The sequence below is a fragment of the Phenylobacterium sp. genome (assembly GCF_016124325.1).
In the GTDB taxonomy this organism is placed as follows: Bacteria; Pseudomonadota; Alphaproteobacteria; order Caulobacterales; family Caulobacteraceae; genus Phenylobacterium.
This window is the reverse complement of sequence record NZ_WGNY01000015.1, coordinates 1-54,147: the sequence shown is the minus strand read 5'-3', so window position 1 is coordinate 54,147 and position 54,147 is coordinate 1. Positions and strand designations below refer to the sequence as shown.

At 71.2% G+C, this 54,147-nt stretch carries 53 protein-coding genes (1 of these 53 only partly in view); 26 read left to right on the top strand and 27 right to left on the bottom strand.

Annotated features, from left to right (window positions below; all coding sequences use genetic code 11):
- Positions 1–1,608, bottom strand: partial view of a glutamine--fructose-6-phosphate transaminase (isomerizing) gene (glmS, locus tag GC203_RS08470; protein WP_293453296.1) — the 5' portion only. Its footprint begins 207 nt before the window's first position; 1,608 of the gene's 1,815 nt are visible here — the first part of the coding sequence; the start codon lies at positions 1,606–1,608; its stop codon lies off the left edge, out of view.
- 133 nt (positions 1,609–1,741) lie between these two features.
- Between glmS and glmM the strand changes: the two genes are divergently transcribed.
- From glmM to GC203_RS08455, 3 genes are all read left to right on the top strand, one after another.
- Positions 1,742–3,094, top strand: a complete 1,353-nt coding sequence (gene glmM / locus GC203_RS08465) for a phosphoglucosamine mutase (RefSeq protein WP_293453294.1) — start codon at positions 1,742–1,744, stop codon at positions 3,092–3,094.
- Positions 3,095–3,251: 157 nt separating this feature from the next.
- Positions 3,252–4,112 (top strand): c-type cytochrome, encoded by an 861-nt coding sequence (locus tag GC203_RS08460; RefSeq protein WP_293453292.1) that lies wholly within the window; start codon positions 3,252–3,254, stop codon positions 4,110–4,112.
- A gap of 103 nt (positions 4,113–4,215) precedes the next feature.
- A complete protein-coding gene (locus GC203_RS08455; RefSeq protein ID WP_293453290.1) occupies positions 4,216–4,377 on the top strand; it encodes a hypothetical protein in 162 nt (53 codons plus the stop codon).
- Between the two features lie 26 nt (positions 4,378–4,403).
- Here the strand turns inward: GC203_RS08455 and GC203_RS08450 are convergent, their stop codons facing one another.
- Positions 4,404–5,021: a TetR/AcrR family transcriptional regulator gene (locus GC203_RS08450; protein ID WP_293453288.1), complete on the bottom strand. Its 618-nt coding sequence runs from the start codon at positions 5,019–5,021 to the stop codon at positions 4,404–4,406.
- Positions 5,022–5,155: 134 nt separating this feature from the next.
- On the opposite strand from GC203_RS08450, the gene GC203_RS08445 reads away from it, so the two are divergent.
- From GC203_RS08445 to GC203_RS08435, 3 genes are read left to right on the top strand one after another with little or no spacing between them, the layout of a single operon-like run.
- Positions 5,156–6,556, top strand: a complete 1,401-nt coding sequence (locus GC203_RS08445) for an efflux transporter outer membrane subunit (RefSeq protein ID WP_293453286.1) — start codon at positions 5,156–5,158, stop codon at positions 6,554–6,556.
- A 28-nt stretch (positions 6,557–6,584) separates the two neighbouring features.
- Positions 6,585–7,697 (top strand): HlyD family efflux transporter periplasmic adaptor subunit, encoded by a 1,113-nt coding sequence (locus GC203_RS08440; protein WP_293453284.1) that lies wholly within the window; start codon positions 6,585–6,587, stop codon positions 7,695–7,697.
- 2 nt (positions 7,698–7,699) lie between these two features.
- Entirely contained in the window at positions 7,700–9,235 is a 1,536-nt protein-coding gene (locus tag GC203_RS08435; protein WP_293453282.1) for a DHA2 family efflux MFS transporter permease subunit, read from the top strand.
- Positions 9,236–9,239: 4 nt separating this feature from the next.
- Here the strand turns inward: GC203_RS08435 and GC203_RS08430 are convergent, their stop codons facing one another.
- The 4 genes from GC203_RS08430 to GC203_RS08415 form a co-directional block, all read right to left on the bottom strand.
- Positions 9,240–10,544, bottom strand: coding sequence for a UDP-glucose/GDP-mannose dehydrogenase family protein (locus tag GC203_RS08430; protein WP_293453280.1), 1,305 nt, complete (start codon positions 10,542–10,544; stop codon positions 9,240–9,242).
- Positions 10,545–10,611: 67 nt separating this feature from the next.
- A complete protein-coding gene (locus GC203_RS08425; protein WP_293453278.1) occupies positions 10,612–12,114 on the bottom strand; it encodes a phosphomannomutase/phosphoglucomutase in 1,503 nt (500 codons plus the stop codon).
- A gap of 108 nt (positions 12,115–12,222) precedes the next feature.
- On the bottom strand, positions 12,223–13,188 hold the full coding sequence (locus tag GC203_RS08420; RefSeq protein ID WP_293453276.1) for a KpsF/GutQ family sugar-phosphate isomerase: 966 nt from the start codon (positions 13,186–13,188) through the stop codon (positions 12,223–12,225).
- Positions 13,185–13,466 carry a hypothetical protein gene (locus GC203_RS08415; protein WP_366501589.1) on the bottom strand — a complete coding sequence of 94 codons (282 nt, stop codon included), beginning with the start codon at positions 13,464–13,466 and terminating at the stop codon, positions 13,185–13,187. Before GC203_RS08415 ends, GC203_RS08420 begins: the two co-directional genes overlap by 4 nt.
- A 77-nt stretch (positions 13,467–13,543) precedes the next feature.
- On the opposite strand from GC203_RS08415, the gene gpmA reads away from it, so the two are divergent.
- Positions 13,544–14,254: a 2,3-diphosphoglycerate-dependent phosphoglycerate mutase gene (gpmA, locus tag GC203_RS08410; protein WP_293453275.1), complete on the top strand. Its 711-nt coding sequence runs from the start codon at positions 13,544–13,546 to the stop codon at positions 14,252–14,254.
- Here gpmA and GC203_RS08405 read toward each other — a convergent pair.
- Complete coding sequence (locus GC203_RS08405) at positions 14,212–15,522, bottom strand: serine hydrolase domain-containing protein (protein WP_293453274.1); 1,311 nt, start codon at positions 15,520–15,522, stop codon at positions 14,212–14,214. The genes gpmA and GC203_RS08405 overlap by 43 nt on opposite strands.
- A gap of 296 nt (positions 15,523–15,818) precedes the next feature.
- On the opposite strand from GC203_RS08405, the gene GC203_RS08400 reads away from it, so the two are divergent.
- Together GC203_RS08400 and GC203_RS08395 are read left to right on the top strand one after the other, a co-directional pair.
- Positions 15,819–17,081 carry a pentapeptide repeat-containing protein gene (locus tag GC203_RS08400; protein WP_293453273.1) on the top strand — a complete coding sequence of 421 codons (1,263 nt, stop codon included), beginning with the start codon at positions 15,819–15,821 and terminating at the stop codon, positions 17,079–17,081.
- A 7-nt stretch (positions 17,082–17,088) separates the two neighbouring features.
- The gene (locus GC203_RS08395; RefSeq protein ID WP_293453271.1) at positions 17,089–18,294 is read left to right on the top strand and encodes a pentapeptide repeat-containing protein; all 1,206 of its coding nucleotides are present in this window, start codon (positions 17,089–17,091) and stop codon (positions 18,292–18,294) included.
- 76 nt (positions 18,295–18,370) lie between these two features.
- Here the strand turns inward: GC203_RS08395 and GC203_RS08390 are convergent, their stop codons facing one another.
- Entirely contained in the window at positions 18,371–18,823 is a 453-nt protein-coding gene (locus tag GC203_RS08390; protein ID WP_293453269.1) for an Hsp20 family protein, read from the bottom strand.
- A 225-nt stretch (positions 18,824–19,048) separates the two neighbouring features.
- Between GC203_RS08390 and GC203_RS08385 the strand changes: the two genes are divergently transcribed.
- From GC203_RS08385 to GC203_RS23920, 3 genes are all read left to right on the top strand, one after another.
- The gene (locus GC203_RS08385; RefSeq protein WP_293453267.1) at positions 19,049–19,900 is read left to right on the top strand and encodes a methyltransferase; all 852 of its coding nucleotides are present in this window, start codon (positions 19,049–19,051) and stop codon (positions 19,898–19,900) included.
- A 74-nt stretch (positions 19,901–19,974) separates the two neighbouring features.
- Positions 19,975–20,283, top strand: a complete 309-nt coding sequence (locus GC203_RS08380; RefSeq protein WP_293453265.1) for an SCP2 sterol-binding domain-containing protein — start codon at positions 19,975–19,977, stop codon at positions 20,281–20,283.
- 6 nt (positions 20,284–20,289) lie between these two features.
- Positions 20,290–21,900 carry an alpha/beta hydrolase gene (locus GC203_RS23920; protein ID WP_366501586.1) on the top strand — a complete coding sequence of 537 codons (1,611 nt, stop codon included), beginning with the start codon at positions 20,290–20,292 and terminating at the stop codon, positions 21,898–21,900.
- A gap of 6 nt (positions 21,901–21,906) precedes the next feature.
- Here the strand turns inward: GC203_RS23920 and hisN are convergent, their stop codons facing one another.
- The gene (hisN, locus tag GC203_RS08370; protein WP_293453263.1) at positions 21,907–22,734 is read right to left on the bottom strand and encodes a histidinol-phosphatase; all 828 of its coding nucleotides are present in this window, start codon (positions 22,732–22,734) and stop codon (positions 21,907–21,909) included.
- A 31-nt stretch (positions 22,735–22,765) separates the two neighbouring features.
- On the bottom strand, positions 22,766–23,161 hold the full coding sequence (locus GC203_RS08365) for a helix-turn-helix transcriptional regulator (protein WP_293453261.1): 396 nt from the start codon (positions 23,159–23,161) through the stop codon (positions 22,766–22,768).
- Positions 23,162–23,265: 104 nt separating this feature from the next.
- On the opposite strand from GC203_RS08365, the gene GC203_RS08360 reads away from it, so the two are divergent.
- Positions 23,266–24,180, top strand: coding sequence for a lysophospholipid acyltransferase family protein (locus GC203_RS08360; protein WP_293453259.1), 915 nt, complete (start codon positions 23,266–23,268; stop codon positions 24,178–24,180).
- Here the strand turns inward: GC203_RS08360 and GC203_RS08355 are convergent.
- The 4 genes from GC203_RS08355 to GC203_RS08340 all read right to left on the bottom strand — a co-directional run bounded on the left by GC203_RS08355 (position 24,177) and on the right by GC203_RS08340 (position 27,562).
- Positions 24,177–24,395 (bottom strand): DUF2093 domain-containing protein, encoded by a 219-nt coding sequence (locus GC203_RS08355; protein WP_293453257.1) that lies wholly within the window; start codon positions 24,393–24,395, stop codon positions 24,177–24,179. The two genes, GC203_RS08360 and GC203_RS08355, sit on opposite strands and share 4 nt — an antisense overlap.
- A gap of 28 nt (positions 24,396–24,423) precedes the next feature.
- Positions 24,424–25,878: an exodeoxyribonuclease VII large subunit gene (gene xseA / locus GC203_RS08350; protein WP_293453255.1), complete on the bottom strand. Its 1,455-nt coding sequence runs from the start codon at positions 25,876–25,878 to the stop codon at positions 24,424–24,426.
- Positions 25,879–26,002: 124 nt separating this feature from the next.
- Positions 26,003–26,950, bottom strand: a complete 948-nt coding sequence (locus tag GC203_RS08345) for a metallophosphoesterase (protein ID WP_293453253.1) — start codon at positions 26,948–26,950, stop codon at positions 26,003–26,005.
- Positions 26,951–27,061: 111 nt separating this feature from the next.
- On the bottom strand, positions 27,062–27,562 hold the full coding sequence (locus GC203_RS08340; RefSeq protein WP_293453251.1) for a GcrA family cell cycle regulator: 501 nt from the start codon (positions 27,560–27,562) through the stop codon (positions 27,062–27,064).
- Positions 27,563–27,783: 221 nt separating this feature from the next.
- Here GC203_RS08340 and GC203_RS08335 point away from each other — a divergent pair, with 221 nt between their 5' ends.
- From GC203_RS08335 to GC203_RS08310, 6 genes are all read left to right on the top strand, one after another.
- A complete protein-coding gene (locus GC203_RS08335) occupies positions 27,784–28,602 on the top strand; it encodes an ABC transporter permease (protein WP_293453249.1) in 819 nt (272 codons plus the stop codon).
- A gap of 246 nt (positions 28,603–28,848) precedes the next feature.
- Positions 28,849–30,036: an aspartate aminotransferase family protein gene (locus GC203_RS08330; protein WP_293453353.1), complete on the top strand. Its 1,188-nt coding sequence runs from the start codon at positions 28,849–28,851 to the stop codon at positions 30,034–30,036.
- Positions 30,033–30,971, top strand: a complete 939-nt coding sequence (gene argF, locus GC203_RS08325) for an ornithine carbamoyltransferase (RefSeq protein WP_293453247.1) — start codon at positions 30,033–30,035, stop codon at positions 30,969–30,971. The genes GC203_RS08330 and argF overlap by 4 nt, the downstream gene beginning before the upstream one ends.
- A 47-nt stretch (positions 30,972–31,018) precedes the next feature.
- A complete protein-coding gene (locus GC203_RS08320) occupies positions 31,019–32,608 on the top strand; it encodes a serine hydrolase domain-containing protein (protein WP_293453245.1) in 1,590 nt (529 codons plus the stop codon).
- Between the two features lie 242 nt (positions 32,609–32,850).
- The gene (locus tag GC203_RS08315; protein WP_293453243.1) at positions 32,851–33,744 is read left to right on the top strand and encodes an Hsp33 family molecular chaperone; all 894 of its coding nucleotides are present in this window, start codon (positions 32,851–32,853) and stop codon (positions 33,742–33,744) included.
- Positions 33,745–33,798: 54 nt separating this feature from the next.
- The gene (locus tag GC203_RS08310) at positions 33,799–34,428 is read left to right on the top strand and encodes a TetR/AcrR family transcriptional regulator (protein WP_293453242.1); all 630 of its coding nucleotides are present in this window, start codon (positions 33,799–33,801) and stop codon (positions 34,426–34,428) included.
- Here the strand turns inward: GC203_RS08310 and GC203_RS08305 are convergent.
- Positions 34,405–35,244 (bottom strand): TetR/AcrR family transcriptional regulator, encoded by an 840-nt coding sequence (locus GC203_RS08305; RefSeq protein ID WP_293453241.1) that lies wholly within the window; start codon positions 35,242–35,244, stop codon positions 34,405–34,407. The genes GC203_RS08310 and GC203_RS08305 overlap by 24 nt on opposite strands.
- 122 nt (positions 35,245–35,366) lie before the next feature.
- Here GC203_RS08305 and GC203_RS08300 point away from each other — a divergent pair, with 122 nt between their 5' ends.
- Positions 35,367–36,560, top strand: coding sequence for an amidohydrolase family protein (locus tag GC203_RS08300; protein WP_293453240.1), 1,194 nt, complete (start codon positions 35,367–35,369; stop codon positions 36,558–36,560).
- Positions 36,561–36,681: 121 nt separating this feature from the next.
- Here the strand turns inward: GC203_RS08300 and GC203_RS08295 are convergent, their stop codons facing one another.
- From GC203_RS08295 to dapF, 3 genes are read right to left on the bottom strand one after another with little or no spacing between them, the layout of a single operon-like run.
- Positions 36,682–37,119, bottom strand: coding sequence for a GFA family protein (locus GC203_RS08295; RefSeq protein ID WP_293453239.1), 438 nt, complete (start codon positions 37,117–37,119; stop codon positions 36,682–36,684).
- Complete coding sequence (gene mtaB / locus GC203_RS08290) at positions 37,116–38,429, bottom strand: tRNA (N(6)-L-threonylcarbamoyladenosine(37)-C(2))-methylthiotransferase MtaB (protein WP_293453238.1); 1,314 nt, start codon at positions 38,427–38,429, stop codon at positions 37,116–37,118. The genes GC203_RS08295 and mtaB overlap by 4 nt, the downstream gene beginning before the upstream one ends.
- Positions 38,426–39,247: a diaminopimelate epimerase gene (gene dapF / locus GC203_RS08285; RefSeq protein WP_293453236.1), complete on the bottom strand. Its 822-nt coding sequence runs from the start codon at positions 39,245–39,247 to the stop codon at positions 38,426–38,428. Before dapF ends, mtaB begins: the two co-directional genes overlap by 4 nt.
- Positions 39,248–39,327: 80 nt before the next feature.
- Here dapF and GC203_RS08280 point away from each other — a divergent pair, with 80 nt between their 5' ends.
- Positions 39,328–41,418, top strand: a complete 2,091-nt coding sequence (locus GC203_RS08280) for a prolyl oligopeptidase family serine peptidase (RefSeq protein WP_293453235.1) — start codon at positions 39,328–39,330, stop codon at positions 41,416–41,418.
- 100 nt (positions 41,419–41,518) lie between these two features.
- On the opposite strand, the gene GC203_RS08275 is transcribed toward GC203_RS08280, so the two are convergent.
- From GC203_RS08275 to GC203_RS08265, 3 genes are all read right to left on the bottom strand, one after another.
- Positions 41,519–41,812, bottom strand: coding sequence for a DUF2218 domain-containing protein (locus tag GC203_RS08275; protein ID WP_293453233.1), 294 nt, complete (start codon positions 41,810–41,812; stop codon positions 41,519–41,521).
- Positions 41,813–41,816: 4 nt separating this feature from the next.
- The gene (locus GC203_RS08270; RefSeq protein WP_293453231.1) at positions 41,817–42,380 is read right to left on the bottom strand and encodes a PadR family transcriptional regulator; all 564 of its coding nucleotides are present in this window, start codon (positions 42,378–42,380) and stop codon (positions 41,817–41,819) included.
- Positions 42,381–42,497: 117 nt separating this feature from the next.
- The gene (locus GC203_RS08265) at positions 42,498–43,073 is read right to left on the bottom strand and encodes a TetR/AcrR family transcriptional regulator (protein ID WP_293453229.1); all 576 of its coding nucleotides are present in this window, start codon (positions 43,071–43,073) and stop codon (positions 42,498–42,500) included.
- A gap of 116 nt (positions 43,074–43,189) precedes the next feature.
- Here GC203_RS08265 and GC203_RS08260 point away from each other — a divergent pair, with 116 nt between their 5' ends.
- Positions 43,190–44,152: an SDR family NAD(P)-dependent oxidoreductase gene (locus tag GC203_RS08260; RefSeq protein WP_293453227.1), complete on the top strand. Its 963-nt coding sequence runs from the start codon at positions 43,190–43,192 to the stop codon at positions 44,150–44,152.
- A gap of 157 nt (positions 44,153–44,309) precedes the next feature.
- On the opposite strand, the gene GC203_RS08255 is transcribed toward GC203_RS08260, so the two are convergent.
- Positions 44,310–45,209, bottom strand: a complete 900-nt coding sequence (locus tag GC203_RS08255; RefSeq protein ID WP_293453225.1) for a hydrogen peroxide-inducible genes activator — start codon at positions 45,207–45,209, stop codon at positions 44,310–44,312.
- A 198-nt stretch (positions 45,210–45,407) separates the two neighbouring features.
- Between GC203_RS08255 and GC203_RS08250 the strand changes: the two genes are divergently transcribed.
- Both GC203_RS08250 and GC203_RS08245 read left to right on the top strand, forming a co-directional pair.
- Positions 45,408–45,965 (top strand): peroxiredoxin, encoded by a 558-nt coding sequence (locus tag GC203_RS08250; protein WP_293453223.1) that lies wholly within the window; start codon positions 45,408–45,410, stop codon positions 45,963–45,965.
- A gap of 94 nt (positions 45,966–46,059) precedes the next feature.
- Positions 46,060–46,596 (top strand): carboxymuconolactone decarboxylase family protein, encoded by a 537-nt coding sequence (locus tag GC203_RS08245; RefSeq protein WP_293453221.1) that lies wholly within the window; start codon positions 46,060–46,062, stop codon positions 46,594–46,596.
- 117 nt (positions 46,597–46,713) lie between these two features.
- On the opposite strand, the gene GC203_RS08240 is transcribed toward GC203_RS08245, so the two are convergent.
- A complete protein-coding gene (locus tag GC203_RS08240; protein WP_293453219.1) occupies positions 46,714–48,168 on the bottom strand; it encodes a PLP-dependent aminotransferase family protein in 1,455 nt (484 codons plus the stop codon).
- 93 nt (positions 48,169–48,261) lie between these two features.
- Between GC203_RS08240 and GC203_RS08235 the strand changes: the two genes are divergently transcribed.
- Entirely contained in the window at positions 48,262–48,972 is a 711-nt protein-coding gene (locus GC203_RS08235; RefSeq protein ID WP_293453217.1) for a pyridoxamine 5'-phosphate oxidase family protein, read from the top strand.
- On the opposite strand, the gene GC203_RS08230 is transcribed toward GC203_RS08235, so the two are convergent.
- Both GC203_RS08230 and GC203_RS08225 read right to left on the bottom strand, forming a co-directional pair.
- Positions 48,969–49,493: an SRPBCC family protein gene (locus tag GC203_RS08230; protein ID WP_293453215.1), complete on the bottom strand. Its 525-nt coding sequence runs from the start codon at positions 49,491–49,493 to the stop codon at positions 48,969–48,971. The genes GC203_RS08235 and GC203_RS08230 overlap by 4 nt on opposite strands.
- Before the next feature lie 15 nt (positions 49,494–49,508).
- Positions 49,509–50,360 carry an aspartate/glutamate racemase family protein gene (locus tag GC203_RS08225; RefSeq protein WP_293453213.1) on the bottom strand — a complete coding sequence of 284 codons (852 nt, stop codon included), beginning with the start codon at positions 50,358–50,360 and terminating at the stop codon, positions 49,509–49,511.
- Positions 50,361–50,522: 162 nt separating this feature from the next.
- On the opposite strand from GC203_RS08225, the gene GC203_RS08220 reads away from it, so the two are divergent.
- Complete coding sequence (locus GC203_RS08220) at positions 50,523–52,646, top strand: M3 family metallopeptidase (RefSeq protein WP_293453211.1); 2,124 nt, start codon at positions 50,523–50,525, stop codon at positions 52,644–52,646.
- A gap of 109 nt (positions 52,647–52,755) precedes the next feature.
- On the opposite strand, the gene GC203_RS08215 is transcribed toward GC203_RS08220, so the two are convergent.
- Positions 52,756–53,163 (bottom strand): hypothetical protein, encoded by a 408-nt coding sequence (locus GC203_RS08215; RefSeq protein ID WP_293453209.1) that lies wholly within the window; start codon positions 53,161–53,163, stop codon positions 52,756–52,758.
- 88 nt (positions 53,164–53,251) lie between these two features.
- On the bottom strand, positions 53,252–53,788 hold the full coding sequence (locus GC203_RS08210) for a methylated-DNA--[protein]-cysteine S-methyltransferase (RefSeq protein ID WP_293453207.1): 537 nt from the start codon (positions 53,786–53,788) through the stop codon (positions 53,252–53,254).
- Positions 53,789–54,147 lie beyond the last annotated feature (359 nt).

Genomic DNA, 54,147 nt, shown 5'->3' with positions numbered 1-54,147 from the left:
GCCGCGGGCGGCGACCTCGCTCATGTTGGAGATGGTCTTCTCGAACAGGTCGTCGGACGGCGCGATGACGATCACCGGCGTGGCCTCGTCGATCAGCGCAATGGGCCCGTGCTTCAGTTCGCCCGCCGCATAGCCCTCGGCATGGATGTAGCTGATTTCCTTGAGTTTCAGCGCGCCTTCCAGGGCCAGCGGGAACATGGCGCCCCGGCCCAGGTAGAGCACGTCGCGAGCCCGCGCGAGCTCGGGCGCCAGGGTGCGGATATGATCCTCGGCGGCGTTGGCCTCGGCGATCAGGCGCGGCGCCTCCAGGAGCATCCGCGCGACGCGCGCCTCCTCGGCCGCGTCGATCCGGCCCCGCTGGCGCGCGGCGGTGGCGGCCAGCGCGGTCAGGGCCGCAACCTGGCTGGTGAACGCCTTGGTGGAGGCCACGCCGATCTCCGGCCCGGCGTGGGTCGGCAGCAGCAGGTCGGCCTCCCGGGCCATGGTGGAGCCGTGGACGTTCACCAGGGCCGCGGTCGTCAGCCCCTGGGCCTTGCACCAGCGCAGCGCCGCCAGCGTATCGGCCGTCTCGCCTGACTGCGAGACCGCCACGGCCAGGGTCTTCGGACCCACCGCCGGCTCGCGATAGCGGAACTCCGAGGCCACCTCGACGTCGCAGGGCAGGCCCGCGAGCCGCTCGAAGGCGTAGCGGGCGATCTGCCCGGCGTAGCTGGCGGTGCCGCAGGCTACGATCTGGATGCGGTCGAACGCCGAGAGGTCGAGGCCGGACGGCGGGGCGAACCGCGTCGAGACCGGATCGATATAGGCCGACAGCGTATGCTGGCAGGCGTCCGGCTGGTCATGGATCTCCTTTTCCATGAAGTGCCGGTAGTTGCCCTTCTCCATCAGCGTCGCCGATTGGGCCACGGTCTGGACCGCGCGTTCCACGGGGTGGCCCGCGTCGTCGAAGATGCGCGCCGTCGCGTGGTCGATGGCGACGAAATCGCCGTCTTCGAGATAGGCGATGCGGTTGGTGAAGGGGCCGAGGCCGAGGGCGTCCGAGCCCAGGAACATCTCGCCGTCGCCATAGCCCACCACCAGCGGCGGGCCTCGGCGCGCGCCCAGGATCATGCCCTCCTCGCCGTCGATCATCACCACCAGGGCGAAGGCGCCGCGGAGCTGGTCGAGCGTGGCCTTGAAGGCTTCGAGCGGCGGCTTGGTCTCCAGCTCCTGGTCGAGGAGCTGGGCGACGACCTCGGTGTCGGTGTCGGTCGAGAACGTGCGGCCCCTGGCGGCCAGGGCGGCCTTCAGCTCGGCGAAGTTCTCGATGATGCCGTTGTGCACCAGGGTGACGCGGCCGGCGCGGTGCGGGTGGGCGTTGCCCTCGGTCGGCGGGCCGTGCGTGGCCCAGCGCGTGTGGCCGATGCCCACGGTGGCGCGGAGCGGATCCTTCGCCAGCACGGCTTCCAGGTTCTTGAGCTTGCCGGCCGCGCGGCGGCGCTCGACGCCCTGCTTGGTGAAGCCCGCCACGCCGGCCGAGTCATAGCCACGGTATTCCAGGCGCTTGAGGCTCTCGATCAGCCGTTCCTGGACGGAGACGGTCCCGACGATGCCGATTATGCCGCACATGTGGCGCAGGCTTCCTTTGTGCTAAGCCGAATCGCTGGCGAATCCTTGGTTCCGCCACGAAGGGCGGCTTTAGCATCGACGGGGCTCCCGTCGACTAAATCTCAGTTTCCGAACGTTTCTGGACGACAACGGCATGAGCAAGCGCGCTTATTTCGGCACCGACGGCATCCGCGGGCAGGCCAACCGCCATCCTATGACGGCGGAGGTGGCGCTGCGCGTGGGCATGGCGGCCGGCAAGATGTTCATGTCGAAGGACGAGCGCCGCCATCTGGTGGTCATCGGCAAGGACACGCGGCTGTCGGGCTACATGATCGAGCCCGCCCTGGTCGCCGGCTTCACCAGCGTGGGCATGGATGTGCGCATCTTCGGGCCCCTGCCGACGCCGGGGGTGGCCATGATGACGCGCTCGCTGCGCGCCGACCTGGGGGTGATGATCTCGGCCTCGCACAACGGGTTCGAGGACAACGGCATCAAGCTGTTCGGCCCCGACGGCTACAAGCTCTCGGACGAGCAGGAGCTGGAGATCGAGGCCCGGATGGGCGAGGGCCTGGACCAGAACCTCGCCTCGCCGCGCGAGCTCGGTCGCGCCCAGCGCATCGACGACTGCCAGGCGCGCTATATCGAGATCGCCAAGGCCACCTTCCCGCGGCGCATGAACCTGTCCGGCATGCGCATCGTCATCGATTGCGCGAACGGCGCGGCCTACAAGGTCGCTCCGATGGCGCTGCACGAGCTGGGCGCCGAGGTCATTCCGGTCGGCGTCTCGCCCAACGGCTTCAACGTCAACGAGGATTGCGGCTCGACCCATCCCGAAACCATGCAGAAAGCCGTGCGCGACTATCGCGCCGACATCGGCATCGCGCTCGATGGCGACGCCGACCGCGTCCTGATCTGCGACGAACAGGGCCACATCGTGGACGGCGATCAGATCATGGCCCTCATCGCCGGCGACTGGTCGCGGCGCGAGCGGCTTCGCGGCGGCGGCGTCGTCGCCACCGTGATGTCCAATCTGGGCCTGGAGCGGTTCCTGGCCGCCCGCGACCTCCGGCTGGAGCGTACCCAGGTGGGCGACCGCTACGTCATGGCGCGCATGCGCGAGGGCGGGTTCAACCTGGGCGGCGAGCAGTCGGGCCACGTGATCCTGTCCGACTTCTCCACCACCGGCGACGGCCTGCTGGCCGCGCTGCAGGTGCTGGCCGTCCTGAAGCAGTCGGACCAGCCCATGAGCGCCGTCGCCCGCCAGTTCGAGCCGGTGCCGCAGAAGCTGGAGAACGTGCGCTTCTCGGGCGGGAAGCCGCTGGAGAGCGACCAGGTCAAGGCGGTGCTGGCCGACGCCGAGCAGCGCCTGAACGGCTCGGGCCGGCTGGTGGTCCGCGCCTCGGGCACCGAGCCCCTGATCCGCATCATGGCCGAAGGCGACGACGAAACGCTCGTCAACCAGGTGGTTCGCGAGATCGCCGGCGCCGTGAAGAAGGCGGCGGCCTGACGGCGCCAGCCTATCCTCCGCCGGCCCGGATGGGTGTGCCCCATTTCCGCAGAGCGCCGCTGCAATCATGCTGATTGAGGCGCCCCGGCGGCGTCCTTAATTCCGCCGCTTCCGAAAACGCCGGTCCGTCAGGGACCGCGCCAGGGGAGCGTGCGCGATGTCGCGACTGTGGAAGTGGGCCGCCTGGGCGGCGGCTGGAGTGGGCGGCCTGGCGGCCGTGGTCGTCCTGGGCGGGTTCGCCGCCAGCGAGGTTCTCCTGCGCGCGCCGCCCGGCCATGTTCAAGGCCGATCCCTCGCCGGCGTGGCCGGCGACGCGGATCGCGGCCGGGCCGTCGCCCGCCGGTACGGCTGCTTCGACTGCCACGCCGCCAACCTTCAGGGACGGCTGTTCGACGACATCCCGGGCGTCGTGGTGGCCTATGCGCCCAACCTGACGCTGGTCGCCGCGGGCCATTCGGACGCCGATCTCGAACGCGCCATCCGTCACGGCGTCGGGGCCGACGGCCGCCCGCTCTGGATCATGCCCTCGGCGGCCTTCTCGCACCTGACCGACCAGGAGACCGCCGACCTGATCGCGCTTATCCGCGCCGCGCCGGCCGGCGGCGAGGTCCAGCCGCGCTTCAAGCTCCGCCCCATGGCCCGGGTCGGCGCCCTGCTTGGCCTCTTCAAGTCGGAGCCGGCCGTCATCGCGGCGCATGCGAACCCCGAGCTGCCCGACTTCGGCCCGGCCACCTCCGAAGGCCGCGATCTCGCCCGCGCCTGCGTCGAATGCCATGGTCAAAGCCTTGGCGGCGTCGCGGGTGGACCCCTGGTGACGCCCGACCTCACGATCGCGGCCGCCTACGATCCCGAGGATTTCCGCCGCCTGATGCGCACCGGCGTCGCCGCCGGCGGGCGCGAGGTGGGGCTGATGACCGCCGTCGCCCGCAACCGCTTCTCGGACATGTCCGACGCCGACGTGGCGGCGCTGCAGGCCTATCTCAAGGCGCGCGCCGATCACAAGATCGCGGGCCGGTGAGCAACAACCTTTCCAAACCGTAATGTTTGTGTCAGCCTCATCATGTTCAGCCGGCTCGACCCGGCGGACGTCAGAATAAGAGTAGACAGACTTGGGAGGTTATATGCGACGCGACCTCGCCTTCACTGGCGTGGCGCGGCAGGCGGAACGGCCCGTCCGTTCGCTGGCCTGCCTAGCCTTTGTGGCGCTCCTCGGCGCGGGCTTCTGGGCCGGCGTGGTCTGGATCGCCGAAACGTTCCTGCGAACGACTAACCTAGGCTTCTAGCCCGTCTCAGTCGCCGCGCGACGCGTTCAGGGCGCGTAGGCGCGCAGGAAGGCCTCGACCGTCTGGTCGGCCTGTTCCTCGATCTCGGCTGGCGAGGGTGCGTCCATCACGCCCCACATCACGTGCCAGTAGGCGCCCGAAAGCGCGAGCCCCTTGAACTGCTGGGCGGCGATCGCGGGATCGGCTCGCCGCAGCACGCCCTGGTCCATCAACTCGCCGAGATAGGCGCCCACACGGTCCATCACGGGCTGGGGACCGCTCTCGAAGAAGACCCGACCCAATTCGGGGAAGCGGTCGCCCTCGCCGACGATCAGGCGGTGAATGCCGAGCGCCTGGGGATCCATCAGCGCCTGCAGGAAGCTGCGCGCGAAGCGCGTGAGGCGGGCCCTGGGCTCTCCGCCGGCCGCGCCGACGTCGAACAGGCTGGCCTGCACCTCGCCGCACTGGCGCTGAATCATCGCGGCGAACAGGTCTTCCTTGCTGCGGAAGTAGTTGTAGAGCGTGCCCTTCGACCCGCCGAGCCGGGCGGCGATAGTCGACATCGAGGTCGCGCCGTAGCCGTCGGCCAGGAAGCATTCGCGCGCCACGTCGAGGATCGCCTCGCGCCGTTCGTCTCTCCGCGAAAGGGCCATCGCCGCCGACATCGCAATCACCTTTATCCGGCGCCTTGACGCCGTCCAGTCTGGCTCCCAATATATGACCGTACCGTACGGTCAGTCCAGAGGGGCGGATCGCCGCGGCCCGCAACTTCCTCCCCCAAGGCGCGGATATGCCTCGTTTGATCATCCCCCTCGCGGCCGGCGCCGTTGCGCTGGCCGGATGCGCCGCCGTCCCGAAGCTGAGCCCTGCCCCCCAGCCGGCGACGGCGGCGCAGTACGTTGCGACCGAAAGCCTGAAGGCGCCGGCGGCCGACTGGCCCGCCGAGCGCTGGTGGGCCGCCTACGGCGACCCGCAGCTCGACGCCCTGATGGACGAGGCCCTGGCCGGCTCCCCCACCCTGACGGAGGCCGCCGCGCGGCTGCGCGCCGCCCGGGCGCGGGCCGAACAGGCGCGCGGCGCCACCCTGCCGTCGCTGTCCGCCAACGCCCAGGCGGCCGAAAACAAGCAGTCCTACAACAACGGCATCCCCGCCCAGTTCGTACCCAAGGGCTACAACGACACCGGGCGCGCCAGCCTCGACCTCAGCTACGACCTCGACCTGTGGGGCCGCAATCGCGCGGCGCTCGCCGCCGCCGTCTCCGAGAGCGAGGCGGCGCGAATGGACGCCGCCCAGGCCCGGCTCGTCCTGACCACCGCCATCGCCTCGGCCTACGCCGACTTCGCCCGACTCCAGGCCGAACACGAGGCGGCCGCGGCCGCCCTGCGCAACCGCCAGGCGTCGGCCGATCTGGTCCAGCGCCGGGTCGCGGGCGGCGCCGCCAACACCGGCGAGGCCGACCAGGCCCGCGCCGCCGCCGCCCTGGCGCGCCAGGACCTCGCCGCGCTCGACGAACAGCTCGCGGTCGCCCGCAATCAGCTGGCCGCCCTCGCCGGCGCCGGGCCCGACCGCGGCCTCGCGCTGGGGCCGCCCGTCGCCGCGTCGAAGACCGGCTTCGGCCTGCCGGCGAACCTCTCGGCCGATCTCCTCGGACGCCGGCCCGACCTGCAGGCCGCGCGCCTGCGCGCCGAGGCGGCGGCCCGGCGGATCGACGTCGCCCGGGCCGGCTTCTATCCGAACGTGAACCTGACGGCCTTCATCGGCCTTCAGTCGCTGGGCCTCGACAATCTCACCGCCTCCGGGTCCGACATCGGCCAGGCCGGCGCCGCCCTCAGCCTGCCGATCTTCTCGGCGGGCCGTCTCGAAGGCGCCTATCGCGGCGCGCGGGCCGACTACGACGCCGCCGTCGCCGCCTACGACGCGACCCTGGTCGGCGCCCTCCGGGATGTGGCCGACGCGGCGGCCGGCGAGCGCGCCCTGGCCGCGCGCCTGGCCGCGGCGCGTGAGAGCCTCGCGGCGGGCGAACAGGCCTACCGCATCGCCCGCCTGCGCTACGAAGGCGGGCTCACCTCCTATCTCACCCTGCTCACCGCCGAGGACGCGGTGATCGCCCAGCGCCGGCTGGTGGCCCAGCTCGAGGCCCGCGCGCTCAGTCTCGACGCCCAGATGGTCCGCGCCCTCGGCGGCGGCTTCCGCGCCTGACGACCCGCCTTCAGGAGTTTCCAAGACCATGGCCAGAGACCAGGGCCCGATGCCCGAAGCCACCGCCTCGGCGCCGCCCGCCCCGCCGCAGCGGAACGGCGCGCGCCGCCGCCGCCTGTTCCTGATCCTGGCGCTGGTGATCGTCGCGGCCGGGGCGATCTACGGCGTCTACTGGGTGCTCGTGGCCTCGCGCCATGTGGAGACCGACGACGCCTACGTCCAGGCCAGCACGGCGGAGATCAACGCCCTGGTGAGCGGCCCGCTCGTCCAGGTCCCGGCCTTCGAGACCCAGCCGGTTAAGCGGGGCCAGGTGCTGGCCGTGATCGACCCGGCCGACTACCGGCTGGCCGTGGAGCGCGCCCGGGCCGACCTCGACCAGGCCGAACGCCGCGTGCGCCAGTACTTCGCCAACGACCGCGCGCTGTCGGCCCAGGCGGCCGCGCGCAAGGCCGACATCGCCCGCGCCGAGGCCGAGCTGCGCCGCGCCCAGGTGGAATACACGCGGCGCAACGGACTGGCGTCGTCGGGCGCCGTCTCCGCCGACGAGCTGACCGCCGCCGAGACCAGCCTGGCCTCGGCCCGCTCGGCGCTGGCCCAGGCCCGCGCCAACGCCACGGCCGCCGGCGAACAGCAGCAGGCGGCCAGCGTGCTGATCGAGGGCGCCGATGTGGCCGACAATCCCGAGGTGGCCGCCGCCCGCGCGCGGCTGCGCCAGGCCGAACTCGACCTCGCCCGCACGGTGATCCGTGCGCCGGTCGACGGCGTGGTGACCCGCAACGGCGCCGAGATCGGCCAGCGCGTCCAGCCGGGCGGCCGGCTGATGACCGTCGTGCCGATCCAGTCGGCCTACGTCGACGCCAATTTCAAGGAAGTGCAGCTGCGCAAGGTGCGCGTGGGCCAGCCGGTGACCCTGACCAGCGACCTCTATGGCTCGAAGGTGAAGTACCACGGCCGCGTGGTGGGCCTCGCGGGCGGCACCGGTGCGTCCCAGGCGGTGATCCCGGCCCAGAACGCCACCGGAAACTGGATCAAGGTGGTCCAGCGCGTGCCCGTCCGCATCTCGCTCGACCCGAAGGAACTGGCCGAGCACCCCCTGAGGGTGGGCCTCTCGATGACCGCCGACATCGACGTGGGCGGCTAGCCGTGTCGTCGCAGGCGCACGTTCCGCCCGCGCCGCTCACGGGCGTCACGCTCTACACGGCGGCGCTCTTCCTCGGCCTGGCCAACTTCATGGTGGTGCTCGACACCACCATCGCCAACGTCTCGGTGCCCCACATCGCCGGCGCCCTGGCCGTCTCGCCCAGCCAGGGCACCTGGGTGATCACCTCCTACAGCGTGGCCGAGGCGATCACCGTGCCGCTCACCGGCTGGCTGGCCCAGCGGTTCGGCGCCGTTCGGGTCTTCGCCTTCGGGATGGCCGGCTTCGGCCTCTTCTCGATGCTGTGCGGCCTCGCGCCCAGCTTCGGCCTGCTGGTCGCCTTCCGCGTGGCCCAGGGCCTCTGCGGTGGGCCGATCATGCCCATGTCGCAGACCCTGCTGCTGCACATCTTCCCGAAGGACAAGGGACCTCAGGCGCTCGGCCTGTGGAGCATGACCACGGTGGTGGCGCCGATCGCCGGCCCGATCCTGGGCGGGCTGATCTCGGACAACATGCACTGGAGCTGGATCTTCTACATCAACATCCCGGTGGCCGCCGTCGTCGGCGTGGTCGCCTACCGGACGCTGATCGCCCACGACACCGCCATCCGCCGCGTCCCGGTCGACTACGTCGGGCTCATGCTGCTGGTCGTGTGGGTGGGCGCGATGCAGATCATGCTCGACAAGGGCAAGGAGCTCGACTGGTTCTCGTCGCCCACGATCGTCATCCTCGCCATCGTCGCGGCGATCGGCTTCGTGGCGTTCCTGATCTGGGAGCTCACCTCCGACAATCCGATCGTGAACCTGCGGGTGTTCCGACACCGCGGCTTCGTGGTGGGCGTGGCGGTGCTCAGCCTCACCTTCGGCGCGTTCTTCGCCAGCGTGGTTCTGATCCCGCTCTGGCTGCAGACGACCATGGGCTACACCGCCACCTGGGCGGGCTACGCCGGCTGTCTCAATGGCGTGCTGGCGGTGATCATGTCGCCGATCGTCGCCCGGCTGATTGGGAAGTTCGACATTCGCGCCCTGGTCTCCTTCGGCGTGTTCTGGATGGCCGGCGTCGCCTTCTGGCGGGCCTTCTTCACCACCGACGTGACCTTCTGGGACATCGCGCTGCCGCAGTTCGTGCTGGGCTTCGCCATGCCCTTCTTCTTCATCCCGACGACCAGCCTGTCGCTGAGCGCGGTGCTGCCCGAGGAGACCGCCGCCGCCGCCGGCCTGCAGAACTTCCTGCGCACGACCTCGGCCGCCTTCGCCACCTCGATCATGACCACGGCCTGGGACAATACGGCCAGCGCCAAGCGCAGCGTCATGGCCGGCGCGCTCGGCGACGCCCAACATACGCTGGACAGTCTGACCGCCCACGGCCTGTCGCCGGATCAGGCGCTGCGCCAGCTGGAGGGCATGGTCCAGGTCCAGGCGGTGATGATCTCGACCAACGCCATGTTCATGGTCACGGCCGGCGTCTTCGCCGTGGCCGCCAGCATCATCTGGATCGCGCCCAAGCCCATCCGTGTCGCCGCGCCGGGGGGCGGGCACTAGAGCCTCAGGGGCGGCCGACGCTGGTGTAGGTGAAGCCGCGGGCGCGCATGTCGTCGGGCTTGTAGATGTTGCGCAGGTCGATCAGCACCGGGCGGTTCATCACCAGCTTGATCCGGTCGAGGTCGAGCGCGCGGAACTGATCCCACTCGGTGACGATCACCAGGGCGTCGGCGCCCTGCGCCACGGCGTAGGGGTCGTCCATGAAGGCCACGCCGTCGAGCAGCCGGCGGGCCTCGTCCATGCCTTCGGGGTCGAAGGCCTGCACCTTTGCGCCGCGATCCTGCAGGGCCGGCACGATCGCCAGCGACGGGGCGTCGCGCATGTCGTCGGTGTTGGGCTTGAAGGTGAGGCCCAGCACGCCGACGGTCTTGCCCTTGAGGTTGCCGTCCACCGCCTTGACCACCTTGCGCGCCATGGCCCGCTTGCGCTCGTCGTTGACCTTGATGGTCGTCTCCACCAGCTCCACGGGCGAGCCGTAGTCGCGGGCCGTGCGGACCAGCGCCATGGTGTCCTTCGGGAAGCACGAGCCGCCGTAGCCGGGCCCGGCGTTCAGGAACTTGGTCCCGATGCGGCCGTCCAGGCCGATGCCGCGCGCCACCTGCTGCACGTCGGCGCCCACCGCCTCGCACAGGTCGGCCATCTCGTTGATGTAGGTGATCTTCAGCGCCAGGAAGGCGTTGGCCGCGTACTTGATCAGCTCGCTGGTGCGCCGGCTGGTGAACAGGATCGGCGTCTCGTTCAGATAGAGCGGCCGGTAGAGTTCTCGCATCACCGCCTGGGCGCGCTCCTCGGTGGTTCCCACGACCACCCGGTCTGGCCGCTTGAAGTCCTCGATGGCCGCGCCTTCCCGCAGGAACTCGGGGTTGGAGACGATGGCCACGTCGGCGTCGGGCCGCACGCGCTTGAAGATCGCCTCGATCTCGTCGCCGGTGCCCACCGGCACGGTGGACTTGGTCACCACGACGGTGAAGCCCTCGACCAGCCCCGCGATCTCCTCGGCGGCGGCGTAGACGTAGGAGAGGTCGGCGTGGCCGTCGCCACGGCGCGACGGGGTGCCGACGCCGATGAACACCGCGTCGGCCTCGCGGATCGCCTGGCGCGCGTCGGTGTCGAAGAACAGCCGGCCCGCCTTCACGTTCGAGGCGACCAGTACGTCCAGCCCGGGCTCGTAGATCGGGATGCCGCCGCCCTTGAGCTGCTCGATCTTGGCCGCGTCCTTGTCGATGCAGGTGACGACGTGGCCGAAGTCGGCGAAACAGGCCCCGCTGACGAGCCCGACGTAGCCCGTCCCGATCATCGCCACGCGCATCTACGAGTCTCCCGGAAAGGCCCGCCCTTTCACATGCGCGGGCGGCGCGCGCAACCGCGCGTCCGGCTCAGATCTCCTGGTTGTAGGCCCCCACCTGCGGCCGCTTGGCCAGCCGCGGCTTCACCTCGTCGCGGAACAGCGCGCGCATGTCGGCCTCGGACTGCGTGCTCTCCACCACGACCACCAGTTCCGGCTTGTTGGACGAGGCGCGCACCAGCACCCACGAGCCGTCCTCCAGCGCCACGCGGACGCCGTTGACCGTGACGAGGTCGGTGATCGCGCGGCCCAGGATCTTGCCGCCGGCCTTGGCCAGGGCCTCGTACTCGGCCACCACCTCGTCGACCACGCCGTACTTCTCCTCGTCGGCGCAGTGCGGGCTCATGGTCAGCGAGGTGAAGGCGACGGGCAGGGCCTTCTTGAGGTCGGACAGCTTCTTGTCGGGGTTGCGGTCCAGCATCGCCAGGATCGCCGCGGCCGCCACCAGGCCGTCGTCGTACCCGCGCCCGATCGGCGGGTTGAAGAAGAAGTGGCCGCTCTTCTCGAAGCCGGCCAGGGCGCCCAGCTCGGCGGTCTTGCGCTTGATATAGCTGTGGCCGGTCTTCCAGTAGACGGTCTTGGCGCCGTTGGCCTTCAGCACCTCGTCGGTGGCGTAGAGGCCGGTCGACTTCACGTCGACCACGAAGGTCGCGTCCTTGTGCAGGGCCGACAGGTCACGCGCCAGCATCAGCCCGATCTTGTCGGCGAAGATCTCCTCGCCCTCGTCGTCCACCACGCCACAGCGGTCGCCGTCGCCGTCGAACCCCAGCGCCACGTCCGCGCCGTGCGTCTTCACCGCCTCGGCCATGGCGTGAAGCATCACGCTGTCCTCGGGGTTGGGGTTGTAGCGGGGGAAGTTGAAGTCGAGGTCGCAATCCATCTCGACCACCACCGCCACGCCCATGTCGCGCAGGGCCTTGGGGGCGAAGGCGCCGGCGGTGCCGTTGCCGCAGGCGGCGATCACCTTCAGCGGCCGCTTCAGGCTGACCCGGTCAGCCGCGTCCTTGATGTAGCGCTCGGCCACGCCGGCGATGTGGGCGAGCGAGCCGCCCGGCCGCTGGGCCCACTTGCCGCCCAGCACGATCTCCTTCAGCCGGCCCATCTCGTCGGGCCCGAAGGTCAGCGGGCGCTGGGCGCCCATCTTCACGCCGGTCCAGCCGTTCTCGTTGTGGCTGGCGGTGACCATGGCCACGCAGGGCGCGTCCAGGTCGAACTGGGCGAAATAGGCCATCGGCGAGACGGCCAGGCCGATGTCCAGCACCTCGCAGCCGGCGGCCACCAGCCCGATGGTCAGCGCCTGCTTGATCGACAGCGAGTAGGATCGGAAGTCGTGGCCCACGACGATCCGCTTCTGGCCCATCTCGTGGATCAGCGTGCCCAGGCCCAGGCCCAGCGCCTGCACCCCCAGGAGGTTGATCTCGGGCCCGAACAGCCAGCGGGCGTCGTATTCGCGGAAGCCCGTCGGCTTCACCAGCGGGGTGATCTCGTACGCGAAGGTATTGGGGGCGAGGTCGGCTCGGGGGGCGGACAGCATCGGAACTCCGTCGGGGTGCGCGCGTCGGCGGTGTGTTTAACGGCCCGATAGTGACGAAGCCACCACGGAACCCTTAACGGGCGAGCCTGTTCGCCGAACCGGCGTCCCTCACATCACCCCGGCGCGCAGCAGGTCGTGGACGTGCAGGATGCCGATCGGCTTGCCGTCCTCCACCACGAACAGCACGGTCACCGCCGGCGGCGGGTCGCTCATCAGCGCCAGCGCCTCGCCGGCCAGCATGTGCGGCGGCGCGACCTTCTTCGGGCCCGGGGTCATCACCTCGCCGGCGGTATGGTCCAGCAGGCCGTCGATGTGGCGGCGCAGGTCGCCGTCGGTGATCGCCCCCAGCAGGCGGCCGCCCGCGTCGACCACGCCCACGATCCCCCAGCGCATCTGGGTCATCGCCAGCAGCGCCTGGCGCATCGGGGTCTCGGGCGCCACCAGCGGCAGCTCCTCGCGGCCGTGCATCAGGTCGCCCGCCGTGCGCAGCATCGCCCCCAGCTTGCCGCCGGGGTGGAAGGTTCGGAAATCCTCGGGCCGGAAGCCGCGCCGCTCCAACAGCGCCACGGCCAGGGCGTCGCCCAGCGCCATCTGCAGCGTCGTCGACGTGGTCGGCGCGTTGACGGCCTCGGTGGCCTCGGGCGCATCGGGGATCAAGAGCACGATGTCGGCGGCGCGCCCGAGGGTGCCGTCCGCCGCCGCCGTCATCGCGACCAGCGGGATCGCGAAGCGCGCGGCATAGGCGATCACGTCGGCCAGTTCTCGGGTCTCGCCGGTCTTGCTCAGGGCCAGGATCACGTCGTCGGGGCCGATCATGCCCAGATCGCCGTGGCTGGCCTCGCTGGGGTGGACGAAGATCGCCGCCGAGCCGGTGGAGGCCAGGGTGGCGGCGATCTTGCGCGCCACGTGCCCCGATTTGCCGATGCCCGTGCAGACGATCCGGCCCTTCGCGGCGAACAGCGCCTCGACGGCCTCGGCGAAGGGGCCGTCGAGCCCGGCCGCCATCCGGGCGAGCGCCTCGGCCTCGGTCTCCAGCACCCTGCGGCCGACGGCGATGGTGTCCTTTGACGTCATTGGTCGGGCGCGATCGCCTGCTGCTGGATGTTGCGCACCGCCTCGCGCGCCTGGTCGACCCGGCGGACGGCCGCGTCGGTCTCGCGCTTCATCGCCGCCTGCATCTCGGGCGTCCGTTGCACCGGCGTCTGGCCGAACGGGCCGGGCGAGCGGTCGCCCAGGCCCTGGGGCCAGACCAGCGCCAGCGCCACCGCGGCGATCGCGGCCAGGGCCAGGAGCGGCAGGTAGAAGCGGTCGAGCATCGCCTCGCTATAGCCGCTCGCGCGGCCGCCCGCCATTCGCCCATCGGCTGCGCGCGCTTGACGCCGGCCGGGACCATGTCCTAGCCCAGCGCTCCGCCCGAAGGAGAACGCCGGTGCCCACCCTCATCCTGCTGCGTCACGGCCAGAGCCAGTGGAACCTGGAAGACCGTTTCACCGGCTGGGTGGATGTGGACCTCACCGCCCAGGGCGAGGCCGAGGCGAAGAAGGGCGGCGAGCTGATCAAGGCCGCCGGCCTCGCCGTCGACCGCTGCTTCACCTCGGTGCTGACCCGCGCGATCCGCACGTCCTGGCTCGCCCTGCACAGCGCCGGGCAGACGTTCGTGCCGGAGGTGAAGGACTGGCGGCTCAACGAGCGCCACTACGGCGGGCTGACCGGCCTCAACAAGACCGAGACCGCGGCCAAGCACGGCGCCGACCAGGTCAAGGTCTGGCGCCGCTCCTACGACGTGCCGCCGCCGCCGCTGGCGCCCGGCGGCGAGTTCGATTTCTCCAAGGACCGCCGCTACGCCGGCGCCGTCCTGCCCGACACCGAGAGCCTGAAGACCACCCTGGATCGCGTGCAGCCCTACTGGGAGGCCGACATCGTCCCGTGCCTGAAGCGCGGCGAGACCCTGCTGGTGGCCGCCCACGGCAATTCCCTGCGGGCCATCGTCAAGCTGCTGTTCGGCGTGTCCAACGACGACATCGTCGGCGTCGAGATCCCCACCGGCAATCCGCTGGTGGTCGAGCTGGGCGCGGGCCTGAAGCCCACGGCCGCCCGCTACCTCGACGAGGCCCGGGCCACGTCGCTGCCGCCGATCTGACGGCGCCGCCACGACCACCAGCCGAGGCCTACGGACCCCACGAGGATCACCGCCCAGCCCACGGCGAGGGTCTTGAAGGTCCGGCGCGACTCCAGGATCACCATCAGGTTGTCGACCTTGCCGGTCTTCCAGAACACCCACTCGCCCGCGAGGCGGGTGGCCAGGATCTTGTGGCCGGTCTCCAGCACCACGATCCCGTCGCCGCGGGCCGGATCGAAGCGGGCGGCCGTGTTGATCGCCGGGTCGTTGTTGCCGTCGTGGCCCACGACGTAGCCGCCCTTGCCGTTCGGCGCGTAGAGCATGGCGCCCAGGCCCCAGATGTCGGCGCCGAACTGCGAGGCGTGCGGTTTGCGCATGGCGGCCAGGGTCTCCGGCTTCAGGACGCCGCGACCGATGGGCTCGCCCGCCGGGCCGGGGAGATGCGCCTGGATCAGCCGGGTCAGGTCTGCGGCGCTGGTGTAGAGCGAGGCCGCCGCCGTCGCCGTGAACCGGAAATGGGTCGCCGGCTTGCCGCCCAGGTCGAAGAACTCCGCGAGGTTCTCGACGCCGTCGGCCGGCAGCACGAAGCGTGAGCGCGACATTCCGAGCGGCTCCAGCACCGCGTGGCGCATGTAGGTGTCGAACGGCTCGCCCGTGACGTCCTCGATGAGCAGTTGCAGCAGGGCATAGCCGCCGCCGGAGTATTTCCACTGCCCGCCCGGCGGCAGGCCCACCCGCACCCGCCCGTCGTGCCCTGGCGAGGCGTCCGCGGCGCGGGTCAGCGAGTCGGGCAGGGGCTGCAGCGGCTGGCCGGGGGCGAAGCCCAGATAGCCCAGACCGTCGGTCAGGCCGGCTGTATGGCTCAGGAGCCGGCGCACGGTGACCTGGCGATTGTCGTACTCGCTCGGAGGCAGCTTCCAGCGCTTCAGGTAGGTGTCCACCGGCGCGTCGAGGTCGATCCGGCCGGTCTCGACGAGATGCATCACGCCCAGCGCGGTCACCCACTTGCTGAGCGACGCCACCTGGAACAGCGTGTCGCGGTCCACCGGGCGGCCGATGGAGGAGAAGCGCTCGACGGTTGGGTGACCGTCCTCGATCATGACGAAGGCCAGGTCGCCCGGCGAGGCCGCCCTCGCACGCTCCATCGCCGCGGCCGCGAACGCCTGGGCGTCGCCGGCCGGCGCGATCGGCCGGCGCCCCCAGCCCTCCAGCGCGGCCCCGGCGACGACGACGCTCCAGACCAGCAGCGCTGCGAACGCCGCCAGTCCCACGATGATCAGTCTGCGCATGCTTTCCCCGACGACGGCCGCCGGCAGCATGGGCGGCGGGGTGATGACGGTCGAGGCCCTGATCGGTCAAATGGCGTCCGCAGCCGGTGAAATGGTTCGGTCTTCGCGAGTGGCCGCGAACGCTCTGGTTGGGTTCCTGTGGGGCGAGGATCCACCGGGGGTTGTCGTTGGCCGGGGCGACGGCCCTCCATTGGCCCGTTCGCCGGCCAAGGCCCTGGAAATTCGCCGTTAATCAGCCGGACCTACCATGGTTCACGCAGGCCTTCCCAACACGCGATTCCCAAACCCGCGATCCCATGTCGACAGCTTCCGTCAGCACCCTCGTCAGCAACCGTCTCTCCCAGGCGGAAGTCGACGCGATCTGTGCGAAGCACGACCGGCTGTGGAGCTCCAAGCCCGGCGGGGCGCGCGCGGTGTTCGCGTTCAAGGACCTGAGCGGGACCGACCTGCGCGGCCGCAATCTCTGCGACGCCGACTTCACCGGCGCCGTGCTGGCCAACTGCAAATTCCATGGCGCGCGGCTCGACAACGCCACCCTGTTCTGCGCCGATCTGACCGGCTGCGACCTCACCGACGCCTCGATGCGCCGCGCCGACCTGCGCGGCGCCTCCATGCGCAATTCCGACCTCACGGGGGCCGACCTGTTCGAGGCCGACTTGCGCGAGGGCACGCTGGCGGCCGCCGACCGGCAGTTCGGCTTCCGGCGCCTCGAAGCCGGCGGACCCACCCAGGGCGAGCTGCAGGGCGCGATCCTCGCCGGCGCCAACCTGGAGCGCTCGCGCCTGTCGGGCGCCGTGGCGATCAAGGCCGACTTCACCGACGCCATCCTCAAGGACGCCAAGCTGATCCGCGCCAACCTGAAGCAGGCCTCGCTGCAGGGCGCGAACCTCTCGGGCGCCGACCTCTCGGGCGCCGACCTCGCCGGGGCCGACCTGCGCGACGCGATCCTGGTGGGCGCGCGGACGGTGGCCTGGAACGTCTCCGACGCCAACATGGCCGGCGCCCTCACCGACGAACCGGCCGGCCGCGCGCTCAGCGACCTGCCCTACGACGAGATGATCAGGGATCACGCCAAGTGGTGCGAGACCGGCGGCGGCGAGGGCAAGCCCTCGTCGTTCGACAACGCCGACCTGCGCGCCCTGGGCTCGATCCGCGGCTACAACCTGACGGCCCTGTCGGCCAAGGGCGCGGTGTTCTACGGCCTCGACATGGAGGGCGCGCAGATGCAGGGCGCGCACCTCGAAGGCGCCGACCTGCGCAACTGCGTGCTGCGGCGCGCCGATCTGCGGGGCGCGCGGCTGGTGGGGGCCAAGCTCTCGGGCGCCGACCTGCGCGAGGCGATGATGGGCCCGCTGCTGCTGGGCGCCGACCGGGTCCTGCCGTGCGACCTGACGGGCAGCCAGCTCAAGGGCGCCGACCTGACCGGCGCCGACGTGCGCCACGCCCTGTTCGTCGACGCCGACCTCAGCCGCGCCAACTTCACCCGCGCGCTGCTGAAGCAGGCGAACTTCACGGGCATCGTGCGCCAGGGCGCGCGCGGCCTCGACGACGTGATCTGAGCCGGGCGTGTCGTTCGTCGTCGCCCAGCGTGAAGAGTCTAAGCTGCCGGGGCGCCGTCGCCTCAGCGAGGCCGAACTCTCGATCCTGCTCGACAGCCACACCCGGGCGCTCGCGGGCAAGGGCGGCAAGCTCGCCAAGCTTCCGTTCGTGGACTTCTCGGGTTTCGACCTCTCCGGCCGCCACCTGTCCGGCGCCGATTTCACAGGCTCGGTCTTCGACGGCGCGATCCTGACCGGCGCGCGCCTGGACGGCGCCAACCTTTCGGGCTGCGACCTGCGGCGCGCCGACCTTCGGGGCGCCGACCTTCGCAAGGCCAATCTGCGCGGCGCGAATCTCTCCGGCGCGAACCTGTCGGGCGCCGACCTGGCGGGGGTCGACCTGCGCCCCGGCGTGGTGGCCAAGCCCCATCCCACCAAGGGGCTTCCGGCGGTGGTGGAGGAGAGCCGCGCGGGCGCGGTCGACGGGGCCAACCTGGGCGGCGCGAACCTCGACGGCTCGCGCCTCGACGGCCTCTATGCCGCCGGCGCCGACTTCTCCGACGCCTCGCTGAAGGGCGCGGTGCTGTACGACTCCAATCTCAAGGGCGCGAACCTTTCCGGCGCCTTCCTCGCCAGGGCCGAGGTCTCGGGCGCGACGCTGGACGACGCCCAGTTCCGCGGCGCCGACCTGGAGGGCGTGATGCTCGCCGCGGCCCGCACCCAGGGCGCGCGCCTGGAGGGAGCCGTCGAGGCGCCGACGCGCGACGTGATCGCCCGGGCGGCCAAGCTGGTGGAGATGGCCCGCGCGCACGACGCCTGGGTGGGCTCGGGGGGCCAGGCCGGCGCGCCGGCATGCCTGGACGGGGCCGACCTGCGCCCGGCGGCCGACCAGCTCAAGGGCCTGAAGCTCACGGCGATCAGCGCCAAGGGCGCCTGTCTCGCCGGCCTCGACCTCGAGGGCGTCCAGCTCCAGGGCGCCAACCTCGAAGGCGCCGACCTGCGCGGGGCCAGCCTCCGCAGCGCCGACCTGCGCGGCGTGCGCCTGCCCGGCGCCGACCTGACCCGCGCCGACCTGACCGGCGCCGTGATCTCGACGCTCACCCTGGCCGCAGGCCGGGCGACGCCCGCCGACCTTTCCGGCGCCCGCCTGCGCTACGCCTGCCTCGAAGGGGCGCGGCTGGCCGGCGCGCTTCTCGACGGCGCCGACCTGCGCGGCGCCAAGCTTCCCAGATAGACCAAGCTTTCCAGACAGAAACGGGCGGCGCCCCGTGTGGAGCGCCGCCCGCGTCGGTTCGGTCAGGCGAAAGAGCTTAGGCCGCCTTTTCGCCTTCGATCAGGGTCGACGGGCCGCTGGTGATCTGCACCGTCCGCGGCTTCAGGGCCTCGGGCAGTTCGCGCTTCAGCGCGATCGAGAGCAGGCCGTCGGCCAGGTTGGCGTCGGTCACCACCACATAGTCGGCCAACTGGAACCGGCGCTCGAAATTGCGCTCGGCCAGGCCGCGATGGAGGTACTTGCGCGGCTCTTCGTTGGCGGCCTTGCGGCCGGTCACGGTGAGGAGGTTCTCCTTCACCTCGACGTTGAGCTCTTCCGGACGGAAGCCCGCCACCGCGATGTCGATGCGGTAGGCGTTCTCGTCGGTGCGCTCGATGTTGTAGGGGGGATAGCCGGCGGCGCTGTCGGCCGCGGCGGTCTCCAGCAGGTTCGCCAGGCGGTCGAAGCCCACGACGGAGCGATAGAGGGGGGAAAAGTCGATCGTACGCATGCGGTCACATCCTTCTTCAAAAGCAAGGTTGCGTATGTTGTTGAGCTTGCGGCGACCCGTTCCGGCCTCGCCTGCAGCCCAAGGAAGCCCGGACATCCAGCGCCTCCGACCGTTGAGTTAGGGAGCCGCCCCGGGGTTTCAAGGGCCCGCCTTTGACGGCCCGGGGGGATCACTTTACGCCTCGCAGGCGCCGGGGGGGCGCGTGAGGACGAGGTCGCCGCGCCGATGAAGCCTATCACTCGACGTTACGCCCTCGCGGGGGCGGTCGCCCTGGCCGGATGCGGGCCGGGCGTCGCGCGTCCGCGCACCATCGAGGCGGCGGTGGCGGGGCCGTGGCGGCCGGCCGCCGACAAGGCCCGCGACAAATGGCGCCACCCGGCCGAGACCCTGAAGTTCCTCGGCCTCAAGCCCGGCGACACGGTGGTCGAGTTCTGGCCGGGCGCGGGCTGGTACAGCGACATCCTCGCCCCGTTCCTGGCGGCGACCCACGGCAAGCTCTACGCCGCGCACATGCAGCTCGCCGAGCCGCCGCAACCCGGCGAGGCGGCCGCCCGCCAGGTGCTCGAGGCCTACCGCGCGCGGTACGTGAAGGGCCCGCGCCTCTACGGCAAGGTCGAGCTCACCGCCTTCGGCCGCACCTCGGGGCCCGTGGCGCCGGCGGGCTCGGCCGACCTGGTCCTGTTCTTCCGCAACCTTCACAACTGGATGGCGGGCGGCATCGCCGAGAAGGCCTTCCGCGACGCCTTCCTGGCGCTGAAGCCCGGCGGCGTGCTGGGCGTGGTCGAGCACCGCGCCGCGCCCGGGGGCGTCCCCGACCTCCTCGCCCAGTCCGGCTATGTGGACCAGGCCTACGCGACGCGCCTCGGCCAGGAGGCCGGCTTCCGGCTGGCCGCCGCCAGCGAGATCAACGCCAACCCCAAGGATGATCGCCGCCATCCCTTCGGGGTCTGGACCCTCCCGCCCGTGCGCCGTTCGTCGCCGCTTGGCCAGCCGCCCGATCCGGCGTTCGACCACGCCCCCTACGACGCCATCGGCGAGAGCGACCGAATGACGCTGAAGTTCGTCAAACCGACCTGATCCCGTCACAGGCGGTTTACACAACCGCCGGGCGCGGCGAAGCTCCCGGAAGGGATTCTGGAGCGCTTCGGGGGATGGCCAGTCTGGAGGAATTGACCGAGCGCATCCGCCGGGCCGTCGCGGCCGGCGAGGGCTTGTCGCGTCCGGTCAAGCTCGACCTCCGGGGCGAGGGCGTGATCCATGTGCGCGGCGCCGAAGTCACCAACGAGGATCTTCCGGCCGACCTCGTCGTGTCGGTGAGCCGGGCCGACCTCGTGCGTCTCGGCAAGGGCGAACTGGATCCCATGCGGGCGATGATGACCGGCCGGATGAAGCTGTCGGACATGGGCCTGGCCTTCAGCCTGCAACCGCAGATCCAGGCGCTGTTCGAGAAGGCGGCCTAGCCGGCGATGTTCGAAACCGCGCCTCTCGTCGACATTCCCGAGGATCCCGTTCCGCCCGGCGCGGAGGCCGACTGGTTCGTGGGCTCCGGCGGCGCGAAGCTGCGCGCGGCCCTGTTCACGCCGCCCGGCGACCGCCCCCGCGGCTCGGTCGTCCTGTCGGGCGGGCGCACCGAGCCGATCGAGAAGTACTATGAGACCATCGGCGACTTCATGGATCGCGGCTTCGTCGTGCTGGCCCACGACTGGCGCGGCCAGGGGCTGTCGGCGCGCGAACTGCCCGACCGGCTGAAGGGTCACGCGCGCGGATACCGGGCTTTCCTCGAGGACTTCCGCCGCCTGCTCAACGCCTACGAGGACCGGCTCCCCCAGCCCTGGATCGCGGTCGGCCACTCCATGGGCGGCTGCCTCACCTTGCTCGCCATGGCCAGCGGCGAGCGGCGTTTCGCCGGGGCGGTGCTCTCGGCCCCGATGCTGGGCCTCCAGTTCAACGGCTTCGCGCCCCCCGTCGCCCGCGCGCTGACCGCGCTCAACCTCGGCCTGGGCCGCGCCGGCCGCTACCTGCTGGGCCAGAAGGGCGCGCCGTTCGACGACGCGTTCGAGGGCAATGTGCTGACGCACGATCCCCGTCGCTTCGCCCGGCATCGCGCGCAGATCCGGGCCAATCCCGACCTCGCGCTGGGCGGGCCCACCTGGGGCTGGCTGGATTTCGCGCTGAAGGCCACGGCCTTCCTCGCCCACCCCGAGCGCCTGCGGGCCATCACGGTCCCGGTGGATATCCTCTCGGCCGGCGAGGACGCGCTCGTCGACAACGCCGCCCAGGCCGCCGCGGCCCGCAACCTCCCCCAGGGGCGCCTGATCACCGTTCCCGGCGCCTACCACGAAATCCTCATGGAGACGGACGACATGCGTAACATCTTCTTGCGAGTGTTCGACGCGCTCACGGGCAGGGCCGCGCCGAAGCCCGCCGAGGCCCCCAAGCCCGCGGCCCCCGCCGCGCCCGCCCCCGCCGCGGAGGCGCCGCCCACGCCGGCTCCGGCGCCGACTCCCGCGCCAGCCCCGGCGGCCGCGGCCCCGAAGCCCGCGGCGAAGAAGGCCCCGGCGAAGAAGGCGCCGGCCAGCAAGCCCGCCGCCAAGGCGGCGGCGAAACCCGCTCCGAAGGCCGCGGCCAAGCCGGCAGCTAAGCCGGCCGCCCCCAAGGCCACCGCCCCCAAGGCCGTAGCGGCGAAGCCGGCCGCCAAGCCTGCGGCGAGGAAGGCCCCCGCCGCCCCCAAGGCCGCGACCGCCAAGGCCGCGCCCGCCGCGAAGCCGGCCGCTGCGCCCAAGGCGGCGGCTGCGAAGCCGGCGGCGGTGAAGAAGGCTCCGGTGAAGAAGGTCGCGGCGAAGGCGGCTCCCGCCAAGTCGGCGCCGGCAAAGGCCGCCGCGCCCAAGAAGGCCCCCGCCAAGGCTTCGACGGCCAAGGCCCCCGCGGCCAAGCCAGCGGCGGCCAAGCCTGCCGCGGCGAAGGCGGCTCCGGCTAAGGTCGCCGCCCCGAAGGCGCCGGCCGCCAAGAAGCCCGCGGCCAAGGCGCCCGCCGCGAAGAAGCCTGCCGCGAAGAAGCCCGCGCCGAAGAAGGCCTGAGGCGGCTCAGGCCGCGGCCGGGCGCAGCGCCGTCAGCGCCGCCTCCAGGCAGGCGGGGTCGCCGGCGATGGCGATCTGGCCGCCGTGCGCGCCCACGGGCTCGCCGCGCCAGTCGGTGGTCAGCCCGCCGGCGCCCTGGATCACGGGGATGGCCGCGTCGATGTCCCAGGCCTGGAGCCCCGCCTCGACGACCAGGTCCATCGCGCCAGCGGCGACCATGGCGTAGGCATAGGCGTCGCAGCCCAGCCGCGCGAGCCGCGACGCCTTCCGGACGGCGCGCCAGGCGCGCATCTCCGCGTCGTTGAAGCAGCCTTCGGGATCGGTGGTGGCGATCAGGGCGCCGCCCAGATCGGGACAGGGGCGCACCTTCAGCGGGCGGGTCCCGCCCGGGCCGATCAGTCGCGAGCCGCCGGCGTGGCCGATGTAGGTCTCGCCCAGGAACGGCTGGCCGATCGAACCCAGGACCGGGCGGCCCTGGAAGCGAAGTCCGATGAGGGTGGTCCAGAGCGGCAGGCCGGCGATGAAGGCCCGCGTGCCGTCGACGGGATCGAGGACCCAGACGAACTCGGCGTCCGGCCGATCCTCGCCGTACTCCTCGCCGATGACGCCATGGTCGGGAAAGCGCTCGGAGATGAGGGCGCGGATGGCGCGCTCGGCGCCCTTGTCGGCCTCGGTGACGGGGTCGAAGCCCCGTTCCAGCTTGTTGGTGACGCCGTGCTCGCCGCGGAACAGGGGCAGGATCGCCTTCGCCGCGGCGTGGTTCAGCTCGACCAGGAAGGCGTCGAGCTGCGACAGGCGAGGTTCGGCGAGGGGCGCGGGGTCGGAGGCGGTCATGCGACCGCCTTACCCCGGCTTGGCTCCGGGCTTAAGCCTCGATCTCGCCGTTCATCGCCTTGGCGAGGTCCAGGAGGCGGCGGCGGGGCCGTTCGCCGAGCTGGTAGTTCGCATGGATCAGGTCCTGCGTCTCCTTGCTCGCCAGGGTCTCGTTGGCGGACGAGGCGGTTTCGATGCCCATCGTCTCGCGCTGGTCGCGCGTCAGCCCTTCGTAGAAGTAGCTGACCGGCACCTCCAGCACCGCGGCCAGCTGCCACAGGCGGGCGGCCGACATGCGGTTGGCGGCGCATTCGTACTTTTGAATCTGCTGGAAGCGCACGCCGCAGGCATGCGCCAGTTCCTGCTGGGTGAGCCCCAGCAGGCGGCGGCGGCGGCGAAGGCGCCGACCCAGATGGATGTCGATCTCGTCCATGGAATCCCCGGCCATGACTTCCCTGCGTCCCGCTTCGGGACTCCGTGGTTGAGACATCGCAATTCGCACGCCAGCAGCCTCCATTGCCGACCATGGGCGACCGCGCCTAGGAAGACGGGATGGCCGCACCTAACCATTCATACGTGTCGGTTTTGATTTGGATGCTCGAAGCCGCACTATTTGATGCGGTTTCCGCACTGGCCCGCCTGTTTCCCATAGATTCTGTATCGAATTCAGGCGCCTGGCTATTCGGTCTGCTCGGGCCGTTAACCAGTGCGAATCGTGTGGCCGAGCGGAACCTCCGCATCGCATTCCCCGACGCCGACGACGGCGAGATTAACCAACTCCTCCATGCTCAGTGGGCCGAATTGGGGCGATCCCTAGCCGAGTTCGCGATTGTCGACCGTATCGTCGCCGACACAGGGCGGCTGGAAGTCGAGGGCCGCGAACGCCTCCAGGCGATCGCCGCCGGCGACGGCCCGGTGGTGTTCATCTCGGGCCATTTTTCCAACTTCGAGATGATGGCGGCGGCCATCGTCGGGGCGGGCGTCCCCTGCCAGGTGACCTACCGGGCCATGAACAATCCCTATGTCGACGAGCGGGTCCGCAGGAACCGCTTCCGCTACGGCGTGCGGCTGTTCGCGCCCAAGGGGCTGGAGGGCGCGCGCGAGCTGGTCCGCGCCATCGAGCGGGGTGAGTCCGTCGCGCTGATGAACGACCAGAAGTTCAACGGCGGGGTCGCCGCGCCCCTGTTCGGGGTCATGGCCCACACCGCGCCGGGGCCGTCGACCTTCGCCCTGCGGTTCGGCGTCCCGATCCAACCGCTCAGCGTGCAGCGCACGGGGCCGGGCGCGCGCTTCAAGGTGGTCGTCCACGAGCCCATCCGGCTGGAGGACACCGGCGACCGCAGCGCCGACATCGCCGCCGGCGTGCGGCGCATCAACGCCTTCATCGAGGATCGCGTCCGGGCGCGGCCGACCGAGTGGTTCTGGGTCCACCGGCGCTGGCCGAACGAGGTCTACCGGCGCAACTAGCCCTGCGTCTCCTGCCAGCGCTTCAGCGCCTCGGCGGGCCCGGCGTAGGCCTCCTGCAACTCGGCGCTCCAGTAGCGGAGGTGTTCCAGCGGGATCTTCTGGCCGGTGACGGCGCAGACCACGTAGCGCCCGGGGCGCAGCACCGCATAGTCGCCGTCGCCGTAGTGCAGCTTGGCGAGGTCGTTGGCCGAGAGGTTCCGGTCGTGGGCGTTCATGCCCGCCTATTTAGCGCGTCGGCCGGCCTCAGAACAGATCGCCCTGCGCCGGGCCTCCGGCAGGTCCCGCCGGCCTGGCCTTGGTCCGCGCCGGCTTGGGGGCGGTTTCGGGCGCGCCTGCGCCGTCGATCACCGCCTGGCGGGTGACGGCGTCGCCGAACTTGATGGCCACCTCTTCGCCGCTCTCCAGCGAGGCGCCGGCATGGACCAGCGAGCCGTCGGCGCGCGTCACCCGGGCGAAGCCGCGTTGCAGGGGCCGGTCCGGGTCGACCGAGAGATACAGCTTCGACAGGGCCGCCAGCCGCTCGTCGAGCCGTTCCAGGCGACGGACCATGCTGGGCGCCAGTCGCTCGGCCAGGCGCTCCAGCCGTTCCCGCTGAACGGCCTGCGGCCGCTGGAGCAGCAGCGGCGTCAGCCGGCTGGAGACCGCGACCAGGGCGCGCTCGTGGAGGGCGGCGTTGCGGTCGAGGCCCGCCGCGAGCCGGCTGGAAGCGATGCCGAACCGCTGGGCGGCCAGCTCCACGAGGTCCGGCACGCGCTTCAGCGCCCGGCTGGCGTGGTCGATCCGGCCTCGCCGATCCTCGACGAGGCGCGCCGCGCAGCGATGCATCCGCGCGCCAAGGTCGGCGGTCAGGGCCTTCAGTTCGGCCAGCACCGGCGTCGCCATCTCGGCCGCCGCCGTCGGCGTCGGCGCGCGGCGGTCGGAGACGAAGTCGATCAGGGTGGTGTCGGTCTCGTGGCCCACGGCGCTGATCAGCGGGATCGGGCAGTCGGCCACCGTGCGGGCCAGCGCCTCGTCGTTGAACGGCCAGAGGTCCTCCACCGAGCCGCCGCCGCGCGCCACGATCAGCACGTCGGGCCGCGGGACCGGCCCCGTCTCGGGCAGGGCGGCGAACCCGCGCACCGCCGCGGCCACCTGGGCGGCGGCCTGGTCGCCCTGGACCACCACCGGCCAGACGATCACCCGGCAGGGCCAGCGGTCGCGGATGCGGTGCAGGATGTCGCGGATCACCGCCCCGGTCGGACTGGTCACCACCCCCACCACCGACGGCGTCTCGGGCAGCGGCTTCTTGCGCGCGGCCTCGAACAGCCCCTCGGCCGCCAGCCGCGCCTTCAGCCGTTCCAGCTGGGCGAGCAGGGCGCCGATCCCGGCCGCCTCCATGGTCTCGATGACGATCTGGTAGCGCGAGCCCTGCGGATAGGCGGTGATCTTGCCGGTGACCACCACCTCCAGGCCCTGCTCGGGCCGGATCGACAGGCCCCGCACCTGGCCGCGCCAGACCACCCCGTCGATGGCCGCCTTCTCGTCCTTCAGGGTGAGGTAGACGTGGCCGTTGGAGTGGTGGGTCACCTTCGACAGCTCGCCGCGCAGGCGCACGAAGCCGTAGGCGTCCTCCAGCGTCCGCTTGAGCGCGAACGCCAGCTCGGAGACGGAATAGGGCCGGGCGTTGCCGGTTTCGTCCGTGAGGGGCTCGGCGGTCATGGCGCCAGCCTAGAGCCTTCCCGGATCAGGTGGAATCACCTGATCCGGACGAGAAGGCTCGATCTTCAAGAGTGTAGAGCCCGTCCGGGCGGGTGAACTGGCATCCACTTCACCCTGACGGGCTCTAGCCGCGCCCCCGGCTCAGGGTCACGATGACGATCTCGGGTGGCGCGCGGAACCGCACGGGCAGGATCGAAACGCCCAGTCCGCCGGTGACGTAGAGGATTTTGCCGTCGACGTCGTAGCGCCCGCAGGGCCAGCGGGCCGCGCCGGGCGAGGGCGTGATGGGCCGCCCGATGAAGGGAAGGTTCACCTGGCCGCAGTGCGAATGCGCCGCGATCGTCAGGGCCACGCTCCGCGGGACCTGGGGAAACGCGTCGGGCCAATGGGTCAGGACGATCACGGGTTCGCCGGCCGGCACGGCGGCGAGTGCGTCGTGCGCCGACGGTTGCGCCCTCAACGACGCGAAATCGGCGAGGCCGGCGATCCAGAACGCGCCTTCGGGCCGGTCGATACGCTGGGCGTAGTTCTCCAGCACAGGCGTCTTGGCCTTCCAGAGTTGGGCCTCGATCTCGCGGCCGTCGTACCACCAGTCGTGATTGCCCAGCACCGCGAAGCGTCCGAACCGCGCCTGCGCGCCGCTGAGGGCGGCGACGCCCCGCGCGATCTCGGCCTTGTCATCGGCGCTCCGGGCCCCGGCCGCGAGGTGGCCGCCCACGTAGTCGCCGACGAGGACGATGACGTCGGGGTCTTCGCGGGTCATCCGGGCGGCCACACGCACCACCCTGCGATCGTCGACGTGCGGCGCGCCGACATGCGTGTCGGCCAGCACGCCGATCCGCAGGGGCGGTCCGCGCCAGGCCGGACTCTCGATCGTCACCCGCCGGACGACCAGGATCTCGGGTTCGATCAGGAACGCCCAGACGCCCAGCCCGTAGAGGAGCGCGAACAGGGCAAGTCCGCCGATGCGGAGCCGCGGCCGCTTCCGGCCAAGCCGCATCCAGGCCCACCACGCGGCGATGGGGCCGAGCAGGCCGCCCGCCCAGGCCAGGTACATCAGGGTCCAGGCCACGCGCCGCCCCTACGAAAAAGAACGCGCCCGGCCCTGAGGCTGCTCGCGCAGCTTCGGCTCCGGACGCGTTCCCATCCCCAACGGATAGTCTGGCCGCCGCGTCGGCGGATCTCAGATGTAGCGGCGCAGGCTCCGGGCGAGCTCGGCGGCGCTGGATTTCTTCTTGGTCTGGGCCGGCTGATAGGCGACCTGCGCGTGCTCGTGGCAGTAGGGGCCTTCGTCGGTGCGACGGCCGCAGAAGGTGAAGTTGTCGAGCGAAGGATCGCCGATCGGCCACTTGCACATGTGGGCGCCCAGGGTCAGCACCGTGGCCGTCCCGGGGGTCTCGTCCACATAGCGCGCCGGCGTTGGCGCGGCGGCGGCCGCCACGGGCTCGGCGATGCGGCGCGGGACCGACGGCGCGGCGGCGGCCGGACGCGCCGCGCGCGGGGCCTTGAAGACCGTGCGCTGCGGCTTCGACGGCGCGGCGCGGCCCGACAGGCCCAGGCGGTGCACCTTGCCGATGACGGCGTTGCGCGTCACCCCGCCAAGCTGTTTCGCAATCTGACTCGCGGACAGTCCGTCCTGCCAGAGCTTCTTCAGGAGTTCGACCCGTTCGTCGGTCCAGCCCATGTTTCGCCTCCCACCCAGAGGTTCGCCGGACGCTCCCTAGACGGGGCCGGCATCAACATCTTGTGGCGTTGAGCTAACTCACCGCCCACCAACCACTATCAGTAGTAAACATCTCCCTAACGACCACAATAGGCGCCATCCGGTTCGTCCACAGAAACTAGATGTTGAATCAGATTGCGGCGCCCTTGCGCGAGCGGCGCCCACGGCGCACATCTCGGCCCATGCGAGACCTGCCGATCGCCGAAACGGTGCTGCCGCCGCAGCCGCGCGCCTACCACGGGATGAACTGGGAGGGTCTGAAGACCCTCTATGTCCGCGAGGTGCGGCGCTTCATCAAGGTGGGGTTCCAGACCCTGGCCGCGCCGGTGGTGACGGCGCTGCTCTACATGCTGGTGTTCGTGGTGGCGGTCGGCGGCGGGCGCGCCGTGCATGACATCGCCTACGGCACCTTCGTGGCGCCCGGCCTGATCATGATGCAGATCCTGAGCAACGCCTTCGCCAACTCATCCTCGTCGCTGCTGCAGGCCAAGTTCAACGGCCTGATGGGCGACTTCATCACCCCGCCGCTCTCGCCGGTCGAGCATGTGATCGGTTTCGGGGCCGGCGGCGCGACGCGCGGGGTCCTGGTCGGCGTCATCAGCCTGGCGGCGGTCCTGCCCTTCGCGCAGCTGCCGATCGCCCACGTCTGGGCGGTGCTCTACTTCGGCCTGGGCGCGGCCCTGATCATGGCCTTCCTGGGCATCATGGCGGGGCTGTGGAGCGAGAAGTTCGACCACATCGCCGCGGTCACCAACTTCGTCATCATGCCGATGACGTTCCTGTCGGGGACCTTCTACCTCGTCGAGCGGCTGCCCGAGCCGTTCCGGACGTTCAGCCACTACAACCCGATCTTCTATCTGATCGATGGTTTCCGGTACGGGTTCATCGACCACGCGGAGGGGCGGCTCTGGGTGGGGGTCCCGATGACGGCCATCCTCGTCGTCGCCCTCGGCGCGATCTGCCTTTGGATGTTCCGCACGGGCTACAAGATCAAGACGTAGGCGTCGCGCCGCGGCGGCGGGTCAGCGTCGCGAGCGTGATCCGAGCCGCCGGGCGGTCCGACTGTCGCCAACCGGTCATGCGCGAAGCCTAGGATCGCCCGCGGCGGAACATTGACACGCGAGGCCTTCGAGCGGAAAACGCCAAGCCTTCCGGTCCCCGCCGCCTCGGCGCGCGGGGACGTTCCATTTTGGAGGGCTCTCCCAGTGGCCAACACGACCACGCCGCACGTTCCCAGCGACCACCTCATGGGCGTCTACGCACGCGCCCCGCTGGCGTTCGAGCGAGGCGAGGGCGTGCGACTCTACACGGCCGAGGGCGACGCCTATCTCGACTGCATGGCGGGCATCGCCGTGACCGCGCTCGGCCACAGCCATCCCAAGCTGGTCCAGGCGGTGAAGGATCAGGCCGAGAAGCTGTGGCATACGTCGAACATCTTCCGGATCCCCAACCAGGAGAAGCTGGCCGACCTTCTTACGGCCCACACGTTCGCCGACGTGGTGTTCTTCACCAATTCCGGGGCCGAGGCGATCGAGTGCGCGATCAAGACCGCGCGCAAGTATCACTGGGCCAAGGGGAACCCTGAGAAGATCGACATCATCGGCTTCGACGGTTCGTTCCACGGCCGCACGCTGGCCACCATCTTCGCCGCCGGCAACCCCAGCTACGTCGAGGGCTTCGGCCCTGAACTGCCCGGCTTCGTCCACGCGAAATTCGGCGACATCGAAGCGCTGAAGAAGCTGGTGGGCCCGACCACCGCGGCCATCCTGCTCGAGCCCGTGCAGGGCGAGGGCGGCGCGCGCTCGTGGACCGAGGCCGAGCTGAAGGCGATCCGCCAGCTCTGCGACGAGACCGGCACGCTGCTGATCTACGACGAGATCCAGTGCGGCCTGGGCCGGACCGGCAAGCTCTTCGCCTACGAGTGGGCCGACGCGCCGCCGGATATCATGGCGGTGGCCAAGGCGCTGGGCGGCGGCTTCCCGGTGGGCGCGTGCCTGGCCACCGTCCAGGCGGCCGCCGGCATGACGCCGGGCTCCCACGGCTCCACCTACGGCGGCAACCCGCTGGCCATGGCGGTCGGCGTCGCCTCGGTGGAAGAACTGGTGAAGCCCGAGCTGCTCGCCCATGTGCGCGAAGTGGCCGGCTATCTCAATCAGCAGCTCTCGGGCCTGAAGGACCGGTTCCCCGACGTGGTGCTCGACATCCGCGGCAAGGGCCTGCTGATCGGCGTCAAGCTGGCCACGCCCAACCGCGAGTTCATGCAGTACGCCCGCGACCAGCACCTGCTCATCGCCGGCGGCGGCGACAACTGCGTGCGCCTCCTGCCGCCGCTGACGCTCACCCTCGAGGAAGCCCGCGAGGCCATCGGCCTCATGGAGAAGGCCTGCGAGGCGGCCCAGGCCAAGGCGCGCGAGGAAACGGCGGGCGCGGCATGAGCGCCGCGCCACCCCGTCACTTCCTCGACCTCTGGCGCCTGAGCGGAACCGACCTGCGCGTCATCCTTGAGGACGCCAAGGCCCGCAAGGCCCGCCGCGCCGGCTGGCCCAAGGGCCGGCCCGACGAGGATCACCCCGCGCGCCACCGCACCCTGGCCATGATCTTCGAGAAGAACTCCACCCGGACGCGCTTCTCGTTCGACGCGGCCATGCGCCAGCTGGGCGGCGACGTGATCATCTCCAACGCGGTCGACATGCAGCTCGGCCGCGGCGAGCCGGTGGAGGACACCGCCCGCGTGCTGTCGCGCATGGTGGACGCGGTGATGATCCGCGCCAACGTCCACGAGGACGTCGAGCGCTTCGCCCACTTCGCCACCGTGCCGGTGATCAACGGGCTCTCCGACCGCGGCCACCCGTGCCAGATCATGGCCGACCTGATGACCTTCGAGGAGCACCGCGGCAGCGTCCACGGCAAGACCTTCGCCTGGGTCGGCGACGGCAACAACATGTGCTCCAGCTTCATCCAGGCCGCGCCCAAGCTGGGCTTCCGGCTGAACATCGCCACGCCGGCGGTCTACCACCCTGACATGATGGATCTCGCCCGCGCCGCCGGCGAACAGGGACAGATCCTGACCACCCAGGACCCGGTCGAGGCGGTCCGCGGCGCCGACTGCGTGATCACCGATACCTGGGTCTCCATGGGCGACACCGACCACGACGAGCGTATCGAGGCGCTGGAGCCCTACCAGGTGGACAGCCGGCTCATGGGCATGGCCGCCAAGGACGCGGTGTTCCTCCACTGCCTGCCGGCGCACCGCGGCGAAGAGGTGACCGATGAGGTCATCGACGGTCCGCAGAGCCTGATCTGGGACGAGGCCGAAAACCGGATCCACGCCCAGAAGTCGATCCTGGCCTGGTGCTTCGGGGCGATCTGACCGTGGCGGGGGCGCCGGGCTCCGCCAGGCGCCCGGGAGGAGACGTGATGAAGTTTGCAGCCGGTCTGGCGCTCGCCCTGGCGACGGGGGCGGGCGCCCATGCCGCGCCTGCGGGGTTCGACGCCCTGTTCTCGCGCTTCACGCCGCAGACGCCGGGCTGCGCCATCGGCGTGGAATCGGCGGGCGCGGCGCAGATGTTCCGCGGCTACGGCTCGGCCGATCTGGAGCACGCCGTCCCGGTCACCCCCGACACCGTCTTCGAGGCGGGCTCGGTCTCCAAGCAGTTCACCGCCGCCTCGATCCTGCTGCTGGCGGGCGAGGGCAAGCTCGCGCTCTCCGACGACATCCGCAAATACCTGCCCGAGATGCCTGCCTACGAGCGGCCGATCACCATCGACATGCTGCTCTCCCACACCAGCGGGCTGCGTGACTGGGGCGACGTGATGTCCCTGGCGGGCTGGCCCCGGACGACGCGGGTCTACGCCAACGCCGAGACTTTGCAGATCGCCGCCCGCCAGCGCGCGCTCAACTACGCGCCGGGCGAGGCCTATTCCTACACCAACACCGGCTACAATCTGGCCGCCATCATCGTGGGGCGGGTGAGCGGCCAGAGCCTCGCCGACTTCACCCGCGACCGCCTGTTCCAGCCGCTCGGCATGACCCACACCGCCTGGCGCGACGATTTCCGCCGCATCGTGCCCGGCCGGGCGGTCGCCTACGAGGCGCGCAAGGGCGGCGGCTTCGAACAGCAGATGCCGTTCGAGAACACCTACGGCCACGGCGGCCTGCTCACCACGGTCGGCGACCTGCTGGTCTGGAACGACGCCCTCACGAACGGGAAGCTCGGGCCGAAGGTCACCGCCCAGCTGCAGGAGCGGGCCACGCTCACCGGCGGGCGGAAGATCGCCTACGCCCGCGGGCTCTTCGTGCAGACCTGGCGTGGGGAAGCCGAGGTCGCTCACAGCGGCTCCACGGCCGGCTATCGCGCCTGGCTGGGCCGGCTGCCGGCCCGCGGCCTGTCGGTGGCGCTGCTCTGCAACGAAGGCGACGTCAATCCGACCGAGCTGGCCCACCAGGTGGTCGACCTCTATCTGCCGTCGGCGCCCGCCGCGCCGCCGCCGGCCGCGACCCCGGCGGCCGATCTGGACGCCTTGCCCGGCCTCTACGTCGACGAGCGGACCGGCGGGGTGCTGAAGGTCGCCGCGCGCCGGGGCCGCCTCGGCGCCACGGGGGTGGGCTGGCTCACGCCGGACGCGGCGGGCGGCTACGCCGGGCGCGGGTCGACCTTCGCGTTCTCGACGGGCGGCGTCCTGCGCCATACGCCCGATGGTGAGACGATCGGCTATCGGCGGGTCACGCCCGTCACGCCCACGGCCGACGAGCTGGCGGCGCTCGTCGGGACCTATGCGAGCGACGAGGCGGGCGCTGTCCTGACCGCCGAGCTCCGGGACGGAAAGCTGGTGCTCGTCCACCCCGACCGGCCCGCCGAGCCGGTCGTCGCCGAGCCGCTCTACCGCGACGCCTTCCGTGGGACCGGCGCGCTGATCCGCGTGATCCGCGGCGCCGATGGCCAGGTTGCCGCGCTGCGCGTCACGGGCGGCCGCATCTACGCCATGGACTTCGTGCGCCAGCCTTAGGTTGAAGGTCCGGCCAACAGCTTAAGAAGATTATAGATCGTCATGGCCCGGCTTGTCCGGGCCATCCATGAACGCCGCGCCGTCGCCGCCAAACCGGCCGATGTCCGTGTTCATGGGTCGCCCGGACAAGCCGGGCGATGACGACGCGGGGCGGTTGATCGAGTCGGCAACCTATTTCGGACGCAGGCCCTAGGACGACCCGCCGCGTTCGCAACCGGGCCGACGCGGCCTATATTGGCGCCATGTCCGATCCTGCCATTCCCGACGACGTCGTCGGCGCCTTCCAGATCGACGGCGAGCCCGTGCGCGGCCGCGTGGTGCGCCTGGGCCCCGCGATCGATGAGGTGCTGCGCGGCCACGCCTACCCCGAGCCCGTGGCCAATCTGCTGGGCGAAGCCTGCGCGCTCGCCGCCCTCGTGGGCTCCAATCTCAAGTTCGAAGGCCGGCTGATCGTCGAGGCCCGCGGCGCCGGCGCCGTGCGCTACGTCGTCGCCGACTACGACACCTCCGGCGGCCTGCGCGGCTACTGCCGTTTCGACGCGGCCGAGGTCGAGGCCGCGTCCGGGGGCTTCCAGCGTCCCGGGGCCAAGTCGCTGCTGGGCGAGGGCGTCTTCATGATGACCGTCGACCAGGGCGCGGCGATGGACCGCTACCAGGGCGTCACCGACATCCAGGGCGAGACCCTGGCGCTCTGCGCCGAGCAGTACTTCGCCCAGTCCGAGCAGACGCCCACGCGGGTCCGCCTGGCGGTGGGCGGCGAGGGGGGCGCCTGGCGCGCCGGCGGCTTCCTCGTGCAGTACATCGCCGACGACGACGCCCGGGGCTCCACCCAGGAGGCCTGGACGCGCACCCAGGCGTTCTTCGAGACCATCGGCGAGGACGAGCTGCTCGACGCCGACCTCTCGTCGAACCGCCTGCTGTTTCGCCTCTTCCACGAGGACGGGGTGCGGGTGTTCGGCTCCAAGCCGCTGCGAGCCTTCTGCCGTTGCAGCCAGGAGCGCATCGAGACGGTGCTGAAGTCGTTCGACGCGGCCGAGCGCGACGAGATGGTCGAACCCGACGGCAAGATCCGCGTCACCTGCGAGTACTGCAGCCGGGTCTATGCGGTGGAGCCGGGCGTGCTCGCCAGCGCCTGATTCCGCTGAGCCGCGCGGTGGTCTAGGTTCGGCGCCTCATCCCCGTGGTCCGCCTTGCCTCCAAGCCCTACCGCCTCGCCGCCGCCAGGGTCCCGCCCGGGACGGCTGTCGGCTGCGGAGCGCCGTGCGGCCCTGGTCGCCGCGGCGCGCGTCGTGGTCCTGGCCCAGGGCTACCTCCCGGCGTCGATGGAGGCCCTGGCGCGCCGCGCCGGCGTGAGCAAGGCCCTGATCTACGCCCACTTCCCCCGGCAGCATGACCTCTACGCCGCGCTCGTGGAGGCCGAACTCGACGATCTCGAGGCCCACGGTCTCGCGGACGCCGCCGGCCGCGCCGATCTCGCCGACGCCGCCTGCGCCGCGGCCGAGGCCTATCGCGCCCATGTCGAGCGGCGCGGCCCCATCCTGCACCTCATCTATCGCGACCCCTACATGCGCGGCCGCCTGCCCGAGCGGGCGCGCCGCCTGCGCGACCGCATCCTGGGCGGCTTCGCCCGGCGGATCCGCCGCGGCCACGGGTTGTCCGCGCGCGAGGCCGTGGCCGCCGTGAACCTGATCCTGACGGCGCCCGAGGAGGCCGGGCGGCTCGCCTGGCAGGGCGCCGTGGCGCCGGAGGCGGCGCGGGTGAGCTGCCGGGAGCTCACCCTGGGCTGCCTGGCTTCGCTAGGCGGGGCTCCGGCCGCGTGACAGCCGCGCGATGCGCCGGTTGCCCTGGCGCACCATCGCCTGGCTGAGCGCCTCGGCCTGGGCGAGGTCGATGCGGCCCCGCGCCAGCAGCCGGCCCGCGCGCAGGCAGACCGCGGTCAGGATGGTCGTGGCGCACAGCGCGATGTCGGGATCGACGCCGGAGTCCCGCGAGAAGCGCTCGGCCACCGCGCGGCCGCGGACGGCGCGGGAGGCGTCCCGCTCGGACCGCAGGCCCTCGCGGACGGCCGGATTGCCCAGCAGCAGCTGCAGCAGCGCGCCCCGGCGCTCCACATGACGCAGGTAGGCGGTGGTCGAGCGGGCCAGGCGCTCGGCGGCCGTCGATCCGCCTTCGATCTCGGCCGCCTGGGCCAGCCTCAGGGTTTCGAGCTCTCTCCGCGCCAGCTCGACCAGCACGTCGGCCTGCCGGGGAAAGTAGGACTGGACCAGCGCCTCGCTCACGCCGGCCTCGCCGGCGATCCGCTTCAGGCTGGCGGCGTGCACGCCCTCATGGCCGATGAGGTTCGCAGCGACGTCGAGGATCTGCGCGCGTCGGTCCTCGGGGTCGAGGCGCCGGCGCGGCGCGTCCGGGGTCGCCGGCAGGCCGGGCGGCGGTTCGACGTCGCCGCGGCGCCTCCGCGCCCAGTAGCCGCGCGGCGGGCAGGGCACGCCGAGGCGCGCGCACAGCTTGGCCAGGCCCGTGCGGCTGAGCCCCAGGTCGGCGGCCACGTCCGCCAGCGGCTCTTCCCAGACACGGGCGTACAGCGCCTCGCGGCTCGGCGGCTCGGCCGTCGCGGTGGTCTTGCCCGTTCGTCGCATCCTTCGCCGATGCCCCATCGCACGCGTCACGGCAAGGCCGCCCTCGCGCCGGATTCGGGTTGCCGTCTCGCGGTCTTCGAGTCTATTGGTGTGATAGTCAATATGCGCAGGGGGAATGCGAGATGACCTACGTCAGCGGCCGGATCGTTCATGACGCCGACAGCCACGTCATGGAGACGCGGGAGTGGCTCGATCCCTTCCTCGACGCGGCGCTCAAGGGCGAGCTGAAGCCGCTCTACGGCCGCGAGCCGGGCCGGATCGACAAGCTGCTCGACGCGGCCAAGGCGCGGAAGGGCGACGCGGAAGCCGAGGCCAGGGCGCTCGACAACGCCATCGCCGGGCCCAAGGGATGGTCGGCGTTCGGGGCCTTCGACGCCGACGAGCGTCGCCGGGTGCTGGATTCCTTCGGCTTCTCGTCCCAGCTCGTGTTCGCCACCTCGTCGCTGGCGCCGGCCCTGGCCGCCAAGACCGAGGACGCGCTCTACGGCGGTGTCCGCGCCCACAACCTCGCCATGGGCGCCTTCTGCGCCGGCGATCCGCGGCTGATCGGCGTGGCCTATGTCCCGCTCGACAATCCGGCGCGGGCCCTGGAAGAGACCAACGCCGCGCTCGAAGCCGGCAACGGCGCGATCTGGGTGTCGGCCGGGCCGGCGGGCGAGCGTTCGCCCGGCCACCCCGATTTCGATCCGATCTGGGCGCGCCTCTGCGAGGCCGACGTCCCGTTCGTCCTGCACATCGGGCCGGGGACCAAGACCCAGCCCAAGGCCTTCCGCAACAACGGGCGCGAACGCGCCCCCGACCTGCACGGCGGCGGCGAGAACCTGCGCTTCGCCGACTACATCATGCTGAGCTTCGCGCCGCAGGTGTTCCTGACGGCCATGGTCTACGACGGCGTCTTCGAGCGCTTCCCGAAGCTGCGCGGCGGCGTCATCGAGGCGGGCGCGGGCTGGGCGCCGGAGTTCCTCCGCGAGCTTGACCTCGGCTTCAAGAGCTTCAAGCGCACCGACCCCTACCTGCAGGCGATGCCGATGACGCCGTCCCAGTACATCCGCCGCGCCATCAAGTTCACGCCGTTCCCGGGCGAGGACGTGGGCCGCATGATCGCCGACGGGGGCGCCGAGCTGTTCATGTTCTCAAGCGACTACCCGCACCCTGAGGGGACCAACGATCCGCTGGGCCGCTTCGAGCGGACGATGGGCGACCTCGACGAGGCGTCGAAGGAGAAGTTCTACCGGACCAACTTCGAGGAGATGATCGGCCCGGGCGGCATGGCGCGGACGGCCGAGGCTCGCAGACCCGCGCTGGCGTCCGCCTAGAGCCTTTCCCGTTCAAATGGAATCATTTGAACGGGACAAAAAGGCGCTAAATCAAAGGTTTGAGCGCGATCTGATCGCAAAACCGCGTTCCACTTTTGCGGATCGCGCTCTAGAGCCGTCCTCAGGTGTCGTGGTCGGGGTGCTGCAGGCCGACGATGCTCGCCAGGTGCGCCGCCGCCCGCGGCTCGGTCGGATCGTGGGCCGGCAGGTCAGCCAGGGCGTCGAAGCCCGGAAGCTTGCTCGGGCTGTCCAGCTGCTCGCTGAACCGGACGGCGGTCGGATCGTCGAGCACGCCCACCATCACCGACGTCAGGCCGCCGACATGCTCCCACGTCAGCGGCGTGCCGCAGGCCGCGCAGAAGCCGCGCCAGACCTTGTTGGAGCTCTGGAACCGTTTGCGCTCGCCGCGGGTCCAGGTGAGGCCGTCCAGCGCGACATAGGGGCCGAAGAGTCCGCCGGTGGCCTTCTGGCACATCCGGCAGTGGCAGATGCTGGCTTCGCCCAGGCCGCTGGCCGAGAAGCGCACCGCGCCGCACTGGCAGCCGCCCGTGACGCTCACGCGGCCTCCCGCACGCGCACGGTGGCGATCAGGCGCCTGCCGTCGTGGCCGGTGACGGTCATGGCTGCGATCCCGCCGACCTCGGCCTCGCCGGCGAAGGCGATCTCGGTGAAGTCGGGCGCGCGGGCGACCCCCGGCCGCTCGACCAGCCCGTCGAGCGTGCGGCCGACCTGGGCGTCGAGGTGTCGGGCCAGCGCCGCCTCGCCCGCCGCTCGCAGCCGCGCCGCGCGCGCCTTGACCACGTCGCGGGCCACCTGCGGCATCCGCGCCGCCGGCGTGCCGGGGCGGGGGCTGAACGGGAAGACGTGCAGGAAGGCCAGTTCCGCGTCCTCGACCAGCGCCAGGGTGTTCTCGAACATCTCGTCCGTCTCGGTCGGGAAGCCGGCGATCAGGTCCGCACCGAAGGCGACGTCGGGCCGCGCCGCGCGCACCTCGGCGGCCAGCTTCAGGGCGTCGGCGCGGGAATGGCGGCGCTTCATCCGCTTCAGGATCATGTCGTCGCCCGCCTGCAGCGACAGGTGCAGGTAGGGCGCCAGCCTCGGCTCTTCCGCCAGGCAGCGCAGCAGGTCGGGGTCGATCTCGGCGGCGTCGATCGACGACAGGCGCAGGCGCGGCAGTTCGGGGACCAGCTTGAGGATGCGCGCCACCAGCTGGCCCAGGGTCGGCTGGCCCGGCAGGTCGGCGCCCCAGCTCGTGACGTCCACGCCCGTCAGCACCACCTCGCGGTAGCCCTGGGCGGCCAGGCGCTGGACCTGCGCCACCACCTCGCCCGCCGGCGCCGAACGCGAGTTCCCGCGGCCGTAGGGGATGATGCAGAAGGTGCAGCGGTGGTCGCAGCCGTTCTGGACCTCGACGTAGGCGCGCGCCCGGTCCTTCAGCCCGTCGATCAGGTGCCCGGCCGTCTCGCGCACGCTCATGATGTCGTTCACGCGCACCCGCGCCGGTTCGGCGTCGAACTTCGGGGGCGCGTAGGCGCCGGCCTCGGTCTTCTCCGCGTTGCCCAGCACGAGGTCCACCTCGGCCATGGCGGCGAAAGCCGCGGGATCGATCTGGGCCGCGCAGCCGGTGACGATCAGCTTCGCGCCCGGCCGCTCGCGCCGCGCCTTGCGGATCGCCTGCCGCGCCTGGCGCACCGCCTCGCCCGTCACCGCGCAGGTGTTGAAGACGATGGCGTCGGACAGCCCGTCCTCGGCCGCCCGCCGGCGGATCACCTCGCTCTCGTAGGCGTTCAGCCGGCAGCCGAAGGTGACGATGTCGACGTCGGCCTCGGGATGGACCTCGGCGGCGATCTCGGGCGTCACGTCCTTCATGGGAGGTGGCCCGCGAAGTCCACGGCCGCCGGGCCGGTCATGATCACATGGCCGTCGTCGCGCCATTCGACGAACAGCTCGCCGCCGTCCAGCTCCAGGGTCGCGTGCCGGCCGGTCAGCTCGCGCCGCGCCGCCGCCACCAGCGCCGCGCAGGCGCCCGTGCCGCAGGCCTTGGTCAGCCCCGCGCCGCGCTCCCACACCCGCAGGCGGATGCGGTCGGGGCCCTTCACCTGGGCGAAGCCGACGTTCACGTGCGCCGGGAACAGGGGATGGCGCTCCACCGCCGGGCCCGCCTCGGCCACCGGCGCGGCGTCGATGTCGTCCACGAAGAACACCACGTGCGGGTTGCCCATCGAGACGCACCCGGGCGCCGCCTTCAGCGCCGGGTGGTCGTAGAGCGCCACGTCCAGGGCGCGGGTGTCGTGTTCCTCGGCCAGCGGGATGTCGCGCCAGTCGAGGCGCGGTTCGCCCATGTCGACGCTGACCAGCCGGTCGCCGGCGCGCGTGGCGACGAGGCGTCCGGCCTGGGTCTCGATCACCGCCTCGTTCTTGCCGGTCGATTGCATGAGCAGCCAGCCGACGCATCGCGTGCCGTTGCCGCAGGCGCCCACCTCCTCGCCGTCGGCGTTCCAGAACCGCACCCGCGCGTCGGCGCCGGTCATCGGCTCGATCACGATGAGCTGGTCGCAGCCGATCCCCGTCTCGCGGTCTGCGATGGCGCGCACCTCCTCGGCCGTCGGCGAGAACGGGCCGGAGCGGGTCTCGAGCACGACGAAGTCGTTGCCGAGGCCGTTCATCTTCAGGAACGGGCGGGTCATGACCGCGGCTATATAGGCGAAGACGCCGCTCGTCGCACGCGGACCTGACAGACGCGGCCCTCTGCCGCTAGAGATGGGGCATGAAATCCCTCGTCTGCGCGGTCGCCGCGCTCGCCCTTGCCCCGCTGGCCGTCCATGCCGAGGCGGCGCAGCCCGACCCCTTCGCCTGGCTTGAGGATGTCGACTCCGCCAAGTCGATGGCCTGGGTCGAGCAGCAGAACGCCCGCACGGCGGACCGCCTGGAGAAGGACCCGCGCTACGAGGTGTTCCGCAAGCAGGCCCTGGCGATCTTCACGGCGCAGGACCGCATCCCCATGCCCCGCTTCCGCGCCGGCGGCGTCGACAACCTCTGGCAGGACGCGGCCCACGTCCACGGCCTGTGGCGCCACGCCAGCCTGGAAAGCTACCGGACCGAGACGCCGGCCTGGGACACGCTGATCGACCTCGACGCGCTCTCGAAGGCCGAGGGCAGGAACTGGTTCTTCAAGGGCGCGACCTGCCTGAAGCCCGCCGAAACCCTGTGCCTGGTCCGCCTTTCCGACGGCGGCGGCGACGCCGTCGAGATCCGCGAGTTCGACATCGCGAAGAAGGCCTTCGTCGAGGGCGGCTTCCGGTTCCCGACCGGCAAGCAGAGCGTCGACTGGATCGACAAGAACACGCTCCTCGTCGCCAGGGAGTGGACGCCCGGCGAAGTCACGACGTCTGGCTACGCCTACGTCGTGAAGATTCTGAATCGCGGCGGAATTGGTCAGCAATTGGCGGCCGGCGAGGTGTTCCGCGGCGAGAAGACGGACGTCTCGGCCCAGCCGAGTGTCCTCCATGGCGAAGGCGGCCTCACCGATGGCGTCATCGTCAACCGCGCCGTCACCTTCTTCGAGAGCGAGTACAGCCTCGCGACCGACCATGGCCTCGTGCGCATCCCCCTGCCGCCCAAGGCGGACTACCAAGCCTATGTCTCCGGCCAGGTGGTGTTCGACCTCAAGGAGGCCTGGAACGGCTTCGGCGCGGGCGCGGTGATCGCCTACGATCTCACCGCCCTGAAGGCCGACGCCGCTCACGCCAAGCCGACGCTGATCTTCCAGCCCGGACCGCGCCAGGCCGTGCAGCAGATCGACGCCACCGATGGCCGCCTCGTCATCGCGCTGCTGGAGGACGTGAAGGGCGCGATCGACGTCTATGCGTTCAAGGACGGCGCTTGGGCGTCGAAGCGTCTTCCGCTGCCGCAGGGCGCCAACCTGACCCTGGTGGACACCGACGGCCACAGCGACCGGCTGTTCGCCACCGCCGAGGGCTTCCTCGACCCCACCTCCCTGTGGCTGGCCGACGCGGCCGCCGACACGGCCGGCAAGGTCAAGGCGCTGCCGCCCCGGTTCGACGCCTCGAAGGACGTGGTCGAACAGTTCTGGGCCACGTCCTCCGACGGGACGAAGATTCCCTACTTCGTGGTCTGCCCGAAGGACATGAAGCCCGACGGCTCCACGCCCACCATCATGTACGGCTACGGCGGCTTCGAGGTCGCCAAGCCGCCGATCTACCTGCCCGAGATGGGCCGGATCTGGCTGGAGCGCGGCGGCGCCTACGTCATCGCCAACATCCGCGGCGGCGGCGAGTTCGGCCCGGCCTGGCACCAGTCGGTGCTGCGCGAGAAGCGCCAGCTCGCCTTCGACGACTTCGCCGCCGTGGCCAAGGACCTCGCCGCCCGCGGGATCACGTCACCGCGTCGGCTCGGCATCTACGGCCGCTCGAACGGCGGCGTCCTGACCAGCGTGTCGATCACCCAGCATCCCGAGCTGTGGAACGCCGCGGTCATCGAAAGCCCGCTGATCGACATGCTGCGCTACAACCACCTGTCCGCGGGCGCGTCCTGGGTGGGCGAGTATGGCGACCCCGACGTCCCGGCCGACCGCGCCTTCATCGCCAGGTATTCGGCCTACCAGAACCTCAAGCCCGGCGTGAAATATCCGGAGCCCTACATCACCACCAACACCCGCGACGACCGGGTCCATCCGGGCCATGCGCGGAAGTTCGCCGCCGCCCTGGCCGCGCTCGGCGATCCCTACCTCTATTACGAGCAGACCTTCGGCGGTCACGCCAACGATGCCGACCCCGAACTCAATGCGCGGCGCTGGGCGCGCCACTACGTCTATCTGGCCCAGAAGCTGATGGACTGAGGGCGAAAAAAGAGGGCCTCCGCAGCGCGGAGGCCCAGGGTTCGAGCGCCGCTCGACGGGCGACTCGGGGAGGAAATACGCGGGCAATCCCGGTTCGGCTTCAGGCGGTCCGCGGGCGACTCCAGTCCACCGCCAGTTCGGGTTCGCGGAAGGCGAAGCGCTTCAGGTGGCTCTCGACCACCTTCTCCAGGCGTTCGAGCCCCTCGGGCTCCGCGGCTTCGGCGATCACCATCAAGGTCTCCGGGGCCGAGCGCAGGCGCACCTCGCCGGCCTCGAACCGGATATGGCCGCTGCGGGCGTCGAAGGCGGCCGGCGCGCGGTGGTCGAAGTGCTTGCAGAGCTGGACGAGGTAGCGGTGGGCGTGGGTGGTCGGAACCGTGGCGCTGGATCGCATCGCCTCAGCTCCGCTCGATCGCCGCGGCGGTGTCGTCGATCATGTTGACGATCCGGTCGAGCTCCTCGGGGGTGATGTCGCGCGCCATGCGGTTCTTGAGCGCCATGCCGAGGTTCATCATGGCCCGCGCCAGCCGCGGCCGGCCGGGACCCGCCTGGCGCGAGACGTCTTCCATGCGCTGCAGGACGCCGTCGATCATGGGGCGGTTGCGCTCGACCTCGGCCTTGCCGGCGTCGGTGATCTCGAACAGCTTGCGCCCGCCCTCGGGGTCGGCGGCCTGGCGGATCAGGCCCTCGTCCTCCAGCAGCGCCAGGGTCGGATAGACCACGCCGGGCGAGGGGCGGTAGGCGCCGCCCGTGCGGTCCTCCAGCTCTTTCATCAGCTCGTAGCCGTGGCGGGGCTGTTCCTCCAGGAGAGCCAGGACGACGAACCGCAGGTCGCCGTGCTCGAAGAACCGGCCGAACCGGCGGCGTCCGCGGCGTTCGTGCCGATCCGTGTCATGGCCCATCCGGCCGCCCCAGCCATGCCGTCCGCGGTGGAAACGCCCTTCGTAGAAGTGTCTGTGCATTTGTGTCTTAGACCCTATTTCGATATGTCTGATTGGCAGATATATCGAAACTGCGCCGGGCCGCAAGCGCTAATTTAGACTGTATCGAATTATGTCGGAATTTTCACGCGGGCGCAGTCAGCGCGACCGGCGCAGGCCCGCCATCATGATGCCGATCAGCCGCCGCGCGCTGGGCTCCCAGCCGGGCTGGTCGTAGCCGTAGGCGACGCCCATGAGCATCCGGGTGAGGTCGTCGGGGGTGACCGCGACGATGTCGCCGCTGGTGATCGCCGCCCCGGCCAGCCGGGCCATCGCGGCCGAGATCGCCGCGCCCGACGAGGCGTAGGCCGCCGCGCCCTCGCCGGGCGAGGCCTGCAGGGCCGGGGCGATCATCCGCTTGGTCGCCATGTAGTCCACGAGCAGGTGCAGCCAGGCCTCCAGCGCCTCGGCCGGCTGGCGCTCGGCCAGCAGGGTCTCGGCCGATCCCGAAAGCTGTTCCACCTCGCGCCGATAGACGGCCGCCAGCAGCGCCTCGCGGGTGGGGAAGTGGCGATAAAGCGTGCCGATGCCCACGCCGGCGCGCCGCGCGATCTCCTCCAGGGGCGCGTCGGCGCCGATTTCGCCGAACGCCGCCTTCGCGGCCTCCAGCAGCTGCTCGCGGTTGCGCAGGCTGTCGGCCCGCGGCTTTCGCACCCTGTTGGCTTCGACGCTCAACGATGCCCCCTTGCAAAACGGAGGCAACCTCCGCATATATCCGGAGGAGCCCTCCGCTTCATATAATGACGCGCCCGGCTTCCCCGCAACGATCTTTCCCGACGGAGCATGCGTCCATGAGCGGACCTTTCGGAGCCACCTCCACCACCGACGACGTCCTGGCCGGCGTCGACCTTTCCGGCAAGCGCGTGCTGGTCACCGGCGTCTCGGCCGGCCTGGGCGTCGAGACCGCCCGGGCGCTCGCCGCGCACGGCGCCCATGTGGTCGGCGCCGCGCGCGACCTCGACAAGGCCCGCCGCGCCACCGAGCCCGTGCGGGCGGCCGCCGCGAACGGCGGCGCGCTGGAGCTGGTGGAGCTCGACCTCGCCAATCTCGCCAGCGTGCGCGCCTGCGCCGACGCGCTGGTCGCCAAGGGCGAGCCCTTCGACCTGGTCATCGCCAACGCCGGCGTCATGGCCACGCCGCTCGGCAAGACCGCCGACGGCTTCGAGACCCAGTTCGGCACCAACCACCTGGGCCACTTCGTCTTCATCAACCGCCTGGCGTCCCTGCTGAAGGCGGGCTCGCGGGTGGTCTCCCTGGCCTCGGCCGGGCACCGCTTCTCCGACGTGGATCTCGACGACCCGGGCTTCGAGCGCACTGAGTACACCCCGTTCGGCGCCTACGGCCGGTCCAAGACCGCCAACGTCCTGTTCGCCGTCGAGTTCGACCGCCGCCACAAGGCGCGCGGCGTCCGGGCGACGGCGGTGCATCCCGGCGGCATCCAGACCGAGCTCGGCCGTCACATGACGCCGGAGGCGATGCAGCAGATGATCGACAGCGTCACCGCCGCCCGGGCGGCCGGCGGGCCCGCCTTCGAATGGAAGACCATCCCGCAGGGCGCGGCGACGTCCGTCTGGGCCGGCGTCGTCGCGGCGGCCGATGCGGTCGGCGGCCACTATTGCGAGGACTGCCATGTGGCCGAAGTCAGGGACGGGGACGACATGACGCGCGGCGGGGTTCGCTCCTACGCCATCGACCCCGACCGCGCCCAGGCCTTGTGGGCCAAGAGCGAGGAACTGGTCGGCGAGACGTTCTGAGGCGCGTCACCTTCGCCTCACCGTCACCCTCGCCCATGTGGCGAGGGTCCCTCTCCAAGCCGCATTGAGCTAGCGGCTGGCCCGTGGAACGACCGGCGCGCGCACGGTGGCGGATAGAGGGATCCCAGGCACAAGGCCCGGGATGACGGGAAGGGGCTCAGACGTCCTTCAGCACCTCGGCCAGCAGCTTGCCTTCGGCGGCGCGGTTCGAGCCCGCGCGCCAGGCGACCACGATCTCCCGGGCGGCGTGTTCGGCCTCGATCGGCCGGACGGCGACGTTCGGCACCTTGGCCAGCCCCGCCTCCACCGCCATCTGGGGCAGGAAGGTGACGCCCAGGCCCGAGCCCACCATCTGCACCAGCGTGGGCAGGGAGGTGGCCTCGAACGGCTCCTCGCCGAGGCCCAGGCGCGACGGCGTCAGGCGGCAGGCCGACAGCGCGTGCTCGCGCAGGCAGTGGCCGTCCTCCAGCAGGATCAGGTTCTCGCGCTCCAGCGCCTCGGGCGCCGCCGAGGCCGCGCTGGCCAGGGGGCTGTCGGCGGGCATGGCGGCCAGCAGCTCGTCGTCGGCCACGTGCGCCCATTCCAGCCCGGCGGTCTCGAAGGGCAGCGCGATCAGCGCCGCGTCCAGCCGCCCGGCCTTGAGCTGGGCGATCAACCGCTGGGTCAGGTCCTCGCGCAGGAACAGGCGCAGCTTCGGGTAGCGCTGGCGCAGCAGGGGCAGGGCGCCCGGAAGCAGGAACGGCGCGATGGTCGGGATCACCCCCAGCCGGAAGCGCCCGGTCAGCGGCTGGCCGGCGTTCTTGGCCGCCTCGACCAGTTCCTCGGCCTCGTTGAGGATCGCCGTGGCGCGCCGCAGCGCCTCCTCGCCCACCGGCGTCAGGATCACGCCGGTCCGCGCCCGGTCGACGACCGGCGCCCCCAGCGTCCGTTCCAGCTCCTGGATGCCGGCCGAGAGCGTCGGCTGAGTGACGTGCGCCGCCTCGGCCGCCTTGCCGAACGCGCCCTGTTCGGCGAGCAGCTTCAGGTACTGCAGCTGGCGGATCGTGGGCAGGAGCATCGTGTGGAATCCCGTCATCCCAGCCGATGGCGCGCCGGAGGTCCATTCCCGGGCGCGCGGGCCAAGCTTGGCCTTATATAGCTACGATCTATCCAAATTCAAAAAACTATCGATTTGAACTTTGATGGCGGCCACCCTATCTCCCCCTTACACGGCCGCGCAGCGGTCGATCCCGCAATTCATAGGAGATTCAATTATATGTTGGGTGTCGGAGAGACTCTGCCCGAATTCAAGATCGTCGGCGTGAAGCCGAAGTTCATGCGTCACGAAGAGCGTGGCGAGAGCGCCTTCGAGACGCTCACCAACGACAGCTTCGACGGCAAGTGGAAGGTCATCTTCTTCTATCCGAAGGACTTCACCTTCGTCTGCCCGACCGAGATCGCCGAGTTCGCCCGCCTCAACGGCGAGTTCGCCGACCGCGACGCGGTGGTCCTGGGCGGTTCGACCGACAACGAGCATTGCAAGCTCGGCTGGCGCCGCGAGCACCCGGACCTCAACGAACTGGCGATCTGGAACTTCGCCGACAACGGCGCGAACTTCGCCCGCGCGCTGGGCGTGTTCGACGAGGCTGAGGGCGCCGCCCTGCGCGCCACCTTCGTCGTCGATCCGCACAACGTGATCCAGCACGTCTATGTGACGAATCTCAATGTGGGCCGGAACCCGCAGGATACCCTGCGGGTGCTCGACGCCCTCCAGACCGACGAGCTCTGCCCGTGCAACCGAGCGGTTGGCGGGGAGACCCTCAAGGCCGCGTAAGCACACCAGCGGTTCTTAGGGTTCTTGTCCGGGAGACGCCGCCTTTCCCCCTGTGCGTCTCCCGGATTTTCTTCTTCCAGATCCGGAGATTTCCATGTCCCTCGACAGCCTGCGCGAGGCGCTGCCCGCCTATGCCAAGGACATCAGCCTCAACCTCTCCAGCCTCGCCAACGAGACGGTGCTTTCCGACCAGCAGAAGTGGGGCGCCTTCGTCGCCTCGGCCGCTGCGGTGGGCGTGCCGGCCGTGGTCCGCGCCGTGGAGGCCGCCGCCGACGCCGCCGGCCTGACGCCTGAGGCCAAGGACGCGGCCAAGGCGGCCGGCGCCATCATGGGCATGAACAACGTCTACTACCGCTCGCTGCACCTGCTCTCGAACGGCGAGTACAAGACCCTGCCGGCGCGGCTGCGCATGAACGTCCTGGCCAATCCGGGCGTCGACAAAGCGGACTTCGAGCTGTGGTCCACCGCCGTCTCGGCCGTGAACGGCTGCGGCATGTGCCTCGACGCCCACGAGAGCGAACTGAAGAAGCACGGCGTCACCGCCTCGCAGATCCAGACCGCCCTGCGCATCGCCGCGGTGGTCAACGCCGCCAGCCGGGTTATCGCCGCCGAGCAAGCCCTCGCGGCGTGAGACGGATGCTCCCCCTCAGGGGGAGCTGTCGGCGAAGCCGACTGAGGGGGTTCCGCCGCGGTCTTCTGAGCGGACCCCCTCCGGCGCTTCGCGCCACCTCCCCCGATGGGGGAGGACCTACGCCCCCAGCGCCGCCGCCAGCCGGGCCACGCCAGGGTCCATGGCGGCGACCGGAAAGCCGGTGAAGCCCAGGAGCAGTCCCGGGTGCGCCGGCGCCCGGTGGTGGAGGGGGCTGATGGCGCGGGCGATCACGCCCAGCGCCTGCGCCGACGCCTCGGCCTCGAGGTCGCAGCGGCCGTCCTTCAGATAGGCGATCAAGTGCATGCCCTGGTCGGGCGCGTCGGGCTCCAGCATGTGGCCCAGCCGCCGATCCAGCGCCGCGACCAGGGCGTCGCGCTGGGCCTTGTAGGCCAGACGCCGGCGGCGGATGTGGGCGGCGAACTGCCCGCTCTCCATGAAGTCCAGCACGATCGCCTGGGTGGGGGTCGGCGGCTGGCGGTCGGTCATCCGGCGGATCGCCGCGAGCGGCTCGGCCAGGGCCCTGGGCGCCACCATGTATCCGAGCCGCAGGCCCGGGAAGAGCGCCTTGTTCAGCGTGCCCACGTAGATCACCCGCTCGCCGCCATCCAGGCCCTGCAGGGACGCCAGCGGCTGGCCCGCGTAGCGGAACTCCGAGGCGTAGTCGTCCTCGACGATCCAGGCGCCGGCCTCCCGCGCCCAGGCGATCAGCTCCAGCCGCCGCGCCATGGAGAGCGCCACCCCCAGCGGGTACTGGTGCGACGGCGTCACGAACGCGGCCCTGGCCTCGGGCGCCGCCGCGACCCCGGCCGAAACCACCAGGCCCTGGCGGTCCACGGGCACGCCCACGGTCCGCGCGCCGGCCTGCTCCAGGGCGTGCCAGGTGGGCGCATAGCCCGGATCCTCCAGCCAGACCGCATCGCCGGGCTTCAGCAGCAGGCGCGCGGCCAGGTCCACGGCGTGCTGCGCGCCGGTGGTGATGATCACCTGGCCGGGCTCGCAGACCACGCCCCGGGCCGCGCGCAGATAGTCGGCCACCGCCGCACGCAGGCGCGGGTCGCCGGCGGGGTCCGAATAGCCGAAGTCGACGGGGCTCAGCGCCCGCAGGGCCCGCCGGGTCGACTTGCCCCAGGCATCCTGGGCGCGGGCGTCCATCAGGGTGCGGCCGTTGGAGAAGGTCTGCGCGTGCGGCGACAGGGGCGGCAGGCCCATCACCGCCTCCAGGGCCCGGGTCATCGGCGGGTCGGGCGCGGCCGCGACGGGCGCGGCCGGCGCCTGGGCCAGGTCGATCACGCCCGACAGGTCTGCAGAGACATAGGTGCCCGAGCCGTGCCGGCCCTCGGCGTAGCCTTCCGCCAGCAGCTGGTCGTAGGCCGCCACCACCGAGGCCCGCGCCACGCCCAGCCGCGTGGCCAGGTCGCGGCTGGAAGGCAGGCGGCCGCCCGGCTTCAGCGCGCCCTGGTGGATGGCGCCGCGCACCTGGTCGTAGACCTGCCGGATCACCGGCCCGTCCGGCTCGGGGCTGCGCCAGGGGTAGATGTCGGCCCAGCTCATGATGGCCCCAAGTGGTCTGTCCAGTTGTCCGCAAGTGGACCTGTTCAGCAGACCACAGATCGCGCAAGTCGCGAACCGAAAAAGAGGTCCGCCATGCCTGACGACGCCGCCTTCACCCCCACCGCCCGCTCGCGGGTGCGCCGCCGCCCGCAGCGCGGCCGCTACGACGAGGCCGCGGTCAACGCCGTCCTCGACGCCGGGGTCATGGCCCACGTCGGCTATGTCATCGACGGCCAGCCCTATGTGACGCCCACCGCCTTCTGGCGCGAGGGACGCCGGCTCTACTGGCACGGCGCCGCGGCCAGCCGGATGCTGAAGACCGTGGGCGCGGGCGTTCCGGTCTGCGTCACCGTCAGCTTCCTGGACGGCTTCGTGGTGGGCCGCTCCGGCTTCATCCATTCGCTCAACTACCGTTCGGTGATGGCGTTCGGCCGCGCCCGGCCGGTGGAGGACCTGGACGCCCGCCGCGCTGCCCTCGACGCCTTCATCGACCGGCTCTACGCCGGCCGCGCGCTCAAGCTGCGCCCCGCCACCGAGACCGAGCTCAAGCAGGTCGCCCTGGTCGAGATGGAGATCGAGGAGGCGTCCGCGAAGGTGCGCGACGGCGGGGTGTCCGACCTGGCCGAGGACGCCGGCTGGACGGCCTGGAGCGGCGTCTTCCCGGTCGAGACGCGCATCGGCGCGGCGATCCCGCAGCCCGGCATGCCCGGCGGCCCGCTGACGGCCGACCTCGCGCCCTACGCCGAGGGCGCGCGCCTCGACGACGCGCTGTCGGAAGCCGCCGGCGCGTTGATCGACGGCTAGGGTTTGCCGCCTTCCACGTAGGCCTTCAGGCGGTCGGCCTGCTGGGTGATCACCCCGTCCACGGCGGGCGCGAAGCCCACGATGAAGTCGCGCGCTCCGCCGACGTTGTAGGTTATGGTCAATTCGGTCCTGCCGTCCGCCGGCTTGAGCGCGAAGGTCAGCGCGCCCGAGACGCCCTCGTCCTGCAGCGGGCCGAACGCGCCGTCGATGCGCACGGTCTGACCCGGTATGACCAGCTCCACCACGCCGTGGCGCACCCCGCCGCCGCCGGGCAGCGCCTCGCAGAAGCAGGCGTTGGCCGTGAGCGGCATGGTCATGTTGGCGGCCTTGCCGGAGTAGGTGTGGTCGTCGCTCCACCACCGGCCCACCTCGCCCAGGGCGGCGTAGACCTTGGCCGGCGGAGCCGCCACCTGCCGCACGACCTTGAGCCGGAAGCCCTGCGCCCCCTTGTCGACCACCTCGGCGCGCGCCGCGCCCGCCATCGCCAAGGCCGCCAGCCCCGCCGCCATCCACCGCGTCATCGCCGCCTCCCAGGGTCAGGCCGGCTCGAAGCTTAGCGGGCCTCCCCAGAAAGTCTCCACGAGACTGTGCTGCGCGCCGGGCCTGCCGGTGGTCAGAAATCTGCGAACGGCGCCTGTGCCGGCGTCGAATTCGGGATGGCGCTCCAGGTAGCGCGCCAGGGCGTCGGCGGTGGCGTCGGGCTGGCGGATCAGCGGCGTGCCGGCCGGCAGGGCCGCCTGGAAGAGATCGGCGGTGATCTCATAGTGGGTGCAGCCCAGGATCGCCCGGTCGGGATGCCGCCCGATCCGCCGGGCCAGGGCCTTCACGTGGCCCTCGATCACGGCGGCCAGTTCGTCGCGCGGCGCGCCGGCCTCGATCATCCGGGCCAGCTCGGGGCAGGGCTCGGAGAAGACGGCCACGTCCTGCCGGCGCTTGTCGATCTCGATCTCGTAGACGCGGCTCGCCGCCGTGGCCGGCGTCGAGAAGACGCCCAGGATATCCAGCTTCTCCACCTTGTCGCCGCGCCGCTCGGCCTCGTGCTCCCAGGGCAGGCCGGTGGCCGCCTCGATCGTCGGCACCACGATGCCCAGCACGTTGACCGGCCGGCCCAGTTCGCGGCGGTAGCCCGGGAGCCAGGTCTGCTGCAGCCGGCGCAGGGCCACGCTGGCGGCGGTGTTGCAGGCCAGGACCACGAGGTCGCAACCGGCCTCGAACAGCCGCACGCAGCCGGCCTTGGTCAGTTCCACGATCTCCTCGCCGGACCGCCCGCCGTAGGGCGCGTTGGCCTGATCGGCCAGGTAGATGAAGTCCGCCTTCGCGAACCGGTCCACGAGCCGGCGATGGACGGTCAGTCCCCCCACCCCGGAATCGAACACGCCGATGCTCATGCGCCGGTGTTAGCGGGCGTCTTGGAGCCTGTCGACGCCGCCAGCGGCGCGCTTGCCGTGCAAGGCCGGTGCAGCGCCGTTCGTCGCGGCCGCCACAGGGTGACGCCCCGGTCGGATCATCCTAGACTCCGGACCTCCCCACGATCCTCTCCCGGAGTGCCCATGCGCCGGCGCACCTTCCTCGCCGCTTCCGCCGCCACGACCGCCGCGAGCCTGCTGCCCCAGGCGGCCGCGCTCGCCGAAGGGGCCAACCCCCTGCTCGCCCCCTGGACAGGCCCCTACGGCGGCGTTCCACCGTTCGACAAGGTGAGGGTGGCCGACTTCGCGGCGGCGGCCGAGGCGGCCATGGCGCAGGAACTGGCCGAGGTCGACGCCATCGCCGCGAATCCCGCGCCGCCGACCTTCGAGAACACCATCGGCGCCCTGGAACAGTCCGGGAAGACCGGCGACCGGGTCGCCACGATCTACTCGATCTGGAGCGGCACGCTGTCGACGCCCGAGGTGCGCGAGGCCGACAAGGCGCTGCGGCCCAAGTACGCCTTCCACCAGGACAAGATCCTGCAGAACGCCAAGCTGTTCCAGCGGGTCGACGCGGTCTACCAGGCCCGCGAGACGTCGGGCCTTTCGCCGGAGGCCCAGCGGCTGACCATGATCCGCTGGAACAACTTCGTCCGGAACGGCGCGCGGCTCGACGCCGACGCCAAGAAGCAGCTCGCGGCCATCAACTTCCAACTCGCCGCCTACTTCACGATCTTCAACCAGAACCTGCTCGCCGACGAGACCGACTACGTCCTCTACCTGAAGGAAGCCGACCTCGCCGGCCTGCCGGCCGACGTCCGCGGCGCCGCCGCCGAAGTGGCCAAGTCGAAGGGCCGCGCGGGCGAGTGGGCGGTGCTCAACACCCGCTCGTCGGTCGATCCGTTCCTCACCTATTCCGACCGCCGCGACCTGCGCGAGCAGGTCTGGAAGACGTTCTACAATCGCGGCGACAACGGCGATAAGCACGACAACAACGCCGTCATCCAGAAGATCCTCAAGCTGCGCGCCCAGCGCGCGGCGCTGCTGGGCTTCCCCACCCACGCCCACTGGCGGCTGGCCAACAACTCCATGGCCGGAACGCCCGAGGCCGCCATGGCGCTGATGATGCGCGTCTGGCCCTCGGCCATCGCCCGCGTCCACGAGGAAGTGGCCGAGATGCAGGCCATCGCCGACAAGGAAGGCGCCGGCGTGAAGATCGCGCCGTGGGACTATCGCTACTACGCCGAGAAGGTGCGCACCGCCCGCTACGCCCTCGATATGAACGAGGTGAAGCCGTACCTGCAGATGCACAAGCTGCGCGAGGGCATGCACTGGGCGGCCGGCCAGCTCTACGGCTTTTCGTTCCACCCGGTCACCGACGTGCCCGTCCAGCACCCCGACGTCACGGTCTGGGAGGTGCGGCGCGGGCCCGAACACGTGGGCCTCTGGTACTTCGATCCCTACGCGCGGGCCGGCAAGCGCTCGGGCGCCTGGATGCAGGCCTATCGCAACCAGCAGACCTACAAGGGCAAGGTCACCACCATCGTCTCCAACAACGCCAACTTCGTGAAGCCGGCGCCCGGCGATCCCGTCCTGATCTCGTGGGACGACGCCGAGACCATGTTCCACGAATTCGGCCACGCCCTGCATGGCCTGAACTCGGCGGTGACCTATCCCTCGCTCGCCGGCACCCAGGTGTTCCGCGACTACGTCGAGTTTCCCAGCCAGGTGAACGAGGCGTGGCTGCCGACCCACGAGGTGCTCAGCCGCTTCGCCGTCCACTACAAGACGGGCAAGCCGATCCCGCAGGCGCTGGTGGACAAGATCGCCAAGGCCCACACCTTCCGCCAGGGCTTCGACGTCACCGAATACCTCGCCTCGGCCCTGATCGACATGAAGCTGCACCTGGCCGGCGACGCCGACATCGACCCCGACGCGTTCGAGCGCGACGAACTGGCCAAGCTGGGCATGCCGTCCGAACTGCCGATGCGCCACCGCACCCCGCAGTTCCAGCACATCTTCGCCTCCGACAGCTATTCGGCCGGCTACTACTCCTACCTCTGGGCCGAGGTCATCGCGCTCGACGCCGTCGAGGCGTTCAAGCAGGCGCCGGGCGGGCTCTACGACAAGGCCATGGCCAGGAAGCTGCACGACGACATCATGAGCGTGGGCAACACCATCGACCCCGCCGTCGCCTATCGGAACTTCCGCGGGCGCGATCCGGACGTCGGGGCCTATCTCAGGGACAAGGGCTTCCCGGTGGCTTAGAGCCCTTCCCGTTCAAACGGAGCCGTTTGAGCGGGACAAAAGGGCTCTAGATCAAAAAGTTCCAGCGCGATCTGATCGCAAAGCCGGCTTCCACCTTTGCGGATCGCGCTTAGCGCCAGGCGCGGCCGGCTTCGACCGTGGCGGCGTCGCCGGCCAGCGCGCCGACCGAGCCGCGGTCGGTGCGGCACTCGGCGACGACGGCGCCGGCTTCGCGCCCGACGATCCGGCAGGTGACGTCCTGGCCGAAGCTGGCGGCCATCAGCGCGCCGCGCGAGGGCGGGGCGGTGGACACGCGGGTGACCGCGTCGGCGATCCGGACCGTCGCCCACGACGCGGGATCGGCGCCCAGGGCGACGCAGAGACGCTGCCCGTCCAGGACGGCGAGGACCGGGCCGTGGATCTCGGCGGCGTCGGCGGGCGCCTCACCGCCGCAGGTCGCGGCTTCGGCGACGCCGCCCAGCGCGAGCGCGCCGAGGGCGGCGACGAGGAAGGCGGCGGCGTTCTGACGGGCGGACATCGGATATCAAACGTGGCTTTGCGGGATTCGTTCGCGGTCCCGGGCCGTTCGCTGCAATTTCGCGGCCACGCACGCCGCCCGGAGCGCGTCAGGCGAACAGGTCCGCCTGGGCCGCGGCCGCCGCGCCCTCGATGGCCAGCAGCTTCAGCTTGGTGTTCACCCCGCCGCGCGCCGAGAAGCCGCCCGGCTTGCCGCCGGCCGCGGTCACCCGGTGGCAGGGCACGACGATCGGCCAGGGGTTCTTGCCCAGCGCCGCGCCGACGTCGCGGGCCAGCAGCTTGTCGCCCAGCTTCTCGGCGATCTGGCCGTAGGTGAGCGTCTCGCCCGGCGGGATGGCGCGGGCGATCTCATAGACCTTGGCGTGGAAGGCCGGCGTGCGCGAAAGGTCGAGCGGTGTGTCCTCGAAGGTCGCCTTCTCGCCGCGCATCAGCGCCCGGATGTTCTCGACCGTCGTGGCGAGCGCCACGGGGACCTCGGCCTCGGACGCCTCGGGGAATCGCCGCAGGAACCCGCGCCGCGCGGTCTCGGCGTCGCGCTCGGGCAGGTGGCAGGCCACGAGGCCCGCGTCGTTCCACGCGATCCCGGCGAAGCCGATGGCGGTGTCGAACAGGGCGTATTGGGTCATGGCGCGAAGATAGTGCGGTTCGCCGAAGGCCGCTGGCGGCTTTCGGACATCTTGATCCTCCCCTTCGGGGGAGGTGGCGCGAAGCGCCGGAGGGGGTCCGCCCAGAGCTCGCAGCCGCGATGCGCGCCGGTTTGAGTGGAACCCCCTCACCGGCTCCGCCGGAGCTCCCCCTGAGGGGGAGCATCGATGAGCGCTTCCTTGACCTAACCGCGCTCTCGGCGCATAAGCGCGCCCTTCCGGCGCCAACCTCGGTCAGCGCCCTCCACCGCTACGACCCCGATACCCATATCGGACGAGAGCGGCGAGGCCCCCCGTCCACGCAATCGTGCACGGGGGTCGACTGCGTTTGGGCCCTCTTG

Bases quoted from the DNA above. Each gene is read 5' to 3' on its own strand.
- glmM (WP_293453294.1), top strand. From the start codon at position 1,742: ATGAGCAAGCGCGCTTATTTCGGCACCGACGGCATCCGCGGGCAGGCC.
- GC203_RS08460 (WP_293453292.1), top strand. From the start codon at position 3,252: ATGTCGCGACTGTGGAAGTGGGCCGCCTGGGCGGCGGCTGGAGTGGGC.
- GC203_RS08455 (WP_293453290.1), top strand. From the start codon at position 4,216: ATGCGACGCGACCTCGCCTTCACTGGCGTGGCGCGGCAGGCGGAACGG.
- GC203_RS08450 (WP_293453288.1), bottom strand. From the start codon at position 5,021: ATGTCGGCGGCGATGGCCCTTTCGCGGAGAGACGAACGGCGCGAGGCG.
- GC203_RS08440 (WP_293453284.1), top strand. From the start codon at position 6,585: ATGGCCAGAGACCAGGGCCCGATGCCCGAAGCCACCGCCTCGGCGCCG.
- GC203_RS08430 (WP_293453280.1), bottom strand. From the start codon at position 10,544: ATGCGCGTGGCGATGATCGGGACGGGCTACGTCGGGCTCGTCAGCGGG.
- GC203_RS08425 (WP_293453278.1), bottom strand. From the start codon at position 12,114: ATGCTGTCCGCCCCCCGAGCCGACCTCGCCCCCAATACCTTCGCGTAC.
- GC203_RS08420 (WP_293453276.1), bottom strand. From the start codon at position 13,188: ATGACGTCAAAGGACACCATCGCCGTCGGCCGCAGGGTGCTGGAGACC.
- GC203_RS08415 (WP_366501589.1), bottom strand. From the start codon at position 13,466: ATGGCGGGCGGCCGCGCGAGCGGCTATAGCGAGGCGATGCTCGACCGC.
- GC203_RS08405 (WP_293453274.1), bottom strand. From the start codon at position 15,522: ATGCGCAGACTGATCATCGTGGGACTGGCGGCGTTCGCAGCGCTGCTG.
- GC203_RS08400 (WP_293453273.1), top strand. From the start codon at position 15,819: ATGTCGACAGCTTCCGTCAGCACCCTCGTCAGCAACCGTCTCTCCCAG.
- GC203_RS08390 (WP_293453269.1), bottom strand. From the start codon at position 18,823: ATGCGTACGATCGACTTTTCCCCCCTCTATCGCTCCGTCGTGGGCTTC.
- GC203_RS08385 (WP_293453267.1), top strand. From the start codon at position 19,049: ATGAAGCCTATCACTCGACGTTACGCCCTCGCGGGGGCGGTCGCCCTG.
- GC203_RS08380 (WP_293453265.1), top strand. From the start codon at position 19,975: ATGGCCAGTCTGGAGGAATTGACCGAGCGCATCCGCCGGGCCGTCGCG.
- GC203_RS23920 (WP_366501586.1), top strand. From the start codon at position 20,290: ATGTTCGAAACCGCGCCTCTCGTCGACATTCCCGAGGATCCCGTTCCG.
- hisN (WP_293453263.1), bottom strand. From the start codon at position 22,734: ATGACCGCCTCCGACCCCGCGCCCCTCGCCGAACCTCGCCTGTCGCAG.
- GC203_RS08365 (WP_293453261.1), bottom strand. From the start codon at position 23,161: ATGGCCGGGGATTCCATGGACGAGATCGACATCCATCTGGGTCGGCGC.
- GC203_RS08360 (WP_293453259.1), top strand. From the start codon at position 23,266: ATGGCCGCACCTAACCATTCATACGTGTCGGTTTTGATTTGGATGCTC.
- GC203_RS08355 (WP_293453257.1), bottom strand. From the start codon at position 24,395: ATGAACGCCCACGACCGGAACCTCTCGGCCAACGACCTCGCCAAGCTG.
- xseA (WP_293453255.1), bottom strand. From the start codon at position 25,878: ATGACCGCCGAGCCCCTCACGGACGAAACCGGCAACGCCCGGCCCTAT.
- GC203_RS08340 (WP_293453251.1), bottom strand. From the start codon at position 27,562: ATGGGCTGGACCGACGAACGGGTCGAACTCCTGAAGAAGCTCTGGCAG.
- GC203_RS08335 (WP_293453249.1), top strand. From the start codon at position 27,784: ATGCGAGACCTGCCGATCGCCGAAACGGTGCTGCCGCCGCAGCCGCGC.
- GC203_RS08330 (WP_293453353.1), top strand. From the start codon at position 28,849: ATGGGCGTCTACGCACGCGCCCCGCTGGCGTTCGAGCGAGGCGAGGGC.
- argF (WP_293453247.1), top strand. From the start codon at position 30,033: ATGAGCGCCGCGCCACCCCGTCACTTCCTCGACCTCTGGCGCCTGAGC.
- GC203_RS08320 (WP_293453245.1), top strand. From the start codon at position 31,019: ATGAAGTTTGCAGCCGGTCTGGCGCTCGCCCTGGCGACGGGGGCGGGC.
- GC203_RS08315 (WP_293453243.1), top strand. From the start codon at position 32,851: ATGTCCGATCCTGCCATTCCCGACGACGTCGTCGGCGCCTTCCAGATC.
- GC203_RS08305 (WP_293453241.1), bottom strand. From the start codon at position 35,244: ATGCGACGAACGGGCAAGACCACCGCGACGGCCGAGCCGCCGAGCCGC.
- GC203_RS08300 (WP_293453240.1), top strand. From the start codon at position 35,367: ATGACCTACGTCAGCGGCCGGATCGTTCATGACGCCGACAGCCACGTC.
- mtaB (WP_293453238.1), bottom strand. From the start codon at position 38,429: ATGAAGGACGTGACGCCCGAGATCGCCGCCGAGGTCCATCCCGAGGCC.
- dapF (WP_293453236.1), bottom strand. From the start codon at position 39,247: ATGACCCGCCCGTTCCTGAAGATGAACGGCCTCGGCAACGACTTCGTC.
- GC203_RS08280 (WP_293453235.1), top strand. From the start codon at position 39,328: ATGAAATCCCTCGTCTGCGCGGTCGCCGCGCTCGCCCTTGCCCCGCTG.
- GC203_RS08275 (WP_293453233.1), bottom strand. From the start codon at position 41,812: ATGCGATCCAGCGCCACGGTTCCGACCACCCACGCCCACCGCTACCTC.
- GC203_RS08270 (WP_293453231.1), bottom strand. From the start codon at position 42,380: ATGCACAGACACTTCTACGAAGGGCGTTTCCACCGCGGACGGCATGGC.
- GC203_RS08260 (WP_293453227.1), top strand. From the start codon at position 43,190: ATGAGCGGACCTTTCGGAGCCACCTCCACCACCGACGACGTCCTGGCC.
- GC203_RS08255 (WP_293453225.1), bottom strand. From the start codon at position 45,209: ATGCTCCTGCCCACGATCCGCCAGCTGCAGTACCTGAAGCTGCTCGCC.
- GC203_RS08250 (WP_293453223.1), top strand. From the start codon at position 45,408: ATGTTGGGTGTCGGAGAGACTCTGCCCGAATTCAAGATCGTCGGCGTG.
- GC203_RS08245 (WP_293453221.1), top strand. From the start codon at position 46,060: ATGTCCCTCGACAGCCTGCGCGAGGCGCTGCCCGCCTATGCCAAGGAC.
- GC203_RS08240 (WP_293453219.1), bottom strand. From the start codon at position 48,168: ATGAGCTGGGCCGACATCTACCCCTGGCGCAGCCCCGAGCCGGACGGG.
- GC203_RS08235 (WP_293453217.1), top strand. From the start codon at position 48,262: ATGCCTGACGACGCCGCCTTCACCCCCACCGCCCGCTCGCGGGTGCGC.
- GC203_RS08230 (WP_293453215.1), bottom strand. From the start codon at position 49,493: ATGACGCGGTGGATGGCGGCGGGGCTGGCGGCCTTGGCGATGGCGGGC.
- GC203_RS08225 (WP_293453213.1), bottom strand. From the start codon at position 50,360: ATGAGCATCGGCGTGTTCGATTCCGGGGTGGGGGGACTGACCGTCCAT.
- GC203_RS08220 (WP_293453211.1), top strand. From the start codon at position 50,523: ATGCGCCGGCGCACCTTCCTCGCCGCTTCCGCCGCCACGACCGCCGCG.
- GC203_RS08215 (WP_293453209.1), bottom strand. From the start codon at position 53,163: ATGTCCGCCCGTCAGAACGCCGCCGCCTTCCTCGTCGCCGCCCTCGGC.
- GC203_RS08210 (WP_293453207.1), bottom strand. From the start codon at position 53,788: ATGACCCAATACGCCCTGTTCGACACCGCCATCGGCTTCGCCGGGATC.